Origin of the sequence: Colwellia sp. KU-HH00111, assembly GCF_040362745.1 — a bacterium.
Lineage (GTDB): Bacteria > Pseudomonadota > Gammaproteobacteria > Enterobacterales > Alteromonadaceae > Colwellia.
Map to the genome: position 1 here is coordinate 1 of NZ_BAABWO010000008.1, position 57289 is coordinate 57289.

Annotated in this window: 60 protein-coding genes, 6 tRNA genes and 2 pseudogenes (1 of these 68 cut by a window edge); 36 read left to right on the forward strand and 32 right to left on the reverse strand. The window is 38.0% G+C overall.

The window, feature by feature from the left end:
- The coding region (locus ABXG98_RS14450; RefSeq protein ID WP_353539407.1) for a DUF3192 domain-containing protein at positions 1-242 on the reverse strand (242 nt) is incomplete at its 3' end.
- 202 nt (positions 243-444) lie between these two features.
- Here ABXG98_RS14450 and ABXG98_RS14455 point away from each other — a divergent pair.
- Positions 445-762, forward strand: coding sequence for a hypothetical protein (locus ABXG98_RS14455; protein WP_353539408.1), 318 nt, complete (start codon positions 445-447; stop codon positions 760-762).
- Between the two features lies 1 nt (position 763).
- On the opposite strand, the gene syd is transcribed toward ABXG98_RS14455, so the two are convergent.
- Positions 764-1363, reverse strand: coding sequence for a SecY-interacting protein (gene syd / locus ABXG98_RS14460; RefSeq protein ID WP_353539409.1), 600 nt, complete (start codon positions 1361-1363; stop codon positions 764-766).
- Positions 1364-1427: 64 nt separating this feature from the next.
- Here syd and queF point away from each other — a divergent pair, with 64 nt between their 5' ends.
- Positions 1428-2288, forward strand: a complete 861-nt coding sequence (queF, locus tag ABXG98_RS14465; RefSeq protein ID WP_353539410.1) for an NADPH-dependent 7-cyano-7-deazaguanine reductase QueF — start codon at positions 1428-1430, stop codon at positions 2286-2288.
- 20 nt (positions 2289-2308) lie between these two features.
- On the opposite strand, the gene ABXG98_RS14470 is transcribed toward queF, so the two are convergent.
- Positions 2309-4159 carry a M61 family metallopeptidase gene (locus ABXG98_RS14470; protein ID WP_353539411.1) on the reverse strand — a complete coding sequence of 617 codons (1851 nt, stop codon included), beginning with the start codon at positions 4157-4159 and terminating at the stop codon, positions 2309-2311.
- 216 nt (positions 4160-4375) lie between these two features.
- On the opposite strand from ABXG98_RS14470, the gene ABXG98_RS14475 reads away from it, so the two are divergent.
- The 5 genes from ABXG98_RS14475 to ABXG98_RS14495 all read left to right on the forward strand — a co-directional run bounded on the left by ABXG98_RS14475 (position 4376) and on the right by ABXG98_RS14495 (position 10046).
- Complete coding sequence (locus ABXG98_RS14475; protein WP_353539412.1) at positions 4376-5980, forward strand: GGDEF domain-containing protein; 1605 nt, start codon at positions 4376-4378, stop codon at positions 5978-5980.
- A 69-nt stretch (positions 5981-6049) separates the two neighbouring features.
- Positions 6050-7396 carry a nucleotide 5'-monophosphate nucleosidase PpnN gene (gene ppnN / locus ABXG98_RS14480; RefSeq protein ID WP_353539413.1) on the forward strand — a complete coding sequence of 449 codons (1347 nt, stop codon included), beginning with the start codon at positions 6050-6052 and terminating at the stop codon, positions 7394-7396.
- A 2-nt stretch (positions 7397-7398) separates the two neighbouring features.
- Positions 7399-8226, forward strand: a complete 828-nt coding sequence (gene xni / locus ABXG98_RS14485; protein ID WP_353539414.1) for a flap endonuclease Xni — start codon at positions 7399-7401, stop codon at positions 8224-8226.
- 97 nt (positions 8227-8323) lie between these two features.
- Positions 8324-8719: a DUF3192 domain-containing protein gene (locus ABXG98_RS14490; RefSeq protein ID WP_353539415.1), complete on the forward strand. Its 396-nt coding sequence runs from the start codon at positions 8324-8326 to the stop codon at positions 8717-8719.
- Positions 8720-9038: 319 nt separating this feature from the next.
- Positions 9039-10046 carry an isocitrate dehydrogenase gene (locus ABXG98_RS14495; protein WP_353539416.1) on the forward strand — a complete coding sequence of 336 codons (1008 nt, stop codon included), beginning with the start codon at positions 9039-9041 and terminating at the stop codon, positions 10044-10046.
- Positions 10047-10152: 106 nt separating this feature from the next.
- Here the strand turns inward: ABXG98_RS14495 and rlmM are convergent, their stop codons facing one another.
- From rlmM to ABXG98_RS14515, 4 genes are all read right to left on the reverse strand, one after another.
- Positions 10153-11232 (reverse strand): 23S rRNA (cytidine(2498)-2'-O)-methyltransferase RlmM, encoded by a 1080-nt coding sequence (gene rlmM, locus ABXG98_RS14500; protein WP_353539417.1) that lies wholly within the window; start codon positions 11230-11232, stop codon positions 10153-10155.
- Positions 11229-11642: a DUF423 domain-containing protein gene (locus tag ABXG98_RS14505; RefSeq protein ID WP_353539418.1), complete on the reverse strand. Its 414-nt coding sequence runs from the start codon at positions 11640-11642 to the stop codon at positions 11229-11231. The genes rlmM and ABXG98_RS14505 overlap by 4 nt, the downstream gene beginning before the upstream one ends.
- Complete coding sequence (locus ABXG98_RS14510; RefSeq protein WP_353539419.1) at positions 11620-12294, reverse strand: alpha/beta family hydrolase; 675 nt, start codon at positions 12292-12294, stop codon at positions 11620-11622. Before ABXG98_RS14510 ends, ABXG98_RS14505 begins: the two co-directional genes overlap by 23 nt.
- A 63-nt stretch (positions 12295-12357) precedes the next feature.
- Positions 12358-13290 (reverse strand): transcriptional regulator GcvA, encoded by a 933-nt coding sequence (locus ABXG98_RS14515; RefSeq protein ID WP_353539420.1) that lies wholly within the window; start codon positions 13288-13290, stop codon positions 12358-12360.
- Positions 13291-13605: 315 nt separating this feature from the next.
- Here ABXG98_RS14515 and ABXG98_RS14520 point away from each other — a divergent pair, with 315 nt between their 5' ends.
- Positions 13606-13902: a hypothetical protein gene (locus ABXG98_RS14520; RefSeq protein ID WP_353539421.1), complete on the forward strand. Its 297-nt coding sequence runs from the start codon at positions 13606-13608 to the stop codon at positions 13900-13902.
- A 98-nt stretch (positions 13903-14000) separates the two neighbouring features.
- Here ABXG98_RS14520 and kdsA read toward each other — a convergent pair whose 3' ends face one another.
- From kdsA to hemA, 7 genes are all read right to left on the reverse strand, one after another.
- Positions 14001-14843, reverse strand: a complete 843-nt coding sequence (gene kdsA, locus ABXG98_RS14525; protein WP_353539422.1) for a 3-deoxy-8-phosphooctulonate synthase — start codon at positions 14841-14843, stop codon at positions 14001-14003.
- A gap of 59 nt (positions 14844-14902) precedes the next feature.
- A complete protein-coding gene (locus ABXG98_RS14530) occupies positions 14903-16159 on the reverse strand; it encodes a DUF819 family protein (protein WP_353539423.1) in 1257 nt (418 codons plus the stop codon).
- A gap of 31 nt (positions 16160-16190) precedes the next feature.
- Positions 16191-17018: a SirB1 family protein gene (locus ABXG98_RS14535; protein WP_353539424.1), complete on the reverse strand. Its 828-nt coding sequence runs from the start codon at positions 17016-17018 to the stop codon at positions 16191-16193.
- Positions 17019-17056: 38 nt separating this feature from the next.
- Positions 17057-17425 (reverse strand): SirB2 family protein, encoded by a 369-nt coding sequence (locus tag ABXG98_RS14540; RefSeq protein ID WP_353539425.1) that lies wholly within the window; start codon positions 17423-17425, stop codon positions 17057-17059.
- Positions 17426-17451: 26 nt separating this feature from the next.
- On the reverse strand, positions 17452-18321 hold the full coding sequence (gene prmC / locus ABXG98_RS14545; RefSeq protein WP_353539557.1) for a peptide chain release factor N(5)-glutamine methyltransferase: 870 nt from the start codon (positions 18319-18321) through the stop codon (positions 17452-17454).
- Positions 18322-18378: 57 nt separating this feature from the next.
- Positions 18379-19467: a peptide chain release factor 1 gene (gene prfA / locus ABXG98_RS14550; protein ID WP_353539426.1), complete on the reverse strand. Its 1089-nt coding sequence runs from the start codon at positions 19465-19467 to the stop codon at positions 18379-18381.
- Between the two features lie 130 nt (positions 19468-19597).
- Positions 19598-20872, reverse strand: coding sequence for a glutamyl-tRNA reductase (gene hemA, locus ABXG98_RS14555; RefSeq protein WP_353539427.1), 1275 nt, complete (start codon positions 20870-20872; stop codon positions 19598-19600).
- 466 nt (positions 20873-21338) lie between these two features.
- On the opposite strand from hemA, the gene ABXG98_RS14560 reads away from it, so the two are divergent.
- Both ABXG98_RS14560 and ABXG98_RS14565 read left to right on the forward strand, forming a co-directional pair.
- Positions 21339-21548: a hypothetical protein gene (locus tag ABXG98_RS14560; RefSeq protein ID WP_353539428.1), complete on the forward strand. Its 210-nt coding sequence runs from the start codon at positions 21339-21341 to the stop codon at positions 21546-21548.
- A gap of 393 nt (positions 21549-21941) precedes the next feature.
- Entirely contained in the window at positions 21942-22484 is a 543-nt protein-coding gene (locus tag ABXG98_RS14565) for a hypothetical protein (protein WP_353539429.1), read from the forward strand.
- Between the two features lie 485 nt (positions 22485-22969).
- Here the strand turns inward: ABXG98_RS14565 and ABXG98_RS14570 are convergent, their stop codons facing one another.
- Together ABXG98_RS14570 and ABXG98_RS14575 are read right to left on the reverse strand one after the other, a co-directional pair.
- Positions 22970-23950 carry a transposase gene (locus ABXG98_RS14570; protein ID WP_353539558.1) on the reverse strand — a complete coding sequence of 327 codons (981 nt, stop codon included), beginning with the start codon at positions 23948-23950 and terminating at the stop codon, positions 22970-22972.
- A gap of 133 nt (positions 23951-24083) precedes the next feature.
- Positions 24084-25022 carry a transposase gene (locus ABXG98_RS14575; RefSeq protein ID WP_353539430.1) on the reverse strand — a complete coding sequence of 313 codons (939 nt, stop codon included), beginning with the start codon at positions 25020-25022 and terminating at the stop codon, positions 24084-24086.
- 486 nt (positions 25023-25508) lie between these two features.
- Here ABXG98_RS14575 and ABXG98_RS14580 point away from each other — a divergent pair, with 486 nt between their 5' ends.
- The 14 genes from ABXG98_RS14580 (at position 25509) to ABXG98_RS14645 (ending at position 34902) form a co-directional block, all read left to right on the forward strand.
- A complete protein-coding gene (locus tag ABXG98_RS14580) occupies positions 25509-26090 on the forward strand; it encodes a hypothetical protein (RefSeq protein WP_353539431.1) in 582 nt (193 codons plus the stop codon).
- Between the two features lie 454 nt (positions 26091-26544).
- Positions 26545-27210, forward strand: a complete 666-nt coding sequence (lolB, locus tag ABXG98_RS14585; RefSeq protein WP_353539432.1) for a lipoprotein insertase outer membrane protein LolB — start codon at positions 26545-26547, stop codon at positions 27208-27210.
- Between the two features lie 45 nt (positions 27211-27255).
- The gene (gene ispE / locus ABXG98_RS14590; protein ID WP_353539433.1) at positions 27256-28167 is read left to right on the forward strand and encodes a 4-(cytidine 5'-diphospho)-2-C-methyl-D-erythritol kinase; all 912 of its coding nucleotides are present in this window, start codon (positions 27256-27258) and stop codon (positions 28165-28167) included.
- A gap of 133 nt (positions 28168-28300) precedes the next feature.
- On the forward strand, positions 28301-29248 hold the full coding sequence (locus tag ABXG98_RS14595) for a ribose-phosphate pyrophosphokinase (protein ID WP_353539559.1): 948 nt from the start codon (positions 28301-28303) through the stop codon (positions 29246-29248).
- A 272-nt stretch (positions 29249-29520) separates the two neighbouring features.
- Positions 29521-30147: a 50S ribosomal protein L25/general stress protein Ctc gene (locus ABXG98_RS14600; protein ID WP_353539434.1), complete on the forward strand. Its 627-nt coding sequence runs from the start codon at positions 29521-29523 to the stop codon at positions 30145-30147.
- A gap of 16 nt (positions 30148-30163) precedes the next feature.
- Positions 30164-30742: an aminoacyl-tRNA hydrolase gene (gene pth / locus ABXG98_RS14605; RefSeq protein ID WP_353539435.1), complete on the forward strand. Its 579-nt coding sequence runs from the start codon at positions 30164-30166 to the stop codon at positions 30740-30742.
- A 74-nt stretch (positions 30743-30816) separates the two neighbouring features.
- Positions 30817-31908: a redox-regulated ATPase YchF gene (ychF, locus tag ABXG98_RS14610; protein ID WP_353539436.1), complete on the forward strand. Its 1092-nt coding sequence runs from the start codon at positions 30817-30819 to the stop codon at positions 31906-31908.
- A gap of 77 nt (positions 31909-31985) precedes the next feature.
- Positions 31986-32327, forward strand: coding sequence for a DUF3718 domain-containing protein (locus ABXG98_RS14615; protein ID WP_353539437.1), 342 nt, complete (start codon positions 31986-31988; stop codon positions 32325-32327).
- Positions 32328-32532: 205 nt separating this feature from the next.
- Positions 32533-32609, forward strand: a tRNA-Met gene (locus tag ABXG98_RS14620).
- A gap of 33 nt (positions 32610-32642) precedes the next feature.
- Positions 32643-32726 (forward strand) — tRNA-Leu (locus tag ABXG98_RS14625).
- 45 nt (positions 32727-32771) lie between these two features.
- Positions 32772-32846 (forward strand) — tRNA-Gln (locus ABXG98_RS14630).
- A 76-nt stretch (positions 32847-32922) separates the two neighbouring features.
- Positions 32923-32997: transfer RNA gene (locus ABXG98_RS14635), tRNA-Gln, on the forward strand.
- Between the two features lie 109 nt (positions 32998-33106).
- Positions 33107-33191, forward strand: a tRNA-Leu gene (locus ABXG98_RS14640).
- A 676-nt stretch (positions 33192-33867) separates the two neighbouring features.
- Positions 33868-34902 carry a Leu/Phe/Val dehydrogenase gene (locus ABXG98_RS14645; RefSeq protein ID WP_353539438.1) on the forward strand — a complete coding sequence of 345 codons (1035 nt, stop codon included), beginning with the start codon at positions 33868-33870 and terminating at the stop codon, positions 34900-34902.
- A gap of 100 nt (positions 34903-35002) precedes the next feature.
- Here the strand turns inward: ABXG98_RS14645 and ABXG98_RS14650 are convergent, their stop codons facing one another.
- The 6 genes from ABXG98_RS14650 to thrS all read right to left on the reverse strand — a co-directional run bounded on the left by ABXG98_RS14650 (position 35003) and on the right by thrS (position 40235).
- Positions 35003-35443 (reverse strand): DUF4826 family protein, encoded by a 441-nt coding sequence (locus tag ABXG98_RS14650; protein ID WP_353539439.1) that lies wholly within the window; start codon positions 35441-35443, stop codon positions 35003-35005.
- Positions 35444-35451: 8 nt separating this feature from the next.
- Complete coding sequence (locus ABXG98_RS14655; protein ID WP_353539440.1) at positions 35452-36555, reverse strand: phosphoribosylaminoimidazolesuccinocarboxamide synthase; 1104 nt, start codon at positions 36553-36555, stop codon at positions 35452-35454.
- A 277-nt stretch (positions 36556-36832) separates the two neighbouring features.
- Positions 36833-37192: a 50S ribosomal protein L20 gene (gene rplT, locus ABXG98_RS14660; RefSeq protein ID WP_118959002.1), complete on the reverse strand. Its 360-nt coding sequence runs from the start codon at positions 37190-37192 to the stop codon at positions 36833-36835.
- A gap of 15 nt (positions 37193-37207) precedes the next feature.
- Positions 37208-37402, reverse strand: coding sequence for a 50S ribosomal protein L35 (rpmI, locus tag ABXG98_RS14665; RefSeq protein WP_304369418.1), 195 nt, complete (start codon positions 37400-37402; stop codon positions 37208-37210).
- Positions 37403-37650: 248 nt separating this feature from the next.
- Positions 37651-38208 carry a translation initiation factor IF-3 gene (infC, locus tag ABXG98_RS14670; RefSeq protein WP_353539441.1) on the reverse strand — a complete coding sequence of 186 codons (558 nt, stop codon included), beginning with the start codon at positions 38206-38208 and terminating at the stop codon, positions 37651-37653.
- A gap of 116 nt (positions 38209-38324) precedes the next feature.
- Positions 38325-40235, reverse strand: coding sequence for a threonine--tRNA ligase (gene thrS, locus ABXG98_RS14675; RefSeq protein WP_353539442.1), 1911 nt, complete (start codon positions 40233-40235; stop codon positions 38325-38327).
- Between the two features lie 350 nt (positions 40236-40585).
- On the opposite strand from thrS, the gene ABXG98_RS14680 reads away from it, so the two are divergent.
- Positions 40586-41542, forward strand: coding sequence for a GGDEF domain-containing protein (locus tag ABXG98_RS14680; protein ID WP_353539443.1), 957 nt, complete (start codon positions 40586-40588; stop codon positions 41540-41542).
- Positions 41543-41846: 304 nt separating this feature from the next.
- Here the strand turns inward: ABXG98_RS14680 and ABXG98_RS14685 are convergent, their stop codons facing one another.
- Entirely contained in the window at positions 41847-43526 is a 1680-nt protein-coding gene (locus ABXG98_RS14685) for an NAD(P)/FAD-dependent oxidoreductase (RefSeq protein ID WP_353539444.1), read from the reverse strand.
- Between the two features lie 139 nt (positions 43527-43665).
- Here ABXG98_RS14685 and fdxA point away from each other — a divergent pair, with 139 nt between their 5' ends.
- The 5 genes from fdxA (at position 43666) to ABXG98_RS14710 (ending at position 46919) form a co-directional block, all read left to right on the forward strand.
- Complete coding sequence (fdxA, locus tag ABXG98_RS14690; RefSeq protein ID WP_353539445.1) at positions 43666-43995, forward strand: ferredoxin FdxA; 330 nt, start codon at positions 43666-43668, stop codon at positions 43993-43995.
- 80 nt (positions 43996-44075) lie between these two features.
- Complete coding sequence (locus ABXG98_RS14695; RefSeq protein ID WP_353539446.1) at positions 44076-44984, forward strand: fructosamine kinase family protein; 909 nt, start codon at positions 44076-44078, stop codon at positions 44982-44984.
- A gap of 71 nt (positions 44985-45055) precedes the next feature.
- Positions 45056-45262, forward strand: coding sequence for a CPXCG motif-containing cysteine-rich protein (locus ABXG98_RS14700; RefSeq protein WP_353539447.1), 207 nt, complete (start codon positions 45056-45058; stop codon positions 45260-45262).
- Between the two features lie 82 nt (positions 45263-45344).
- The gene (locus ABXG98_RS14705; RefSeq protein WP_353539448.1) at positions 45345-46712 is read left to right on the forward strand and encodes an MATE family efflux transporter; all 1368 of its coding nucleotides are present in this window, start codon (positions 45345-45347) and stop codon (positions 46710-46712) included.
- Between the two features lie 130 nt (positions 46713-46842).
- Positions 46843-46919: transfer RNA gene (locus ABXG98_RS14710), tRNA-Val, on the forward strand.
- A gap of 125 nt (positions 46920-47044) precedes the next feature.
- Here ABXG98_RS14710 and ABXG98_RS14715 read toward each other — a convergent pair.
- Entirely contained in the window at positions 47045-47632 is a 588-nt protein-coding gene (locus tag ABXG98_RS14715) for a TetR/AcrR family transcriptional regulator (protein ID WP_353539449.1), read from the reverse strand.
- Positions 47633-47749: 117 nt separating this feature from the next.
- Here ABXG98_RS14715 and ABXG98_RS14720 point away from each other — a divergent pair, with 117 nt between their 5' ends.
- The 4 genes from ABXG98_RS14720 to ABXG98_RS14735 all read left to right on the forward strand — a co-directional run bounded on the left by ABXG98_RS14720 (position 47750) and on the right by ABXG98_RS14735 (position 50201).
- Positions 47750-48457, forward strand: a complete 708-nt coding sequence (locus ABXG98_RS14720; protein WP_353539450.1) for a glutathione S-transferase N-terminal domain-containing protein — start codon at positions 47750-47752, stop codon at positions 48455-48457.
- 30 nt (positions 48458-48487) lie between these two features.
- Positions 48488-49177, forward strand: a complete 690-nt coding sequence (locus ABXG98_RS14725; RefSeq protein ID WP_353539451.1) for a glutathione S-transferase N-terminal domain-containing protein — start codon at positions 48488-48490, stop codon at positions 49175-49177.
- A gap of 93 nt (positions 49178-49270) precedes the next feature.
- Positions 49271-49783 carry an RNA polymerase sigma factor gene (locus tag ABXG98_RS14730; RefSeq protein WP_353539452.1) on the forward strand — a complete coding sequence of 171 codons (513 nt, stop codon included), beginning with the start codon at positions 49271-49273 and terminating at the stop codon, positions 49781-49783.
- 40 nt (positions 49784-49823) lie between these two features.
- Complete coding sequence (locus ABXG98_RS14735) at positions 49824-50201, forward strand: DUF6768 family protein (RefSeq protein ID WP_353539453.1); 378 nt, start codon at positions 49824-49826, stop codon at positions 50199-50201.
- Positions 50202-50337: 136 nt separating this feature from the next.
- Here ABXG98_RS14735 and ABXG98_RS14740 read toward each other — a convergent pair whose 3' ends face one another.
- The 4 genes from ABXG98_RS14740 to ABXG98_RS14755 form a co-directional block, all read right to left on the reverse strand.
- The gene (locus tag ABXG98_RS14740) at positions 50338-51933 is read right to left on the reverse strand and encodes an AbgT family transporter (protein ID WP_353539454.1); all 1596 of its coding nucleotides are present in this window, start codon (positions 51931-51933) and stop codon (positions 50338-50340) included.
- A gap of 509 nt (positions 51934-52442) precedes the next feature.
- The gene (locus ABXG98_RS14745; protein ID WP_353539455.1) at positions 52443-52964 is read right to left on the reverse strand and encodes a hypothetical protein; all 522 of its coding nucleotides are present in this window, start codon (positions 52962-52964) and stop codon (positions 52443-52445) included.
- Positions 52965-53299: 335 nt separating this feature from the next.
- Entirely contained in the window at positions 53300-53473 is a 174-nt protein-coding gene (locus tag ABXG98_RS14750) for a hypothetical protein (protein ID WP_353539456.1), read from the reverse strand.
- A 2-nt stretch (positions 53474-53475) separates the two neighbouring features.
- Positions 53476-53898 (reverse strand): Tse2 family ADP-ribosyltransferase toxin, encoded by a 423-nt coding sequence (locus tag ABXG98_RS14755; protein ID WP_353539457.1) that lies wholly within the window; start codon positions 53896-53898, stop codon positions 53476-53478.
- Between the two features lie 184 nt (positions 53899-54082).
- On the opposite strand from ABXG98_RS14755, the pseudogene ABXG98_RS14760 reads away from it, so the two are divergent.
- A pseudogene (locus tag ABXG98_RS14760) lies at positions 54083-54613 on the forward strand (transposase); the annotation flags it as partial.
- Between the two features lie 365 nt (positions 54614-54978).
- Here ABXG98_RS14760 and ABXG98_RS14765 read toward each other — a convergent pair.
- The 4 genes and pseudogenes from ABXG98_RS14765 to ABXG98_RS14780 form a co-directional block, all read right to left on the reverse strand.
- Positions 54979-55188, reverse strand: coding sequence for a BrnA antitoxin family protein (locus ABXG98_RS14765; protein ID WP_353539458.1), 210 nt, complete (start codon positions 55186-55188; stop codon positions 54979-54981).
- Between the two features lie 65 nt (positions 55189-55253).
- Complete coding sequence (locus tag ABXG98_RS14770) at positions 55254-55430, reverse strand: BrnT family toxin (protein WP_353539560.1); 177 nt, start codon at positions 55428-55430, stop codon at positions 55254-55256.
- A gap of 310 nt (positions 55431-55740) precedes the next feature.
- Positions 55741-56076 (reverse strand): annotated as a pseudogene (locus ABXG98_RS14775) (transposase); the annotation flags it as partial.
- 50 nt (positions 56077-56126) lie between these two features.
- On the reverse strand, positions 56127-56321 hold the full coding sequence (locus ABXG98_RS14780) for an antitermination protein NusB (RefSeq protein ID WP_353539460.1): 195 nt from the start codon (positions 56319-56321) through the stop codon (positions 56127-56129).
- Between the two features lie 404 nt (positions 56322-56725).
- Between ABXG98_RS14780 and ABXG98_RS14785 the strand changes: the two genes are divergently transcribed.
- Positions 56726-57289, forward strand: partial view of a competence protein CoiA family protein gene (locus ABXG98_RS14785; protein ID WP_353539461.1) — the 5' portion only. It continues 261 nt past the right edge of the window; 564 of the gene's 825 nt are visible here — the first part of the coding sequence; it begins with the start codon at positions 56726-56728; its stop codon lies beyond the right edge, outside the window.

The window sequence follows — 57289 nt, forward strand, 5'->3', positions numbered from 1 at the left end:
ATAGTGGCTTCATTATGTTTATAGGTTTCTGAAAAATCGGCCACACCTAATTTGTCCTGTATATCAACAAAGCTTGAACCTAGTTGAATGCCTGCTATTTTTTTACGGTTTTCATAGCTTCTATCACCACTATCTCCCATCAGTGAATGATCAACGTCACCATCATTCACTGCGATAACACACCCAGATAACGTCGATATTAAAGGTAATGCAACAACGAGTGCCAATAATGTTTTTTTCATCTTTTACTCCAAATATATAATGATTAATAATTCATTTCATTGTGGTTTCTTTTCATTGTAATAAAAGCAAAAAACAAACCAAGATTAAAAGTTTTGTAACACATTGATTTATTTGCTTAATTTATATCTTCCTAATATACCAGCTGACAGAGTTAGTTACATTAGCTAAAATGTAGTTAATATTACAAAACAAGTAACCAAAATGACAATAACTGACGAAATATTAATCATAGCCAATAAAATCGCCAATAATGGCAATAAACCCACGGTCGCTTTAATCAAAACCAAATTGAAGAGTAAGGTAGCATTACCTGTACTTATATCGACATTAAAAACCTGGCAGCATGAGCCAGATTTTGTTTCTTTACCTGAAGAGCACCAACAAACAACCCCAGAATATCAAGCCAATACAACAACAGAGACCAGTAGTAATGTTATACATGAAGAATTGGCAGATCTAAAAAAAGAAGTAATAGCATTAAAAAAATTGATAGCTCAGCTTATTAGTCAGCAAAGCTAATTTAGGCTGAATGAACGCTTGGGGAAAGTTCACTTAAAAAGTCAGTTAACGAATCAGCTAATTTTTTATGTGGCTCGCAGCCAACACGCTCAACCCAAACTGAGCCATAATCGTTATCAATTGAAATAATCATATCTTCTTCATCAGTTACCGCAAAAAATACCGTTATCTTTTGCTTAAGTCGCTGTTTCATCAAAATATGACCGATGACGTTCTCTTGTAAGCGATCAAAATCATCTTTATTCCAAGCAAATAATAACGACAATGCGCCTTCTTCGCAGCTCATATCTAAGCTTTCACTGTATAGGCTAGTAAAATAACTTTTGATATCTAAGTGCAAAGTTATCCCCAATGCAGATTCGACATTATTGAAAGTTAACTGATCTGTATCGGTAATATCAACCGGCCGCCAAAACACCTGCCCGTTGGCTAGTACATTATCGCCTTCTTCATTATCAACCTCACATGGCGATGGCCATTCATCATCATGATCAATTATTGGCAAATGCGCATGAACTTGTTGATATTGACTCAGGTATTGCTGAGATAATTGCTGCAAAATTTGCGCTAAAGTTGTTTTAGTTTCATTTGATGATGTCATCTAATTCAGAGATCCTTTAAAATACAAATATAATGATTAGCACGGTAAACAATAGAAATAATTTATGGAAACTTATCAAAATGCAAAGTCGCTAAGCAATTTAACGCTTGGCAAAACTACCGAATATTGCAGTGAATATAACCCAAAATTGCTACAAGCGGTACCAAGAAGCTTAAATAGGGATGATTTATCGTTAACCAACAATAAATTACCTTTTGTTGGTGAAGATGTTTGGTATGGATATGAGTTGTCTTGGTTAAATAATCAAGGTAAGCCTGTGGTCGCTGTGGCCGAATTTAGGTTTGCCTGTACTAGCCCTAACTTGGTTGAATCAAAATCATTCAAACTTTATTTAAATAGCTTTAATCAAAGTAAATTTGCTAGTTTTGATGAGGTGCAACAGCGTCTTAGTCATGATTTGTCGGCAACTGCAGGTGCTCAAGCGCAAGTAAGTCTCTACCCTGTTGACCACTGCCCTGCTCTAGCCATAAATAGCATGGCACCTGACACTCAGTGTATTGATCATGAAGATATCCGCGTTGACAACTACCAATATCAAGCACAAATACTAGGCAATGCCCAAAAAACCGGGACGGATAAAGTAGTCGAACAAAAACTAGTGAGTCATTTGTTGAAGTCCAACTGCTTAATCACCAATCAACCTGACTGGGCAAGTGTTTATATCAGCTATAAAGGCGTAGCGATAAATCACAAGGTCTTATTACAGTATTTAATTTCATTTCGTCAACACAATGAATTTCACGAACAATGCGTTGAGCGAATATTTTGTGATCTACAAAAATATTGCCAGCTAGACGAGTTAACAGTGTTTGCTCGTTATACTCGTCGTGGCGGTTTAGATATTAATCCTTTTAGAAGCACACATCTCGACACTGCTCCACAAGCAAGAACTCTAAGGCAATAACTTATAAACAGCGATGACTTTTAGTTATCGCTGGTTGGAAACTCAATACCTGTCCAATAGTTAAAAAACGCTTTTTGTTCATCACTCGCGTGTTTAACCGTCACAACTTTCAGCTTATTGCTAGGTATTTCACCTAAAATAACCTTGCGTGTGATTAGCTCATCGCGACGGAAAAAGGTCACACTAACGCTATCAGTTGGGTTAAAGTTTTTTAATCTAGTAGTCATATCTTTATCAGAGATACGTAAACCATCAACAGCCACAATAATATCATCAAGGGTTAAACCTGCTTTCCATGCTGGACTGTTTTTTTCAACTCGGGTTACTTGTAAGCCATGCGTGACTTTTTTGGTGGTAATGCCAGTCCACGCTTTCACTTTCTGTTGTTCTTTTTCGTCCTTTTCACCATAAGACATAGTTAATCCGGCTTTTGCTAACAACTCATTAAAGTCTACTGAGGCATAACCATGCACATTTTGTTGCCACCATTGCTGATAATCTTCATTGGTTATATCACTTAAAATTGATAATAGATCACGTTCATCAAAGCTGTTAGGTATTTTATAATCCTGATAAAGGGTATTATGAACATCGCGATAACTTTTCTTTAATGCGGTTTTTTCCATAAGAGAAAAATCTAACAACCAAGAGATCAAAAACCCTTCAGAATAAATATTAACACTATGATTTTTATCATAGTCTCCACCTTCTTCTAACCATTTATCAAAGCTTGCTTGCGCAACAGTTTGGCTCGCCCGTCCTGGTTTATGAAGATAGCCTGTGATGCGTTTTGCTAAGTTTTCTAAAAACTCTTTACTTGACATTAAACCGCCGCGTAACAGCAACTGATTTTGTAAGTAACTAGTGGAGCCTTCACTTAACCATAGCAAGGTGGAATAGTTTTCCTTTTGATAGTCATAAGGTACTAAACCACTAGGGCGATATTGCTTAACATTCCAAGTATGAACGAACTCGTGAGCTGCCGTTGAAATAAAACCTAGGTAATCTTTTCTATCTGAAAACTTGAACCGTGACCGTTGAATAATGGTTGAGTTTAAATGTTCTGTCGCACCTCGCGCGCCACTGGTGGCGTGCACCATAAATACATAACGCTCAAAAGGATACCCTTGCCAAACATGCTTACTTTGCTGAACTAAAACGTTTAAATCTGCCACCATTTTATCGCTATCATAATTACCCTTTCCCCAGATAACTAGCTCGTAATCACGACCATCAACCTTAAACTTATGATGTTCATTGAGACCCGTTTCAATGGGAGAATCAACTAATACATCATAGTTTTTCGCAATAAATTGATGCGTTGCATCTGTGTTTTTGTACTTAGAAACTGCAACACTATCAAGACCTGAAACACTGTTCCAAGTCGCTGGTACATGCAAATTAATAAGGTGCCGCTCAGCTCTTGCAGCCTCGCTGTACATTACCACGGTTGAAGCATCAATAAACGCATGACTATCATCAATATGCCGAGTTCTTTGCCCTAACTGGTTTGCATAAACCTGATAGCTTATGGTGATTTTTTTATTTAAGGTTTGTTGTACTTGCCATGTATCTTTATCTAGCTTGCGCCATGGTAACTGATTACCTTGACTGTCTGCTGCAGTAAAGTTGCGAATTCCATTAGCCAAATTTAGTATTTCATATCGCCCAGTACGCCATACAGGTAGATGATAATCAACTTCTGAGCTGGTAGATGTATCAAACTCAATCGCGACTTGAGCATAATGATGTTGTGGTTGATCAATCGCAATATCAACAACCACTGTAGCATGAGCGCTAATAGCAGAAAAAGTTAAACAATAAATGACTACACTAACCCAGGATCGAAATAACAAAAATATTTTGCTCATAGTTAACTAAGTTTCCATAAAAAATAAAGAATATTGCTATAGTTTATCGAGTTCTCTTCTTTTAAGTAATCAAAAAAACAGCAGCGAAGAGAATTAATTTAGTTTTTTGAGCGCTGTGACTAACATTTAGAGTGATAATGGTGTAAATTATGGGGTGAGAAATCAAGGAATACATTATTTTTTTTAAAAGCTATTTATTAAGGATTACATGGACATATGAGTACTAAAACTGTTGCTGATAAACAGTCTCAAGCATTACAGCAGAAACTAAAAACAGCAATAGCCTCTCGCTCTGCTCTTGAAGAAGACTTTAAAGCCCAATCCAGCTTGCTAATTGAGTTTATCAATAAACTTTCTCAAGTATCAAAAGGGATAAACTTAAAGTTAGATAATCGTTTAGCCCAGTTACGCACACTTTTTAAAAAATCAGCACCAATCACCGACATTGAATTGAAAATTGCTGACATATCAAAATTATTGCAAACACACTCTGTGACTAATGAACAAAATATTGCCCAGCTTCATCAGCAGTTTAATCAATCAGGTAAAAATTTACAAAAAATTAATGGCTTACCCGATGACCTTAGGAGAAAACTCCGAGCTTTATTAGCTGACACCAAGTCATCAAAAGAGAGTTTATCTCAATATGCACCGCTATTAAGTCAATTATTGTCCTTGTATGATATCGCCTTAAAGGCCAAGGCACAAAGCACAGAGCAAGCTCCTCTGTTATCGATGACCCAGTCAAAGCAAAGCCTCGGAGCAAGTAACTCCACCAACGACAAAGTCAACAGTGAACTTATCAAGCAAGTATCAAAACGCTTAAGTAAAATACATTTATCTCCTCAGCATACCCAAGCTATCCTTGCAATCAATAAAAAGCTATTGAAAGACGTATCTAATGATGATGTGTTGCTACATCTAATCGAAGTGTTTGATGTCATTGTTGATGATTTAAAAACGGAAAGAGACAGCGCTAAAATCTTTTTAACTAAGTTAAGCGAGACGTTAAGCACCGTTCAAATTGCAGTAAAAAAAACCATTTCAACGTGTGAAAAAAACCAAGAAACTAACGCTAAAATAAATATAAAACTGCAAACCCAGATGTCTGATATGACAGATACGGTAAAAAAAGCAATGTCGTTAGATATGGTCAAAATTGATATCAACAGCAAATTATCAAGTATTGCCCAAACACTTGAAGAAAAAACAAACTTTGAACAACAACAACAGCAACTTTTAGCAAGTCAGCTAAACGAAATGGCGAGCAAAGTAGCCAAACTTGAAAAACAAAGCCAACAGTTTGCCAAAGAGCTAGCTGAGCAGCACCGTAAAAATAGATTTGATGCTCTCACTAAATTACACAACCGCGCAGCCTTTGATGAATATTTCACCTTATCAATGGTGCATTTTCAAAATGAACCATTTGATTTAGCGATAGTGGTTATGGACATTGATAATTTTAAAAATATCAATGATACTTATGGTCATACTGCTGGTGATAAAACCTTACAAGTCATTGCAAAAACAATCCAAAAGAAGGTCAGTAAAAATGGATTTGTGGCACGTTATGGCGGTGAAGAATTTGTAATTATCTACAAGCACACAAAAAAAGCGGCGTTAGTGAACGAGCTGAACTTACTCAATAAACATATTGCTCAATTGCCCTTTAAGTTTAAAAATACCAAGGTGAGTATCACATTATCTATGGGGGTAACTCATATTACCCAAGAGGATAATATACATACAGCTTTTGAGCGTGCCGATGAAGCTATGTATAAAGCCAAATCTCAGGGAAAGAACCAAGTCATTTATTCTTAATTATTTGCCCATATACTGCATTGTTTTGAACACATTCAAGGGTGTCAAAGCAGCAAAAAGGAGTCCACAATGGATACTCAGCTTAACCCTGTCGGCAATATGAATATTTTGTCGCAGGCTGAAATAGATCAACTACAAAGATCATCTACTTGCGAGTTATATAATCTTTATCGTAACTGTTCTCTTGCGGTGCTTAACGCCGGCAGCCATACCGATGACGCTGAAGTTATCTATCAACAATATAAAGAATTTACTATTGAGGTACAAAGTAATGAGCGCGGCGTTAAAATCGTACTCAACAATGCACCTGAACATGCCTTTGTCGATGGAAAAATCATTCGAGGTATTCGTGAACATTTATCTGCAGTTCTACGTGATATTTTGTTTATTAATAGTCGCAATTTTAACCTGTTATCTAGTGCTCAGTCTTTAACAGATGCTACCTTTGGCATCTTGCGCAATGCCAATGCAATTTTACCTGAAACCGAGCCGCGTTTAATCACCTGTTGGGGTGGCCACTCCATTAAGCAAAATGAATATAAGTACACTAAAGATGTTGGCTATCAATTAGGTTTACGTGCCTTCAACATTTGCACTGGTTGTGGTCCTGGCGCAATGAAAGGGCCAATGAAAGGGGCAACTATCGGTCATGCTAAGCAGCGCAATAAAGAAGGAAGGTACCTTGGATTAACTGAGCCAAGTATAATTGCCGCTGAGCCACCTAACGCTATTGTTAATGAGCTCATTATCATGCCTGACATAGAAAAACGTTTAGAAGCCTTTGTTCGCGTTTCTCATGGCATTATCATTTTTCCTGGGGGTGCAGGTACCGCAGAAGAATTACTTTATATTTTAGGTATTTTACTAAACGAAAAAAATAGCGACCAAGTTTTACCTATTATTTTAACTGGGCCGAGTACTGCCTGTGATTATTTTAAAGAAATTGATGCATTTATTGGCGCAACCCTCGGTGCTAAAGCACAACGTTTGTATAAAATTATTATTGATGATGCAGAGCAAGTAGCACAAGAGATGTCAAAATCGTTAGTAGAGGTGCTTGACCACCGTAAAGCAACCGGCGATGCTTTTCACTTTAACTGGTCTTTAGTTATCGAGCATGACTTTCAGCAACCCTTTGAGCCTAGTCATGAAAACATGTCGGCACTCAAGATCAGTCATGCGTTATCTACAGCTGAGCTTGCCGCAAACCTGCGAAGAGTTTTCTCAGGAATAGTAGCAGGTAATGTCAAATCTGGCGGTATTAAAGCCATTAGAAACTTAGGCCCGTTTCAGATTTCAGGTGACAAAAAAATAATGGCTTTAATGGACAAATTACTGGCTTCATTCGTTAGTCAACAACGGATGAAATTACCTGGCAGTGAGTACGTTCCTTGTTATCAGGTCATAGAGGAATAAATGTGTCCGCTCATTTAGTATTAATTGACGCTTTAAATTTGATTCGACGTATTTATGCAGTACAAGAACGCCCTTTTGTTCACAGCAAACATCAACTAGAAGGTGAACTTGCCGATAAAACACAGCAACAGGTGCTATTTAATACTAAAAAAGCGTGCACTAAAGCACTGGATAATATTTTACAGCATCAACAAGCCACCCATGCCCTTGTAGTATTTGATAGCGAACAACCTTGTTGGCGCTATCAACTATATGCCGACTATAAAAAAGGTCGTAAGAAAATGCCCGCACATTTGGCTGATGAGCTCCCCCCTATTCAAGACGCTTTTTTACACCTTGGCGTTGATTCGTTGATTCCTGCAGAAGACGAGGCTGACGATCTTATTGCAACACTCGCTACAAAAATGGCTCTTCGAGGGCAGGACGTGACTATTGTATCAACTGATAAAGGCTTCTTATCTTTATTAGGCCCTCATATTCAAGTCTATGACTACTTTAATCGCCGATATCTTGATGATAAATACGTTAAAGACAAATTTGATGTTAGGCCTGCTCAACTTATTGATCTTTGGACGCTAACAGGTGACAACACCAATAAAATACCCGGTGTTGAAGGAATTGGTCAAATCACTGCTGCAAACTTACTGAATGAATATGGCTCACTGAGTGCTATATTAAAAAGTGATAGCATAAAACCTACGATTAAAGATAAATTGAATAACAGTGAAGCGCAATTAACCTTAACTAGAAAGTTGCTGACCTTAAAACAAGATATTCCGCTTGGCTTTAACTTAAAAGATATTCGCGTTAAGCAAACTAATGTGTACTAAAGCAAGTAGTTAACACTTTAAAATACATGCATAACTGGTTATCATTCTATTAACAACTTGCCTCCCCATAACTATTTTAATAAAACTCGGAATAACAATGAATAAAAAAGTAATCACGCACATTCTACTCGCATTAGCCGCCTACGGTATTTTTGTACTCTTAGTGATTTCATTTTACGATGATAGCCCAGAAAAAATGCAATGGGAAGACAGAGAAGCTTATAATCGACAGTTTATCGCCAAGTTACAACTTGAGCAATTTACCTTTGAACAAGCCATTGAAGCGCTAGGCAGCCCCGACATAACCGAAGCAAGAAAATTCAGCGAAAATAATTTTCAGGTAATGTTTTATCGCACTCAACACGTTAAGTCAGACGGTATCACTACACAAGATGAATGTACCTTTTTGTTATTTGTTAATGGGGTATTAAAAGAGATAGGCCTAGGTGATAACTACCCTGCAAACTGGGGCATAGTTCAACATCACCAATAAGCAACAACAGCATACAGAGCACATGGGTTATTATTTTACTATAGACTAAAGTAACCTTGATGCAAACCAAGTAAACATCTACCATTGTTTGCTAAGCTACGCCTTTAAGCGTTCGAGAATAAAGTCCACAAAGAAAACTTACAAGCTCGCTTACCAAATATTTACATGGTATAAAGCGCACCTTTATATTATGAAACGTATGATGAAACAAAAAAATATTAAACCAAAAGGCTATTAAACGAAAAATAGCATAAATAATATTTTTGAGTTATTTATATATTTTTAGTTAATTATTATCTTCTATCACAAGGCAAAGAATATGACCAAGCAAACTATCACAGTAATTCCAGGCGACGGAATAGGCCCGAGTATTATTGAAGCAACCATCAAAGTTTTAGATAAAGCCGGTTGTAATTTTAATTATGAATTTGCTGATGCCGGTTTAACCGCGTTAGAAAATCATGGTGAATTGGTACCACAAGAAACGTTAAACCTTATTGAAAAAAATAAAATCACCTTAAAAGGTCCTTTAACAACGCCAGTAGGTGAAGGTTTCACCTCTATTAATGTTACATTACGTAAGCAATTTAAGTTATACGCTAACTTACGCCCAGTATTATCTTTTAAAGGGACAAAAGCGCGTTATGAAAACATTGATATCTTAACCGTTCGTGAAAATACTCAAGGTATGTACTCTGGTGCGGGGCAAACCGTTTCTGAAGATGGTTTACATGCTGAAGCGACAAGTATTATTACCCGTGAAGGTGCTGAAAAAATCTTAGTTTTTGCCTATGAAACAGCGCGTAAAGAAGGTCGTAAAAAAGTAACAGCTGTTCACAAAGCTAATATTTTGAAATCAACCTCTGGTTTATTCTTAAAAGTAGCCCGTGAAGTCGCGGCTCGTTACCCTGAAATTGAATCAACTGAGATGATTGTTGATAACTGCTGTATGCAGTTAGTGATGAACCCTGAGCAATTTGATGTCATAGTTACCACAAACCTGTTCGGCGATATCTTATCTGATCTTTGTGCCGGTTTAGTTGGTGGTTTAGGCATGGCACCAGGTGCCAATATTGGTGAAGACTGCGCTATTTTTGAAGCGGTTCATGGCAGTGCACCTGATATTGCAGGCAAAAACTTAGCTAATCCAACATCGGTAATTTTAGCCGCGTTACAAATGCTTGAATATTTAGAAATGAGTGATAAAGCAGAAAAAATTAGAAATGCATTAATTGATGTTATTGCCACAGGCGATCGTACTACGCGTGATCTAGGTGGTAGCCATGGTACAACTGACTTCACTGACGCTTTGTTAGATAGACTGTAAAAAACAAAACAAAACAGAACAGAACAAAAAGGCGATAAGGTTTCAACACCATATCGCCTTTTTTTAACTCAATAATCTGCGCAAAAAATTCATACCATATATGGTATTAGATTAATCTTGCGTGAACCGTGACTTCTTCACGATCATAATACAAGTGTTTCGCATACAGCTCATATTTTACATTATGCTCGCTAAAGGCATCTTTAATACTTTGTAAATCCTCTGTCACTTGCTGATATCGCCCTTTCATCGGCAATTTCAAGTTGAACATCGCTTCTTTACAGTACCCATTTAACAGCCATTCACTCATAAGTTTAGCTACTCGCTGGGGTTTTTCGATCATATCACAAACAAGCCAATAGACATTTTGCTTCATCGGCAAGTATTTAAAACCATCCATCATTTTATGCTTCACTTGACCTGTTTCCATTAAAGATTCAGCCATTGGACCATTATCTATCGCCGTCACCATCATACCGCGACGCACTAATTGATAAGTCCAACCGCCAGGAGCAGAGCCTAAATCAACGGCATTCATTCCCGAGGTTAAACGAGTATCCCATTGATCACGTGGTATAAAATATAAAAATGCTTCATCTAGCTTTAACGTTGACCGACTCGGCGCTTGACTAGGAAATTTAAGACGAGGTATGCCCATAACATGAGGCGAGCTGTTGTGGGCAAAAGAAAAACCTAACACAACCTCTTGTCCTGATAAGAAAAGCGCATGCAGAACCGCACTACCTTCTTCGGCCGTAAAGTTGACATTTTTTCCGGTCAATACTTTTGCTTTTCGTAAGCCCTGACGCAATGGTACAGCCAGTTTTCGGCAGAACTTACTTAATGCTTTACCATCGTTGGTATCTGCGGTTTCCATGCGTAAATCATCATACTGCCAATCTTCTCCCAACGCCTCAACAATCGCTTCAACACGGTTATAGTCTGGCAGCGCTATTATTTCAGTCAAAGTAACAAACCATTGACGAGTAAATATTAGACGTTTCAGTGGTAACTTTTTAATTAATGCCTCACCATGGGCAGGATCGTGTAAATGAAAAAAAACCAACCCTTGGTTTTTTTTCAGCTCTAAATAGCCATACATTTCATTCCATGCTGCTTTTTCTTGAATTTCAGCGCCGCATTCTTTTTCGAAGCCCGGTCGACAATATAATACGATAGATGTCATAAGTTGTTTTTACCTTCAATCGACAGTAATAACCAAGCTACTGCCAACGATATTCCGCCAAATGGTGTAAGTTTACCAATCAAGGCAACACCATAAAAAATTTTAATATAAATACTACCGCTAAAACACACAATACCCACCATAAAGGCAATACCAGCTGCTAATAATATTCTAGAGGGTGAACCAGTTGCAAAACTAGCAATAGCCCAAACCAGGGTAGCCATTAAAGCCAGTGTGTGAAATAACTGGTATTGTAAGGCCGTTTCTAATGTTGCCAACACTTCGGTAGCCAATGTTTGCCCAGCATGGGCAAGCCAAGCGCCGAATAGTACAGAAAAGCAACCACTAACGCCAACAAAAATCATTAAAGATTTCACTAACGGATGTTTAACTGGCGCTATCGGTGTCATTGTTACTCGTCTCCTGAATGAAGTTAACAACAGCCTGCACAGCACTTTCTCTGTGTTGTTGATAAGTGTAGCCTGATTTAACACGGGGCTTTAAACTGTGATCACCATCAGCTAAAAACACAGTATGGCACAAGTGAGAAATATCATACTCAGTAATTTCTTGTTGTGATCCTAAGGCATCACGTTCGCCCTGTACAATAATCAAGGGGGCCTGTGTTGTTTGCAAAGGCAATAAACGAAGGTTTTCAGGCTTTTTCGCAGGATGAAAAGGATAGCCTAGACAAAAAACGCCCTGAATACTCTTTACTATTTCATCATCACCCGCAAGGGTTGCTGCAACCCGAGAGCCCATAGATTTTCCACCAATAAATAGTGGGATGTTACTGTGATACTTATCTGACAATAAAAAATCATGGATGATTTGAGTATAACACTCAAGCAATTTAGGCATTCTATCCGGTGGATAACGCTTGCCTAATGCAATACGTTTGTCCATATAAGGAAAATTAAACCTTAGCACATTAATATTAGCTTGATTAAACAGCAGCGTTATTTGCTCCATAAACTCATGTGCTTTATCAGCACCTGCGCCATGAGCAAAAATAACCTGTGCGATAGGGTTTTCTATAGTATTTTCAATGGTCGATATCATAAATAATATTATTCAATACTGTTGTTATTTTTGGATTTAATTAGCACAAAATGTAAAAGGCAATTAAGTAATTTGACCATCTTCGACATGTTCTTGCTCTGCGGCAACCATATCAAGTAACCAAGCTCTAAACGCTTCAATTTTACCAATATCTTTTTGACTCTCTCTGCACACTACAAAATATGAGTTTTTACTGACTAATACATCATTAAACGGGCAAACTAAGCGACCAGAATCTATATCAGGTTTAGCCAACACGCTATAAGCTAACGCGACCCCTTGCCCGTATAATGCCGCCTGAACAACCATAGCTGAGTGACTAAAAATTGGACCATGATTAACATTAGCCCCTTTAACCCCTACTTGGTTAAACCAACGTTTCCAGTCTTTACGAGACGTGTCATGTAATAGTGTATGATGTTGTAAGTCATCATAACTAAGCAGTGGTGGTTTACCGCTGGCCGCATTCTCTTGCATTAGTAAGGGAGAACACACTGGAATTAAATACTCGGTATGTAACTTATCTGCATGAACGTTAGCCCAACGCCCTCTGCCATAATAAATAGCAACATCAACATCTTCTGTTAATGAGTTTTCGGCTTGATCCACCGCTTTAATCCTGACATCAATATCAGGATGTAATGCATTAAACGCACTTAATCTGGGTACAAGCCATTGAATAGCAAAGCTGGCTTGTGAGCTAACAGTAATCGCCCCTTTTGCACCACGGGCTAATAGCTTTTCGGTAGCATCTTGAATCGAATTAAAAATTTCTTTGATATCGAGATAATACGACTGCCCTTCTTCTGTTAAAAGTAGTGAGCGATTCTTTCGCATAAACAATTTTATGCCTAAATACTCTTCCAAAGCTTTTATTTGATGACTTACCGCCGCCTGAGTGACAAATAATTCATCAGCAGCACGGGTAAAGCTAAGTTGTCTTGCTGAAGCATCAAATGCTCGCAACGCGTTTAATGGCGGTAGTCTGCTAGCCAAAGTACACCTAATCCTTTTTCACATTACAGTAAATATAATGCATAAACAGTTAAAAACATAGCATAACAATTTTTCATTAGTTTTTCTAATGAATAAGATTACTATTTATCATTTTTATTTTTCAAGGCTCTTAAGTATTATAGCCACCGTAGATGAAGGACATCATCTCAACGTTCTAGAAACAATAGATAAAAGCTGTGTTCTCCCAACCCACAGCTTATATCTTCCTAAAAAGAACAAGTGCGAGATAAAGTCCTAATAAATCTATCGAACAACGCAGTATTTATTATTAGGTCTAATTTAGGAATAACCATTATGAAAAACACTTATGCTTACAAACTCGCCATTGTTGCAACCTCTTTAGTTATGGCATATTTTGCCTCGGGCCTTGCATCAATTGCGCAAGCAAATGAATTATTAAAAGCAGAGCCAATCGAGCAAGCTAGTTTAATCAATCAAGCACAAGCAGATTTAATGTCATCATTTGCCTCTATCAACTTAAGCGCTAACTCTGTACAACAAAGTGCGAAAGAATTGATTGCAATGACAAAAATATCTAGCGATAAAAAAAGCATCACTATCAATAATAAAGCTTCGCTCATAAGTGACTAAAGCTTACAAGTTTATAAAAACAAGGGGCGCAATACCATCAGTATTGCGCCCCTTGTTGCTATCTGTAGCTAAGTAAAACCTTAGCTACTCCTTGCTGACTAGTCAGTGATCAACGGCTTGAACCCTTTAACTAAATCATCAATAGCTTTCATTTGCGCTAAGTAAGGCTCAAGTTTATCTAGTGGTAAAGCACATGGGCCATCACACATCGCTTTAGCTGGCTCAGGGTGCGCCTCAATAAACAAGCCAGCAATACCTATAGCCATACCACTACGCGTTAACTGAGCTGCTTGAGCACGTCTGCCATCGGCACTATCACTGCGACCACCGGGTTTTTGTAATGCATGGGTTGCATCAAACATAACCGGTGCATAATGACGCATTTCATCAATTGCTAACATATCAACCACAAGGTTGTTGTAACCATAGCAACTGCCGCGCTCACAAAGGATAATATTCTCATTACCTGCCTCAGCAAACTTATTGATTATATGTTTCATTTCATGAGCCGCTAAAAACTGTGGTTTTTTAACATTGATCACTGCTCCTGTTTTTGCCATGGCAACCACCAAATCTGTTTGTCGGGCGAGAAAGGCCGGTAACTGAATAACATCAACCACTTCGCTAACCGGCTGCGCTTGGTACGGCTCATGAACATCAGTAATGATTGGCACATTAAACGTAGATTTAATTTCTTCAAAGATCTTTAAACCTTCATCTAAACCTGGTCCTCGGTATGAATGAACAGAGGAGCGGTTAGCCTTATCAAATGACGCTTTAAACACATAAGGTATGTTCAATTTTTGTGTTACTTGAACGTAATGCTCTGCGATTTTCATCGCTAAGTCACGTGATTCAAGCACATTCATGCCGCCGAATAAGACAAATGGCTGATCATTGGCCACATTAATATCATTTACACTAACTGACTTTATTGTCATAACCTTTCCTATTATTCTTTAAAAAAAACCACAATAACAAGCATATTGCCTTTTATAAACTAACTGCCAATAATTCTAAGCAACTGGCCGCAAATCCAAGCCATATAAGTACCAAGCGCATAGCCTAAAACTGCTAACAACACGCCAACAGGCGCCAACGACGGGTGAAACGCTGATGCTATCACTGGTGCAGACGCAGCTCCACCAATATTGGCTTTACTACCAACGGCTAAATAAAAAATTGGCGCTTTAATCATTTTGCCCACAATGAACAGTAAGATCACATGTACTGCCATCCATATCAGGCCAATTACCACATATTTAGGTGCTTCTACTATTTGGGTTATGTCCATATGCAAGCCGATAGTTGCTACTAACACATACAAAAAGCTGCTACCTACTTTTGAAGCACCAACTGCTTCTAACTGCCTCACTTTAGTAAAAGAAAGTATCAAGCCAATAGTGGTAACTAAAACAATTATCCAGAATAGTTTACTGTGCAGGCTAAACTTTTCTAAATTAGGATAATTTTCTTTAAAAAATGGCACTAAAAAGTCGGCTGCTAAATGTGCAAATCCTGCGGCACCAAAACCAATAGCAAGAATAAACATAAAGTCTTTTAATTCTGGGCGTCTAGCATGCTCTCGTTCAAACGCTTCAACCTTATTAATCAACCTATCAATACCCGAAGTATCAGCCCCACTTTTAGCATCAATTCGCTTATGATTCGCAGCAAAATAAAGCAAAAATGCCATCCATAAGTTAGCGACAACAATATCGACCGTCACCATAATGGTAAATATTTTACCATCAGCGCCATAAATCTCTTTCATTGCCAGCATATTAGCGCCACCGCCAATCCAGCTTCCTGCTAAAGCTGCCATACCACGCCATACAGCGTCAGGGCCGCTAACACCAATAAGCTCAGGCCACATGGCAGAAATAACTAGCAACGCAATAGGGCCACCAATAACCACACCTACTGTGCCGGTAAGAAACATAATAATAGCTTTATTGCCTAAGGCACCAATGGCTTTCAAGTCAATACTCAGTGTCAGCAAAACCAAGCACGCAGGTAATAAAAAGTATTTGGCAACTTCATCCACCTGGCTCACTTTCGCACTGACAATACCGAAGGTATTTAACAATGATGGTAATAGGTAACATATTAATAATGCAGGCACATATTGATAGAACTTTTTCCACACAGGGTGTTGGCTATTAGAGCTATAAAATACGAAACCTAAAATAAGTGACAACAAACCTAAAACGGTCGCATCATTTGTAATTAAGGGGGTAGCTAATGGATCAGACATCTATTTTCCTAGTTATCGCTTAGTAAAGAAATTAATGAAAGGTAGGCTCACTAAGCGTGATATTATCAAGTTGAATTTTCAATAATTGTGCGGCAGGATCTTTAGGACATTGCTCAACAAAGTATCGGTAATCATCAACCGCCACTTTAAAGCAATCTAACTGGTGAAGCAAAAATCCTCGGTCTCTTCTTTGTAATGGATCGTCAGGATTTAATGACAATAAAATGTCAACACACACTAACGCTTGGTCAAATGCTTGTTCTCGAATTAATACCTGCTTCAATCCACTTAAATACTCAACTAAAATGGCTTGACGGTTCATGCTGATGAGTTGCTGTTGGCTAGGATCACCATCAAGTTCATCAAAGCGAAGATCCAGTTCATGCCAATCAAGCGACTCACCGGTGATCGCGTCAAATACTATCGCATAATGTTCATCGCAACATAGTCGTACCATCACTTTATTAGGCACAAAAACTAAATCGGTGTTAAAACCACAGGCGTTAACAATTTCACACACCATCGCCGCTTTTACTATTGGTGACATTAAACGCAAATTTAAGCTCATCGCAACTTTAAACGCGTTAATCGGCCAGTGAGCTTTATGCTGGTCAATAAACAGATGTTGATAAAACAATTCATTCAACAATATTTCTGCCTGCTCTAACGGTGATTCAATTTCAGCGATAACAGCTTGGCATTGTTCAATAATGATTTCTAAACTTGCCAAGGACGGCTCAATATCAGTTGACTGACCATCAGCCTTATAAGCATGAAAAATATGCTCCTCAAGCAATATTAATGCCTGTAGTAAGTCTTTTTCCTCAGATTGAAGTTCAGATATTAACAAGGTATTCATAAGGGTTTTATTGTCTTCTAATCGTTAAATAGTGATCGTTATAAGAAAAACATCGGTTCACGCGTCATCGCCAAGCGCACAATTAACATCACCCAACCAATGGCCCCCAAATAGCCAAATATTTGCATAGCCTTAGTTCTGGCAAGCTTAAGGGTGTAATAACCAGTAAAAATATAAGCAATTATTGCGAGTAATTTCTCTCCTAACCATAACTGTTCGAAAGGGTTCATTGAATACTGTACTGCCATCATTACACCGATACCAAGTAATAAAGTGTCAATAATATGCGGTGTTATCTTGACCCATTTAGCGTTCAATTTAGCAGAATGAGATAACAACCAGATAAAGCGTAAAGTAAATAAGGCAACACTGAGTGCCGCAAGTGTCATATGTAAGTGTTTAAACATGGTAAATTCCTATGGTTAGTATTGGTTTACTTATTGTTATTGTTACTTTTAGCAAAAATAGCCCAGGTAACACGATCATGGCCATTTAAGTCTTGCGCTGTTTGTGCTTGTTTATAGTCTAAATCCTGTAATATTTGGCGAACCTGCGCACCTTGATCAAAGCCATGCTCAAAACATAACATACCTTGATGGTGTAAAAAATGTTGCGCCCTGGCAGCAATATGTTTGATGTCAGCTAAGCCATTATCTTTAGCAATGAGGGCAGAGTCAGGTTCAAAACGAACATCGCCATGACTTAAATTGTCATCTTTTTCATCAATATAAGGCGGATTTGACACAATAACATGGTACGGTTTATTGGCCTCTAATTGAGAGAACCAATCACTTTGAAAAATATTAACTTGGTTTAACCGCAGTGTATGTGCATTCGCTTGCGCAAGCTTTACCGCATCGGCATTAAAGTCTACCGCATCAATGTCCCAATTAGGCTTTTCACTGGCTAACGCTAAGGCAATTGCACCGGTTCCTGTGCCTAAATCAAGACAACGAATGTTTTCACATTGTTGGTAATGATCAAGTACTAGCTCAACAAGGGTTTCTGTGTCTGGTCGAGGAATTAATGTGGCTTTTGATACTGCCAGTGGTAAAGACCAGAATTCCTTTATTCCGGTAATATAAGCAATTGGCTCACCTTGACTACGGCGAGCCAATAACACTAGAAAGTCATTTAATTCTTGGTCACTGAGTATTTTTTCAGGCCAAGTAAGCAGATAGCTAGGCGTTTTATCTAGCACAAAACACAATAAAATTTCAGTATCGAGTTTTGCGCTATCTGAAACACTTTGCAGCAATAACTGGCCCTGACTAATCAAATTAGCAACAGAGTTATCACCCAACAATCGCAACTTAACCTTTGGTGAATGCAACACCTTTTCTATTTGACCACCCACTAATTAATGTTGCTCTGCAAGCTCAGCTAATAAATCGGCTTGGTTTTCTTGCATGATAGGCTCCATCACCAATTGCAAGTTACCTTCCATGATTTCATTTAGGCGGTATAAGGTTAAATTAATACGATGATCACTCATACGCCCTTGAGGAAAGTTGTACGTGCGGATACGTTCTGAGCGATCACCACTGGCAACCAAGTTTCGGCGTGAAGATTCTTCTTCACTTCGACGTTTTTCATCTTCAGCTTGCTGTAAACGAGCCTGCAATACAGACATCGCTTGCGCACGGTTTTTATGTTGTGAACGTTGATCTTGACACTCAACCACTACACCCGTTGGAATATGGGTAATCCGGATAGCCGAGTCTGTTTTGTTAACATGCTGTCCACCAGCCCCTGAAGCACGGAAGGTATCCACTTTTAAGTCAGCTTTATTAATTTCGATAGCTTGAGATTCTGGGATTTCAGGCATAACGACCACAGTGCAAGCAGAAGTATGCACTCGACCTTGAGATTCAGTTTCAGGAACACGTTGCACGCGATGCCCACCTGACTCAAACTTCATTTGGCCATATACACCTTCACCATTAACTTTCATTATCAATTCTTTATAGCCGCCCTGCTCACTCTCATTGGTGTTCATCACTTCAATTTTCCAGCCTTGCTTTTCGGCATAGCGACTGTACATTCTAAAGAGATCACCAGCAAAAATGGCCGCTTCATCACCACCAGCACCAGCACGAATTTCAACGAAACAGTTGTTATCATCATTAGGATCACGTGGCAGTAATAGAATTTGTAATTCGTCAGATAAATCAGCAACCGCTTTTTTAGCGTCTTTAAATTCTTCCTGTGCCATTTCTCGCATATCAGGATCGTCATCTTTTAGCATTAACTCTGCCGTAGCAAAGTCATCTTCTGCACTTTGGTAATGTTGAAATACTGACGTAACTTCTTCTAGGCGTTTAAACTCTTGAGAAAGGGTTCTAAACTTTTCTTGATCGCTAATAGTTTCAGGGTCTGACAATAAGGCTTGAACTTCTTCAAAGCGCTCAACTAAAGCTTCAAGTTTTTGATAAACGGACGATTTCATTAAAATAATCTTTTTTTGTATAGGAGTAATTAAACTAGGAAAAACTAAACTGGCGCTATTCTAGCACAGTCATTATTTTTACACAGCAGCTAGTTTATCGTTGGCAAAGATTGATGTTGGTTGCTAGCGTCTAACACTTGTCTTCATTATCAATATTGAAAATATCACGAAGGTAAATAAGCTTATCAAGCTCGCCTCCTTGTGCAGCAGACTGCAAAGCACTGGTGGGCGCATGCATAAATTTGTTGGTGAGTTTGGTAGCAAGTTCGCCAATAACGGCTTCAGAGTTTTTACCACTTTTTAATTGTAACAAGGCTTTTTCAAGCAATTGATCACGTTCGGCTAAACACTGCTTACGAAAGTTAACCACAGTGTCTTGGGTGTTTAAACCTCTAAGCCAAGACATAAAGCTATCAGATTGACTATTAACAATACTTTCGGCAGCAACAGCGGCTTTACGGCGGTTTTCTAGGTTTTGTGCAATAATACTTTGCAAATCATCTACCGTATATAAGAACACATCATCTAGCTCACCTACTTGCTCCTCAATATCACGAGGCACGGCTAAATCAACCATAAAAATAGGTTGATGGCGACGCTTAGACAAAGCTTGTTCTACCATACCCTTACCAATAATGGGTAAAGTTGAACCAGTAGAGCTAATAACAATATCAGCTTTACTCATATGCTCAGGAATTTGCGCTAAAGTGATTACTTCTGCGCCGATTTGTTTAGCCATAACTTCAGCACGAGCAACCGTTCGGTTGGCGACCGTAATTTTGCCAACATTATTTTCGTATAAATGTTTTGCCACTAATTCAATAGTTTCACCCGCACCAACGAGTAAAACACGGGTTTTTTCTAAACTGGCAAAAATATGCTTAGCTAAGTTCACACTGGCAAAGGCAACCGACACTGCATTTGCGCCAATTTCGGTATCTGTGCGCACTTGTTTCGCTACGCCAAAAGTACGCTGAAACAATCTATCCATGATTAACGCCATAGAGCCAGCAGCCTTTGCTTGGCTATAAGCTTGTTTCATTTGTCCTAATATTTGTGGCTCACCTAATACTAATGAATCAAGTCCACAAGCAACACGCATCATATGGTTAACCGCTTGCTGGTCTTGGTGCCAATAAAGGCTAGGCATGATTGTTGATGCTGGAACATTGTGATAACTCTCTAGCCACTGTACTAAGCGTTGTTGAGTTAATTCAATATCGCCATCTTGAACAATGTAGAGTTCGGTTCTATTACAGGTAGACAATATTGCGACTTCTCGACACTCTACCGCCGATAACATTTCTTGTAACGCAACAGAGAGCTTGTCGGGGTTAAAAGAGATTTTTTCTCTAACCGCGACAGGAGCAGTTTTATGATTAATTCCAACAGCGACAATGGACAATGTAATAAACCTATATGATATTTTACCAATTAACAGGGCAAGTATAACGCAAGCTAACGCATTAGAATATGATCTGTGATAAAAATCACTAACAATATTCTTCATTATGTGTGAACAAAATATCATTCAACCCGTAATTATCTACTTTTTGCTCTATCGATAATCAATATATATCGAATGATGCATAGGTTAGTTACCCAATACCTACAACATCAGGCATTGGTTTTGGTTGAACGAGTAAACTTTTGGACCAACAATAACAGCATTTGCAAAGCAAACGAATTTCATCAGTTTCACTCACCAATCAGTTGGTTTTTAGCATTAAACTATTGATGTTATGAGGTAAGTTACGTATTGTAGATTGTTATTTATTTGTTTATGAAAGAAAGATTAACTTAGTGTTTAAACGAGGAGTTTATTTTTCTAATGAGTTATTTTATTTATCAATAATGGTGGTTAATTATCAATGGAAGTGAAAATATTTACAAAAACCCTAAAGCCTAAGCTAGGGTTCTGGCCTAGTACAGGGTCATTGACCGATTGTGGCTTAGAGGCTGAAATTAATCTTTGGCTAGCCGCTCAACCTGAAATCGAAATTAAAAACATGACTCAATCACAAAGTGGTGGTTCTTGGATGCCTGCAAAAATCGTTGTCACTGTTTGGTATCAAAAGTAATTATTTAAATTCAGCCCTCTCCCCAAAAAAATCAAATGAAATTAAATGAGGGCTATAGTGATAATTATATTTATTTCTTTAACTGTGTAAAAACAACTTAAAGCAGAATTTGACCATTGACTCGAAAGGTGGATTTAACCAAACCTTCATTCATCAACTGGATCAAGAAATTAAAAACGTGTCTTTGATAGACGTAATAATTCCAAAATGCACGCTAAGCATAAATAGTTGATATATTGTAAAAGTTTTTGATATTTAATACGAAACAGAGTATTTTAATAAAAATCATGATAGACGGAAAATATCCGTGTTTAAACACGGAATTATCCATACAAGCTGTTATATTGCCATTCAGCATTGGTTTGGCTAAAAATTATAAGGAACATAGAGACTATGGCGGCGAAAGAAGAGCATTCAGAAGAGTTTTTGATTCTCCTATCTGCTGAGAGGTTTTGGCAGTCTGGTATTATTGTTAATATGGAGTTTAATAAAACCATGAATGGGCAGTTATTCCCAGCCCAAGCGATGTTAGGGATATTAGCAATAGAATTATATTTAAAAGTTATCTCACAAATTGAAAGCGGTAACTTTAAACGAACACATGATTTAAAGCCTCTTTTTAAAAATCTAACTGAAGAAAGCCAAAAGTCAATTAAAAGCAATTATGAGCTAAAGGTCAGAGAAGATGTCGGTCTAAAGCAAACAGCTAAAGCTATTGAAAAGGCTTCTGGAGCAAAGGTCAAATTAGATTTTTTCACTCAATTAAATGAAATGCGTCACGGCTTCGTCGAATTTCGATATCAATTTGAAGGAAATGCTAAAGGAATTATGGCTATTAACCACCTAAGAAATGCATTAAAAAATAGGATTGATGAATTGGGTAATCTTAATCAAAAATTAGTACGTCATTGGGCTAACTCAGCACCTCCAAGATAGAGATACTTATACTATTAACTGGTGATTTAAGCCAAAAAGTTATCAGGCGAAGTTATCAGAAGTTATCAGGCCACCCATGATAATTTTATTTATTTTATGCACAAAATTAAATAAGCCACCCATAATTACTTTCAGCAAAAACTAACCGTTAACCGGCAATTCTTTTATTAAAAATATTGACGCAATGATGAGGTAAATGGCTTAGTGAGCTGCTTTATTCCCCTTAACAAATTAAATAAAATGAAATTAAATAAGCCACCCATAATTACTCTCAGCAAAAACTAACCGTTAACCGGCAATTCTTTTATTAAAAATATTGACGCAATGATGAGGTAAATGGCTTAGTGAGCTGCTTTATTCCCCTTAACCACGCTTTTTCTGACGTGTAGGTGAATTCTTGATGAGAGTCATCCGTCACGTCAGGGAAACGTTATCTTTTTGGTGCATTGTCTTTATTGTTGTTTGTTTTTTATCGCTAACTAGAATTAGGCACTGTTCAAACAGGCTTGAGCGTTTGCTATGCCATGGGTGCGCTTTAAACCAACATGTTCGCTAAATTCACTTAAGTGCGCTGCGGTTCCTACTGCGCCAGTGAAAATACATTCAAATTGAGTAGTGAGTTTTAACCAACTGTCATCACTAATATGTAGCCTTGTGAGTATATTGCCTGCATTAGGGTTAATAGCACCACGTTTATCACTGCGTATTACTTTTCCTGTTTCATCTACTAGGGTTAAATAGTCTTTTAAACTAAATGTAATACCCTGAGTTTTGTCTTGGTGTTCGTTACCGATAAAAGGGCGTAATTGTTTAGGTTGTTTACCGTTAATGGCAGCTTTTATACGTAATTGAATACTGGTGAAACTTGATTGCTCGGGTGTAGGTGCAATAGCTGCTCGTACAGGGTTTAAATCAACATAAGCCATACAAGATAATAAGGCGCCTTCATCAAGCAGGGCTTGAGATTTAAAACGGCCTTCCCAAAAATGCCCTGTACATTTATCTTCTTTATTGGCTTGTCTGGCAATAGGCTCATTTAAGCTACGCATAAACCAGCTGATATCAATTAATCGTTGTTTGTATATTTGGGCGGTTGCTTCAACCGTCGCTAGCTGATATTTATCAAGGGGTTGGTTGTTTTGGTATTGCCGTGTGAGGTGAGTGCCTTTAAATAAGCGATGCCAGCGCTCTAGCACATCCATGACTGACCAACGTTTTATTTGTTCACAATCCACATGCAGTACCAAATGCAGATGATTATGCATAATAGCATGGGCACAAATATTAATAGCAAAGACTTGTGAGAGTTGAAACAGGCGTTTTTCAATCCAACTACGTCGATGTTCAAAGCTGGTGCCAGTTGTGTTATCTACACCGCATAAGAAGGCTTTGCGCACGGTGCGGCTGCAAATATGATAATACGGGGTATTGAATAAACTAATTTGTTGTGAGCGGGGTTTAGGCATCATAGCGTCCATACTTGATTGAGGTAGGTTAAGTGTAGTTTATGTCGGGGAAGTTGCAAAAATTATTATGGGTGGCCTGATAAGCTTGAAAATTATTATGGGTGGCCTGATAAGCTTGCCTGATAAGCTTAAGTTATAAATTATTATGGGTGGCCTGATAAGCTCTTAAATGCGCTGCGGTTCCTACTGCGCCAGTGAAAATAGATTCAAATTGTGTGGTGAGTTTTAACCAGCTGTCATCACTAATATGTAGCCTTGTGAGTATATTGCCTGCTTTAGGATTAATAACACCACGTTTATCACTGCGTATCACTTTTCCTGTTTCATCTACTAGGGTTAAATAGTCTTTTAAACTAAAGGTAATACCCTGAGTTTTGTCTTGGTGTTCGTTACCAGTAAAAGGGTGTAATTGTTTAGGTTGTTTACCGTTAATGGCCGCTTTGATACGTAATTGAATACTGGTGAAACTTGATTGCTCGGGTGTAGACGCAATTGCAGCTCGTACAGGGTTTAAATCAACATAAGCCATACAAGATAATAAGGCGCCTTCATCAAGCAGGGCTTGAGATTTAAAACGGCCTTCCCAAAAGTGCCCTGTACATTTATCTTCTTTATTGGCTTGTCTGGCAATAGGCTCATTTAAACTACGCATAAACCAGCTGATATCAATTAATCGTTGCTTGTATATTTGGGCGGTTGCTTCAACCATCGCTAGCTGATATTTATCAAGGGATTGGTTATTCTGGTATTGCCGTGTGAGGTGAGTGCCTTTAAATAAGCGATGCCAGCGCTGTAGCACATCCATGACTGACCAATGTTTTACTTGCTCACTATCCACATGTAGCACCAAATGCAGATGATTATGCATAATAGCATGGGCACAAATATCAATAGCAAAGACTTGGGTGAGTTGAAATAGGCGTTTTTCAATCCAACTACGTCGATGTTCAAAACTGGTGCCGGTTGTTGTATCTACACCGCATAAGAAGGCTTTGCGAACGGTGCGGCTGCAAATATGGTAATACTGGGTATCGAGTAAACTAATTTGTTGTGAGCGGGGTTTAGGCATCATAGTGTCCATACTTGATTAAAGTACATAAAGTGTAGTTTATGTTGGGGAAGTTGCAAAAGTTATTATGGGTGGCCTGATAAACTGATAAAATTATGGGTGGCCTGATAAACTCCCACACCACCCTGAAATTAATTATTAAAGTTATAAATTATTATGGGTGGCCTGATAAAAATTAGCAAAAGTTATTATGGATGGCCTGATAAACTGATAAAATTATGGGTGGCCTGATAAACTCCCACACCACCCTGAAATTAATTATTAAAGTTATAAATTATTATGGGTGGCCTGATAAAAATTAGCCTGATAAAAATTAATTCCGTAATGCACGCAAAGCTTAAACATTTGATATATTGTAAAAGCTTTTGATATTTAATACGAAACAGAGTATTTTAATAAAAATTGAAAATCATGGTAGATAGAAAATATCCGTGTTTAAACACGGAATTATTCTTTCTATTAAGTTGTTAGCAATACAAGGAAAGTTTGGTGCATAAAATATTTTTGTTATTTTTATTCTTTATAGGCAATTCAGTTGCCGATAGTAATATGAGCTCTAAAATTTGTAATGCATATCAAGATGGTTCAGCTAAAGATAAGTGCTTTAAAGAATTAGAAAACTTCTCTTACCAAAAAGAAAAAAGTAAAAGTAAAAAATACACTAAAGCTGAATACATTAAGATGTTAATTACTAAGCCATATAGATATATTGGAATGCAAAATAAAAGGGCTGCTTCTATTTTTAATATTCAACCTAATCAAGCTGGAAATGTGATTTTTGATAGTGATAATTATCATATTTTACTGGAATCATCTAATGAGAATAAGATTTCATATGTGGCAGTCGATTTTAAAGAAAAATCCCCTTGCTCGAGGAGTAAACCTTTCAATACAAATATGTTGTACAGAGAACTTGATATAGACACTAAAGAAATGAATTTAATTAAAACAAGAGCACCGACGTATTATTTTTATGCGTATATAGATCCTCTAAATAAATTTAAAACAACCGCTACTTGTATTTATGACGGTGGACCTATTAGCGTATCTTTTAGTAAAAACTATCCCTGACTGGGCGTTTGTTTAACCAAATGAGTGGCGCTATTTTTCTACGAATAATTGAGTTAGCTGTTTTATTCCCGTTAACCACGCTTTTTCTGAAGTTTAGGTGAACTCAATGTGAATACCTGCCGTCACGTCAGGGAAACGTTGATCTTTTGTTATTTTGTTGTTTGTTTTTATCACTAACACGAATTAGACACTATTCAAACAGGCTTGAGCATTTGCTATGCCAAGTGGCCGTATTAAGCCAACCTACTCACTGATCTTACTAAACTCACTTAAGTGCCCTGCTATTTCCACCCCATCAATAAAAATTGATCACACTCGGTAATGAGTTAATAATCGAGTTTAGCCTCATTAATCGCCTTACCCACTTTTTATTCTTAACTTAACATTAACTTCGGTTGAATTGACTAATGTGCTGTGTTCAAATACTGACTTCTTTGCCAGTCTGTATACGCTAATGACAAAACCTTACCCTTTATTATTAACCTTATTTTTAATAACCAGTTTGATCATCTCTGGCTGTGCTAGTAAGCCAGACAAGATGATACCATCCAGCGAACTCAGCCAAACGCAAACATATGCGCAAAGAACTAAACAATTGCAACAAAAAAAACAGTGGCAGCTACGTGGAAAAATCGCATTTATACAAAAAGTAAAAGATAAAAAAGACAAACGAGAAAGTGCATCAATCGCTTGGCAAGTAGATGAAGAACAGCACAGTCAAGAGTTAAACCTTACCAGTTATTTAGGTGTTAACGTTTTTCATTTGCAATCAAAAGGCAACCAGCATTTAATTGAGGTGAATGGTGAACAATATCATGGCACAAACTTACCCTTTTTAGTATATGAACTCACAGGTTTTCCCTTACCAACCAAGGCGTTAACTTATTGGCTTAAAGGTCTTCCTTATCAGGAAAATGACCGCATTATCCTTGATGATACAACTCAGTTGCCGTCAAGCCTATTCAGTGACAGTAGTAATGGATTATGGAAAATAAACTATAGTAATTATCACGTTTTTAATGGTATAAAAATGGCGACCAAGTTTTCGATCACTAAAGGAGACTTGTTGATTAAAATTATGGTTAAGCAATGGTCATTAACTGATTTAACCACAGACTAAACGGCCATTACAGCATCAATTTAAGATTAACCTCAACGAGAAATAATGAACAAGCATCTTCATAAAACGTTTAAATTTCCTTCACCGGCAAAGCTTAATTTATTTTTGCATGTGGTTGGACAGCGAAATGATGGTTACCATGAATTAGAAACCTTATTTCAATTTATAGATTATAGCGACAGCCTCGAAATAACGGTTACCAATAACAGCAACATTGAATTAGTTAACCCTATTGATGGTGTGAAAAATGAAGATAACTTAATTTTCAAAGCCGCCAAATTGCTTCAAGAAAAATATCGTACAGATAGTCCCAATGCAGCACTACTTGGCGCAGAAATAACCATTGATAAAATTCTCCCAATGGGCGGTGGCTTAGGGGGAGGCTCATCAAATGCAGCCACAACGTTAGTGGCATTAAATGCACTCTGGGGGTTAAAATACACTAATGAACAACTTGCAGGAATTGGCCTAAGCTTAGGCGCTGATGTGCCTATCTTTATCCATGGTTTTTCTGCCTTTGCTCAAGGTGTAGGTGAGAAATTTACTGAGGTACACCCCGAAGAATGCTGGTATTTAATTACTAAACCTGAAGTGAGTATTTCTACTGCCAGTGTGTTTTCATCCCAAGATTTACCTCGAAACACAACAAAACTAGCCTGCCAAGATTTTGATAAACACTATTGCGATAAAGATTTATTTAATGACGCCTTGTATCATAATGATTGTCAAACAATGGTAATAAAACACTATGATGAGGTTGCCAAGCTACTAGCTTGGTTGGTAGAATACGCGCCGTCTAGAATGACAGGAACAGGTGCGTGCGTTTTCTCGCGTTTTTCCAGTCAACAACAAGCAAGTGAGCTACAGGCTAAACTGCCCAAAGGAATCAACTCTTTTGTAGCAAAAGCGCTGAATAAGTCACCTCTTTTGTTTGCTATAGATGCTCTGAAAAAGTAATAAGTGCAAACTAATTTGCTGAAATTAACGGTAACAACTACAGTTAATTTTAGTTCTATACGGCTCAATGTTTAAATAACTATATTAAACACAGAGTATATTTTTAATGTCAAAAGTTTCTGAGGAACTGACTGTGCCTGACATGAAGATTTTTGCGGGTAATGCCACCCCTGAACTGGCCAAGCAGATTGCAAATCGCTTATATATTACATTAGGCGATGCCAAAATTGGCAGCTTTAGTGATGGTGAAATAAGCTTTGAAATTAATGAAAACGTACGTGGTAGCGATGTTTTTATTATTCAATCAACATGCGCACCTACTAATAACAACTTAATGGAATTAATTGTGATGATCGACGCTTTTCGTCGTGCATCCGCAGGTAGAATTACTGCTGTTATTCCATATTTTGGTTATGCCCGTCAAGATCGACGTGTTCGTAGTGCTCGTGTACCCATTACAGCCAAAGTAGTCGCTGACTTTTTATCTAGTGTTGGGGTTGACCGCGTATTAACGGTTGATTTACACGCAGAACAAATTCAAGGCTTTTTCGACGTTCCTGTTGATAACGCATTTGGTACGCCAATTTTATTAGAAGATATGAAAAACCGTGAGTTAGATAACCCGGTGGTTGTTTCTCCTGATATTGGTGGTGTTGTTCGTGCGCGTGCTGTGGCAAAATTATTAGATGATGCCGATCTAGCAATTATTGATAAACGTCGACCAAAAGCAAATGTTGCCCAAGTAATGCACATTATTGGTGATGTAAAAGGTCGTGACTGTATTATTGTTGATGACATGATCGATACAGGCGGCACGCTAGCCAAAGCAGCTGAAGCATTAAAAGATCATGGTGCAAAACGTGTTATTGCTTATGCTACGCATCCGGTATTATCAGGTAATGCAGCTGAAAACTTGAAAAAATCAGTGATAGATGAAGTGGTAGTAACCGATTCGATTCCTTTATCTGCTGAAATTAAAAAGCTGAAGATGGTGCGCCAATTAACCTTGAGCGGCATGTTAAGCGAAGCAATTCGCCGAGTGTGCAATGAAGAGTCAATTTCAGCAATGTTTGATCACTAATTTTTAGCGAATAAACATCAACAATCTCATGATAAAGCAGGTATTATACGTTGATATTAAACGTTAATATCTGCTTTTTTATTCCTTGTACAAACCATAATAGAAATAATCAATAGCTTTACCTAGTCGCTAGTGTTATCATGCCGCGCCTTTTTTATCTAATGGTTATTGAAATTCAATCACCCCTTATGATTTAACAGTGCAATCCCCCTTGTTTTTGGTCGCAAAAAACAAGATTTTATTTTATTTTATTTTTTATAAGAGTATACATCATGACTGATTTATTTACTTTGGATGCTGAATTACGTACAGATTTAGGGAAAGGTGCGAGCCGCCGCCTACGTCACGCGAATAAAGTTCCAGCTATCCTTTACGGTGAAGGCCAAGAGCCTGTGTCGTTAACGTTAGAGCACAAAAATGTTTTCCGTGCACAACAAGAAGAAGCGTTTTACTCAAGTGTTTTAACCATTAATGTTGATGGTAAGCCGGTAGAATGTTTAATCAAAGACATGCAACGTCACCCGTTCAAAAACCTTGTAATGCATTTAGACTTTATGCGTGTTGATGCTAAACATGCACTACATGCTAACGTACCTGTTCATTTTATCAATGAAGAAAACGTAGTTAAGTTAGGCGCAACTATTGCTCATCACGTAACTGAAATTGCAGTAACTTGTTTACCAAAAGACTTACCTGAGTTTATCGAAGTTGATTTAGCTGATTTAGTAGTTGGCCAAACTCTGCATTTATCAGATGTTACCTTCCCTAAAGGTGTTACTTCTGACGAATTAGCTAAAGGAGAAGCTCATGACCAAGCTGTTGTTAGCGCAAATGCTCCTAAAGGCAGCAGCGACGAAGACGATAGCGAAGATGCTACTGAAGAAGCAGCAGCAGAATAATTAATTAGTTTCATTTATGATTAAGCTAATTGCGGGGCTAGGTAATCCTGGCCCCGAATATACAAAAACCCGTCACAATGCAGGTGTTTGGTTTGTAGAAGAACTAGCACAGCGCAATAACATCACCCTCCGCCCTGAAAAAAAATATTCTGGCCTATATGGCAAAGGACTTATTGGTGGCGAACTTGTTCACTTACTCATTCCAACCACGTTTATGAATAGAAGCGGTCAAGCCGTTGCGTCGTTAGCGAATTTTTTTCGCATACCTGTTGAGAATATGCTAATCGCTCACGATGAATTAGACATGCCTCCGGGCAGTGTTAAAATTAAGCAAGGTGGTGGTCACGGTGGACACAATGGTTTAAAAGATATTATTGCTCGCATGGCAAACAATAAAGAGTTTTATCGTTTGCGCATTGGTATTGGCCACCCTGGTCACAGAGATAGAGTAACTGGCCATGTGTTAGGCAAAGCGCCAAGCAGCGAACAACACCTAATTGAAAATGCTATAGATGAAGCAGCACGATGCTTTGACATTTGGCAAAACGATGGGCTGGTAAAAGCTCAACAACGCTTGCATGCCTTTAAAGGTTAATTAGCAAGCTTATGTGCGGCCACTTATGAGTGTCGCAACAATCAAATTTCACACCAAACATACAGGTAATTATTATGGGATTTAAATGTGGCATCGTTGGTTTACCCAACGTTGGAAAATCGACTCTATTTAATGCACTAACTAAAGCAGGTATTGAAGCTGCTAACTTCCCTTTTTGCACTATTGAGCCCAATACTGGTGTAGTACCTGTGCCTGATCCTCGTCTTGATCAGCTTAGTGCCATTGTTAAACCTGAACGTGTATTAGCAACTACTATGGAATTTGTTGATATTGCAGGTTTAGTTGCAGGGGCATCTAAAGGTGAAGGACTAGGCAATAAATTCCTTGCTAATATCCGTGAAACTGACGCCATTGGCCATGTAGTACGTTGTTTTGATAATGACAACATTATTCACGTTGCTAACAAAATTGACCCTGCAGAAGATATTGATGTGATCAATACCGAATTAGCGCTAGCTGATATGGATACTGCGGAGCGTGCAATACAACGACAAGCAAAACGTGCCAAAGGCGGCGATAAAGACGCAAAATTCGAATTACCTGTTTTAGAAAAAATATTGAAGCATGTGGAAGAAGGCAATATGGTTCGCTCTTTAGTATTAACTAAAGAAGAAAAAGCAGCGGTTGCTTACTTAAACTTTTTAACCATTAAACCCATTATGTATATTGCCAATGTTAATGATGATGGCTTTGAAAACAACCCCTATTTAGATGTAGTTCAGGAAATTGCCGATAAAGAAGGCGCGGTTGTAGTAACCGTTTGTGCTGAAATAGAGGGTGAGTTATCTGAAATGGATGACGAAGACCGAGTTGAGTTTATGGAAGAGATGGGGCTGGAAGAGCCCGGTTTAAATCGTGTGATTAATTCAGGTTATGGGTTATTACATTTACAAACTTATTTTACTGCCGGCGTTAAAGAAGTACGTGCTTGGACAGTAAAACAAAACGCTACCGCCCCACAAGCAGCTGGAGTCATTCATACAGATTTTGAAAAAGGCTTTATCCGTGCTGAGGTTATCTCTTTTGAACACTTTATTGAATTTAATGGTGAATCTGGAGCTAAAGACGCCGGAAAATGGCGCTTAGAAGGCAAAGACTACCGAGTTAAAGATGGTGATGTAGTACATTTCCGCTTTAATGTTTAAAAGATAGCTTAGATTCAACTGAATTTTTGCAAAATTAGACTACTCTTTATTAATAAAATATTTTTTAAGGTTTATCTATGAAAAACACCCTGTTGATTGCTAGCATACTAGCAACTACCCTGATTATTGCCCCTTCAGTTCAAGCTGATAACTTATCATTGCGTATTTGTGAGTATGTTCAGGCAAATGACAAAAATCGTCTTAGAGCATTTTTAAAACAAAACAAGTTAAAAATTCGTAATGTTTATGATGGGCTTGCATGTAACAAAGACAATTTATTAATTTTTGCGGCAAAAGCAAATTCTCTAGAAGTAGGTGAGTTTATTATCAGTAAACTTCCCGCCAAAAAAGTGAAAGTGGAGATAGACAATCTTGCCAAGCATTCTTTGCATTTGTCAGAGAAAGCAAAAGCAAGATAATATATCTTCAAATCTATCACAACTCAAACGCATACTTGTAGCTTTCAAATATACCTCAGTATGCGTTTTTTTGTGTAGATTACGGGCAATTTGCACATGCAATAGCCAAACAGACAAAAAGTCGTGGTTTTTGAAAAAAAACGGTTGACGTAAGCCAACCAGATTTGCATAATACGCGCCACTTGCTACAGAGCAGGTTGGTAAAGGCTACATAGCTCAGTTGGTTAGAGCACATCACTCATAATGATGGGGTCCCAGGTTCGAGTCCCGGTGTAGCCACCATTTACCATACCTATCTAAACAAGTAGAAATATCGCGGGAGTGGCGGAATTGGTAGACGCGCTGGATTTAGGTTCCAGTATCTTTGATGTGAGAGTTCAAGTCTCTCCTCCCGTACCATTTCGATGCAACATAAGTTGTAGAAGTAAAAAGTAAGTACATTGCAGGGATATAGCCAAGCGGTAAGGCAGCGGGTTTTGATCCCGTCATTCAGAGGTTCAAATCCTCTTATCCCTGCCACTTTTTATTAAAACTATATATCTTTAACTAGATAGTGTTTTTATAAAATTGTATGTAATGTAACTTATACCCTAGTAGGGATATAGCCAAGCGGTAAGGCAGCGGGTTTTGATCCCGTCATTCAGAGGTTCAAATCCTCTTATCCCTGCCATCTTTTTGAGATGGAAACAAAACAACGTTTCAAAACGGTTTTGCTCCACAGTGATGTCAGAGATTTAACCTCTCGTATCCTGTAAATATCTTTATAAGAAAATCAAAATGCGGAAGTGGTGGAATTGGTAGACACGCTGGATTTAGGTTCCAGTGCCTCGCGGCGTGAGAGTTCAAGTCTCTCCTTCCGTACCATTTTGATAAACTCGATACTCTCTATTCACGAAATACCTCTAATACACTTACCATAACCTTTTCACGTGGTGGAATTGCTAGACACGCTACTTATGTTGAAAAACTAGGTTCCAGTGCCTCGCGGCGTGAGAGTTCAAGTCTCTCCTTCCGTACCATTTTGATAATCTTTATAATCTCTGTACTCTCTATTCTCCAAACACAAAGCCACCCTACCATATGCAACATAACCTTTTCACGTGGTGGAATTGCTAAACACGCTGATTATGTTGAAAAAAGTAGGCTCCAGTGCCTCGCGGCGTGAGAGTTCAAGTCTCTCCTTGTGTACCATTTTGATAAACTCGATACTCTCTATTCACGAAATACCTCTAATACACTTACCATAACCTTTTCACGTGGTGGAATTGCTAGACACGCTGCTTATGTTGAAAAAAGTAGGCTCTAGTGACTCTCGGCGTGAGAGTTCTTGTTAACTATCACCCGTTATTGTTAATTCTTTGATTTACGAGTGTACCTTTATCTGAACACTTACCACTGTATAACTCACTTAAAACTATACCACCTCGACTAGTTTGCATAAAAGTGAGGTGCTAAAGTGCTCGCATAATTAATACCAAATAGACAACTAAAACCATTTGGTAAAACAATCTTTAATGAATAAAAATGAGGAAGTACAAATATGGCTTTTTTTGATTTGGCTGATTTTGATGATCATGAACAAGTTGTTTTTTGCAGCGATGAAGCATCAGGTCTTAAAGCGATCATTGCAATTCATAACACTAAGCTTGGCCCTGCAATTGGTGGTTGTAGGATGTGGGATTATGCTAATGACGAAGAAGCATTAGTTGATGTATTGCGATTATCAAAAGGCATGACTTACAAAAATGCTATGGCTGGATTAACTATGGGAGGTGGTAAATCAGTGATTATCGGTGATGCAAAATCAATTAAAACTGAAGCACTATTTACCGCTTTTGGCGAAGCACTGAATCGATTAAACGGGCGTTATTTAAGTGCTGAAGACGTCAATATCACAACTGATGATATCGCTATTGCAAACAAAGTTACACCGTTTGTAACAGGTACAGAAGGTAAAAGTGGTAACCCTGGTCCATTCACCGCCTTAGGGACGTTTTTGGGTATTAAAGCTAGCGTAAAGCATAAGCTTAACCGTGATGACTTAACTGGTCTTAAAGTGGCTGTTCAGGGCTTAGGAAGTGTCGGATATGGCTTATGTGAACATTTACACAAGGCGGGTGCAATACTGTTTGTGACCGACATCAACCAAGCCTCCCTTGATAAAGCCGCAACAGAGCTAAATGCTACTGTGGTTGGGTTAGATGAGATTTATGATCAAGATGTTGATGTTTATGCGCCTTGTGCGCTGGGTGCAAGCATCAATGACGATACTATTAGTCGTTTGAAAGCTAAAATAGTGGCCGGTTGTGCCAATAACCAGTTAGCAGAAAAACGCCATGATCAAGCCTTAGTCGATCAAGGTATTTTGTACGCACCAGATTATGTGATAAATGCAGGAGGTATCATCAATGTCTCTTTTGAAGATGATTACTGTGTTGAAAAATCAACAAAAAAAGTAGAAGAGATCTATAACACCCTACTAGATGTGTTTACCAAAGCTGATGCATTGAATAAACCAACAGGTATTATCGCTGATGAAATGGCGCGTGAAATCATTAAAAATGGTGGGAAATAATTATTATAGGTAGTGTTGATTTCAAGCTTGGTGCTTGATTAGAATATAAATTGATAAAAGGCTAGCATCAGTCGCTAGCCTTCAATATTTAAGCAGTGTATTACTGCTTATCCCATAATTGTTCTTGTTCATACATTTGGTATAAACCTTCCGCCCTACCTATCAAGAATTGCGCAAATTCTTGCTGAGTTTTATCTTCAGATTTCAATAAATTTTCAGCTTGCAATTGCCATTTAAAAGAAAAGTGGCGTACCGCTTCGCGGGCACTTGGCGCTACTTCAACGAGGTTATGATCACTAGGTACATCACCACAAACAACCCAAACATAGCTGCCATCAAGTACCTTTAACTTCCATACGGCCATCAAAGGCACTAAATAGCGACTTTCTTCAACAACGACACTTTCAGTAACTAACCCCTTACTAGCAAGGTATTTTGTTGCTACTTGATATTGTTCTCTAACCCATTGCTGCTGCTGTTCAGCTGTCATTTCTTGTGGTGCTGTCATAGTATTCTCACTAGTCTCGTTACTGCTGTTCATAGTTAAACTTAATCAATTAGCTGATATTGTGAACGTAAAATTTCAATAATTTCAGCTTTAGGATTCTCGCTCAATACAATTTTTTCACCGGTAATTTTTTCTGCAATATCTGTATATGTTTTAGAGACATCCATCAATACCGATAAAGGTAACTCATTGTCGCGTGCTAATGCTTCACGCTCTGCCATTCTATCTTTATTCAATAAAATATCGGCATCAGTAAAATGATTAAGCAATAATTGCCTAAAACCTTCTTTCGAGTTTTCTACCACTTTGCCGGCACGGTATTGCTCACCATCCCAAATACGTGATGAATCAGGCGTTCCTACTTCATCCATATATATTAACTTATCGTTTCCTGCTTGATCTTTGACATAACCAAACTCAAACTTAGTATCAACAAAAATCTGATCTAGCTGAGTTAATGCATTAGAAATCACATCAAAACCTTGGGTTAGTAATTTCTCATATAAGGCAATGTCATCTAACGAGGCAAAGTTAAACGCTTCAAAATTATCTTCAATATTTTTTCGGGTAATATTGACGTCATCTACTGCCGGAACGCCAGGAATGCCTTCTAAAATACCTTTAGTCGAAGGCGTTTGAAGTAGCTCAGGTAATTTAGAATCTTTAGTTAAGCCTTCGCTGAGTTCAATACCGCAAAACTCACGTTCGCCTTTAGCGTAGCTGCGCCACATAGAGCCGGTAATATATTGACGACAAATAGCTTCAATCATCACTGGCTTAGCTTTTTGTACTATCCACACAAATGGATGAGGAATATCAAGAATGTGGCTGTCTGCTAGTCCTTGCTCTTTAAATAACTTAAACCAGTGGTTTGAGATAGCATTTAATGCTGCTCCTTTACCGGGCACCCCTTTCATGCCGCCCTCACCTTGCCAAATACAATCAAAAGCAGAAATGCGATCGCTAATCACCATAATGGCTAATGGCGTATCACTAGGGACATCATAGCCTTTTTCTGCAATTAAACGCTTACTATCAGCGGCTGTTAACCAATAAACAGAGCGTACTTTACCGCTATGAACTGGTGCATCAGTGCGAATTGGCAAATCATTATTTACCGCTAAAACTTTATCAGCTAGATTCATGGTATTAGACCTTAATTATCAATAGTTAAATTAATTATATTAAGTATTATTTTTACACTAATAAAATAATAGTTAATATAATAATAAAACAATTTTAATATATTATTACGACGGATTTTAGTTCAATTTCAAGGTTAAAGCACGGAGCTAATGACTATTAGTGAGTACTTTAAAACGTAGAAATTGGGCTAAAAGACAAGTAATAATAATTAAAAAAAGAAAAGGACGCCTAGTGGCGTCCTTTTCATAAAGCTTTTGGTAAAGCTTACATCCGTTCTTATGCTGCTAAAGAAGCTTGCGCTTTTTCAACTAAGAAAGTGAATGCGGCTTTATCGTATACTGCGATGTCAGCTAGGATCTTACGATCGATTTCAATAGAAGCCTTTTTAAGACCATTAATGAAACGGCTGTAAGATAAACCATTTTGACGAGCTGCTGCATTTATACGAGCAATCCAAAGTTGACGGAATTGACGTTTACGTTGACGACGGTCACGGTAAGCGTATTGGCCAGCTTTAGTTACAGCTTGGAAAGCAACGCGATAAACGCGACTACGGGCACCGTAGTAACCTTTAGCTTGCTTTAGAACCTTTTTATGACGTGCACGAGCTTGTACACCACGTTTTACTCTTGCCATTTTCTATCTCTCCTATTAACCGTGACGTAAAAGTTTTTTAACTGACTTAATGTCAGAAGCAGCTATCATGCATTTTGCACGCAAATGACGCTTAACTTTAGTACGACGCTTAGTCAAGATATGACGAAGGCCAGCTTGTTTGAACTTATAACCTGTAGCTGTTTTTTTAAAGCGCTTTGCAGCACCTTTATTGGTTTTCATTTTAGGCATGTTAATAACTCTCAAATTTATACCTTGCCATGTGAACATGGAGGTATATGCCAAATATTAAGTAGCGAGGGCGAAATCAATTATTCTCACAATATTGTGTTAATAATCAATTTACTTGCAAGCCTGTACTACCAGCGTAAAGATAAAATTGGTGAATAAACTTTTTGCTTATCTTAAAAAGAATTTATAAGATAATTGTCGCAATGAATTACGACCTACAATAAGTTAATTACTTGTCAAACCAAAGATTATCTATTTTTAGGGGCTAGAACCATCACCATTTGACGTCCTTCTGCTCTACGCGGAAAGAATTCAACTACGGTAAGCTCTTCTAAATCGTTTTTAACACGAGTTAGCAGGGCTAAACCAAGCTCTTGGTGGGCCATCTCACGGCCACGGAAACGTAATGTTACCTTGACCTTGTCGCCGCCTTCTAAAAAGCGTCTCAGGTTACGTAATTTAACCTGATAATCGCCTTCATCTGTACCAGGACGGAATTTAATTTCCTTAACCTGTATTTGTTTCTGATTTTTACGTTGTTCTTTTTGTTCTTTAGCTTTTTCATAGATAAACTTACCGTAATCCATGACACGACAAACGGGTGGTTTGGCCGTTGGGCTTATTTCAACAAGATCGACACCCGCTTCATCAGCTTGGTCCATAGCTTCATCTAATGTCACTATGCCACCGGGTTCACCGTCAAATTTAATTAAACGAACTTCGTTATTTTCAATACCCGTGATTAATTCATTTAAACGATGTGCTGGCTCTTTCTGCCCGCCTCGTTGTCCACCTTTAATAGCCATGTTCCTCCAAAGAACTTTTTTACTAAACATTACGTTTATTTAGAATGTTTAGATTATAATAAATTTTGTTGGGTAATTTAACTACTTTTACTAATTAAAAGCCATTAAATTACTTTTTAAGACCGTGTGCTTACTTCTTCACTTAATTTAACGATAAAGTCATCTACAGTCATTTTTCCTAAATCTTCACCACTTCGAGTTCGTATCGCAATTTCACCTGCTTCCATTTCTTTGTCACCGACAACTAAAAGGTATGGAACTCTCTTTAAAGTGTGCTCGCGGATTTTAAAGCCTATTTTCTCATTTCTCAAGTCTAGTTTTGCTCTAAAGCCACTTTCTTTGAGTTTTTTTACAACTTTTTCACAATATTCACCTTGTTTATCGGTAATATTCATAATTGTTGCTTGAATTGGCGATAACCACGTAGGGAATTTACCTGTGTATTCTTCTATTAAAATACCAATAAATCGCTCTAATGAACCTAAAATTGCGCGATGGATCATTACCGGTGTGTATCGCTCATTATCTTCACCGACATATGTTGCCCCTAAACGCTCTGGTAAGGCAAAGTCTAATTGCACCGTGCCACATTGCCAATTACGGCCTAAACAGTCTTGTAGGGTAAATTCAATTTTCGGACCGTAGAAAGCCCCTTCACCAGGTAAGTATTCAAATTCGATACCTAACTCTTTCATGGCTTGGGCTAAACCTTCTTCAGCTTTATCCCACATTTCATCGTTACCAATGCGTTTTTCTGGACGAGTTGAAAGTTTAACGATGATATCTTCAAAGCCAAATGTACGATAAACATCATATACCATCTTGATACACTTGCTTACTTCACTTTGTACTTGCTCTTCGGTACAGAAAATATGGGCGTCATCTTGAGTAAAACCACGCACACGCATCAGCCCATGTAATGCGCCTGAAGGTTCATTACGATGACAACAACCAAATTCCGCCATACGTAAAGGTAAGTCACGGTAAGATTTTAAACCTTGATTAAAAATTTGCACATGACCTGGGCAGTTCATCGGTTTAATCGCATACTCTCGCTTTTCAGACTCAGTGGTAAACATAGCATCGCCATATTTATCCCAATGTCCTGATTTTTCCCAAAGCACGCGATCCATCATTAATGGACCTTTTACTTCATCGTAATCATATTCATGTAATTTTTCACGAACAAACTTTTCTAACTCAGTATAAATAGTCCAACCGTCATTGTGCCAAAACACCATGCCCGGCGCTTCTTCTTGCCAATGAAATAAATCTAACGTTTTACCTATTTTACGATGGTCACGTTTTTCAGCTTCTGCCAAACGTTGTATATAAGCTTTAAGTTGCTTTTTATCTGCCCATGCCGTGCCATAAACACGTTGTAGCATTTTATTATCGCTATCACCACGCCAATATGCACCGGCAAGTTTCATTAATTTAAAGTGATGACAATGACGCATGCTTGGCACATGAGGGCCACGACACATATCAATATATTCTTGATGGTGATAAAGCGCTGGCGTATCATCTTGACTGATATTTTCATCTAAAATTTCAATTTTATAGCTTTCGCCACGTTCAGCAAACGTATCGCGAGCTGTCTGCCACGAGCCTACTTTTTTAACAACTTCATAGCCGGTACGTGCTAATTCTGTCATACGCTTTTCAAGCTTTGCCAAATCATCTTCAGTAATTGTATGTTCTAAATCAACATCATAGTAAAAACCATTGTCGATTGTTGGGCCGATAGCCATTTTAGTGTCAGGCCATAATTGCTTAATTGCATGTCCTAATAAATGCGCACATGAGTGACGAATAATTTCTAAGCCTTCGTCATCTTTACTGGTAATTAGCTGCAAGGCCGCATCAGTGTCTATTAATTCACAAGCATCAACTAATTTGCCATTGATACGTCCAGCAATGGTTGCTTTAGCCAGACCGGGACCAATGTCTAACGCAACATCCATTACGGATACCGCAGCATCGAAAGAGCGGGTTGAACCATCAGGGAGAGTTATTACGGGCATTTATTAAAACCTTTATATTTCAATTGTTTATACAAAAAATTAGTGAGAGATTGTGACATGCAAAACTAGATAGGCTAAAAGACTACCCTTATAATCAGAGCACTGTAAAAAATCAAGTACCGGATTATAGCAAATGAATCAAGCATATGCATGCACAATTGACGCTTTAAAAATTGCTGCATAAAATACACTAATCTGGCTTATAATTAAAAGAAAAATATCCTTATCCTCCGGTCTAAACTAGCTTTAAGCTTAAAAATCACAAAGTCAGCCTAAAAAACAAAATCTTGAAATACATTAAAAATATTGGCATATTACCCATGTCATGACACACGGAATTGAGTCTATAAATGGTAAAAAGAACAACCCCTGAAAAAGTTTTATTATCACTTAGCTTTCTAGCTACAGTTACCATCGCCCCTTTTATGCTGCTCAGGTGGTTTAACGGTGATATTACCTTAGCTGTAGTCAATGGGATAATTTCACTTACTGCAATTTCATTTTTTTTATTTATCTACAACACACGAAAAGTCGATGTAGCCCAAAAATTATTTGCCTTATTTTTAGCTTTTGGAGTGATGGTTTCCACCTATCTTAGAGGCGAATCCCAAATTTTATGGGCTTTCCCAGCGATTATCGCCAGCTACTATTTAATGCCCCTCAAGTTAGCACGTAATACTAGTGCTATATTGGTGTGTGCTTTATCTGTTATTATTTATTCTCAAGTAGACTTTGTTACCTTTTTCAGTATTTCTGCAACAACAGCACTTACTGCCGCCTTATCGTTTGTGATTTTTCGCTCGTATCATGAAAAGCAACATGAATTGTCACTATTGGCATCAATTGACGCATTAACCTCTTCGGGTAATCGTCGAGCACTAGATCATAAACTCTGTGAAGTAATAGCAAGCCAGCAAAGAGAGTCTGCAACCCTTTGTTTAATTCTATTAGACCTAGATGAGTTTAAAGAAATCAATGATAATCATGGCCATGCTGTTGGCGATCAGGTACTTATAACAGTCTGCGAATTAATCACTGAGCATACGCGGGTACTCGATACTCTATACCGGTTTGGTGGCGATGAGTTTATTATCATGCCATTAAAAATGAGCCTAGATACCGCCAAAGCCCTCGCTGAAAAAATACGTACTATTATTGAACAACACATCTTTGTTAATGGTATTAAGCTCACCCTTTCTATTGGTGTGGCTGAATATAAAGAAAACGATAGCCTTGATTCTTGGATTGCACGCGCCGATGAAGCCTTATACAAAGCCAAAGAAAACGGTAAAAATAGCGTTTTTTAACTTTTATAGCCACTCATTCGGTGCTTAGCCAAGTATGCAGGTGTTCTGGCTTTAGCTAGTTTGTAGACATAGTGAGGTATTAACTACAATACCTATTACAACGCAAAGCAAGAACTAAAAAGTTATTGTAATTTATCAGCTGTATCTTGTCATAAAGAAACATATACCAAAAGGACAGAAACCTACGTTCATCAATCAGTTTAACAATAAAATCAGAGTCAGTGGTTCTGTATAGTATGTGGTTCAGGATGTAACTTACTTGCGATAGTGGCTTTATCAAAACTGCGTACTTTTGTCGAAATTATTATGCTTGCTTTACTAAAGATAATGCCATGGCTTCAGCAATTTTAATTCCGTCGATGCCAGCTGATAATATACCGCCAGCATAACCAGCGCCCTCTCCAGCTGGGTATAACCCTTTAGCATTTAAGCTTTGTAGGGTTAATTTATCCCGAGTAATTTGAATAGGAGAAGAGGTACGCGTTTCAACTGCGGTTAAGGTTGCCTCATTCATTGAGAAACCTTTTATTTTTTTCTCAAAGGCCGGTAAAGCTTCACGAATGGCAGTTACCGCATAATCAGGCAAAGCTTCACTTAAATCACAATAGGTTACACCGGGTTTATAAGATGGAATAACAGTGCCATGTTCGCCACTTTTCCTACCAGCGAGAAAATCACCCACCAGTTGTACCGGAGCATCATAACTTTCCCCACCCATTTGAAAGGCTTTTTCTTCTAATTTACGCTGAAAATCAATACCTGCAAGTACCGAATCATGCGCTGAGGCAAATTGGCTTTCGGTATAATCTTTAGGTTCAATGCCTACAACAATAGCACTATTAGCATTGCGCTCATGACGAGAATACTGACTCATACCATTGGTCACCAAACGTCCCTCTTCTGACGCAGCAGCAACAACAGTTCCGCCCGGACACATACAAAAACTGTAAACACTGCGACCATTACTCGCGTGATGCACCAGTTTGTAATCAGCAGCACCTAGAATTTCATTGCCCGCATTTTGACCAAAACGTGCCTCGTCAATTACAGATTGCTCATGTTCAATACGAAAACCCACTGAAAAAGGTTTTGCTTTAATATACACACCTTGCTCATAAAGCATTTTAAAGGTGTCACGCGCACTGTGCCCAATAGCCAATGCAATATGCTTAGTTGCTATGTGTTCGCCACTAGCTAGTGTTAAGCCTGTTACTTGCTTAGCAGTATAATCAGCAAGCGCATGTTCACTAAACTGTATTGTGTCATCATTTTCAAAATGTATTTGGTCAACGCGTTGTTCAAAACGTACCTCACCGCCAAGTTCAAAAATCTTTGCGCGCATTTTTTCAACCATGGTCACTAATTTAAAAGTGCCGATATGTGGCTTGCTAACATACAAGATTTCCTCAGGTGCGCCCGCGTCAACAAATTCATGTAATACTTTGCGGCTGTAATGTTTGGGATCTTTCACTTGGCTATAGAGTTTACCATCAGAAAATGTGCCTGCTCCCCCTTCGCCAAATTGAACATTTGATTCGGTGTTTAATATTTTTTTCCGCCAAAAACCAAAAGTGTCTTTGGTACGTTCTCGCACTTCTTTGCCTCGTTCTAAAATAAGCGGTTTAAAACCCATTTGTGCTAACACTAAACCAACAAACAACCCACAAGGGCCCATGCCAATAACTACCGGTCGTTGGTGTATATTTTCAGGGGCTTGAGCAACAAATTTATATGCCATGTCTGGTGTTGGTTTTACATGAGGATCTTTGTTAAAACGCGCTAATAACTCATCGTCATTATGCGTGGTAACATCAAGCGTATAAATCAGTAAGATTTTATTTTTTTTGCGCGCATCATAACCGCGTTTAAACAGGGTAAAATCGACTAATTGATCCTTAGTTATCGCCAACTTTGTTAATATTGCTTGTTCAATAGCTTCAGTTGGGTGATCTAAAGGTAATTTAATATCGGTTAAACGCAGCATGCTTTGAATTTCCAAAATAGGGAGTACGAAATATACCGCTATTTTACCTGATAGAACGGCTCAGTTGAAACAAGAGATTGAATTAAACCCCAAGAAAGGTATGATCAGCAACATAAATTGTTAGCGTAAAAGTGATAAAATGGCGTTTGTTGTTACCGATAACTGTATTCGATGTAAATACACAGACTGCGTTGCAGTGTGTCCCGCGGAAGCGTTTTATGAGGGGCCAAATTTTTTGGTCATCAGCCCTGATGATTGCATTGATTGTGATTTATGCCCAGTAGAATGCCCTGCTGGCGCTATTTATCAAGAAGAAGCGGTGCCTGAAGATCAAAAAGAATTCATTCAACTTAATGCTGAACTCGCCAAAGTATGGCCCCGCATTACTGATATGAAAGCACCGCCTGATGATGCACAAACCTGGGATGGTGTTGAAAATAAATTAAAATACTTAAAGCTTGAAGAGTAATTAAGGCGTTCATGCACATTCAATAAAACCCGCTATACTTCACTTATGTTTAACATTTGTCTCAAACATTGGTGATAACTATGTGGCATCAAATTGAACAAGCGATAACAACAGAAACTGGCATACCCTTTGTAATTAAAGAAAAGCAACCATTGTCCGCTGGTTTATCTAGCGGTAATCCCGTTGATGCTAACGATCAACCGCTTAATTTATCATTTAAAGTGTCAGACGGCACGCGCCGCTTTTTTGTAAAACTCAACAGCAAAGAAAACCTGATCAACTTTCAGGCTGAAGCCTACTCGTTAGAGCAATTAAAACAATTGACACACATCGCTTGTCCTGACGTTACTGCCATTGGTATTAGTTTAGACAAAAGTTTTTTAGTGCTCGATTATATTTCTTTTAGCAAAGCTAAGCCTGTGCTCTGGTACCAATTTGGTCAGCAATTAGCACGTATGCACCGAGAAACCTCCCATGGTCAATTTGGTTGGCAGCATGATAATTTTATTGGTAACACCATACAACCCAATCATTGGAGCAGCAATTGGACCACTTTTTTTTCAGAGCAACGTATCGCATGGCAACTGCAACTTCTTAGTGAAAAATCAATATTATTAGGTAGCATTGATCACATTGCAAAGATTTGCCACGACGCATTATTGCATCATTATGTAACCCCTTGCTTAGTTCATGGAGATTTATGGCAAGGTAATACGGGGTTCACCTTTGAACACGGCATGATGTTTGACCCCGCTTGTTACTATGGGGACCGAGAAGTCGATATTGCCATGACTGAGCTGTTTGGCCAGTTTCCAACAGATTTTTACCATGGCTATCAAGCAGAATATCCGCTTGATGATGGCTATGAACAACGAAAATTAGTCTATAATTTTTATCATATTCTCAATCATGCCAATATCTTTGGTGGCATCTATATTGAGCAAGCCAAAGCGACATTATCGAGAATTATCTCTATCACATCGCACTGACTAACTCGCTATTGGTTAAGATAATATCAGCAACAAATTCAAACTTAACAACGAAAATGCGGATAGGGCACATGAAAAAAGATATCAGTGAACAGCGAATACAATGCCCACATTGTGGGCACCATATTAGAATCACTATTGATGCCTCTAATGGCGATCAAGATTTTTATGACGAATGCCAAGCATGCTGTCGAGAGATCCACTATAAAATGCATATTGATGAATATCACCAAAGCATGCAGCTTGATATTGACAGCGACGACGAACAAATATTTTAACGGTTGCTTAGCACTGCCTTCTTGCCTATGATAGCTTCACTTTATGATGCATTTCATCGCTTAATCACTTTCCGAATTTTTAATGAATCTACCGTCTTTTTTTACACATACTAAAAGTTTACTTAAACTGGCCTACCCTATTTTGATTGCACAGCTGATCCAAAATTTAATGGGCTTTGTTGATATTGTTATGGCTGGTCGTATTAGCGCGGTTGATATGGCTGCGGTTGCTGTTGCAAACAGTATTTGGTTACCACTAATATTAACAGTTTACGGTTTGATCATGGCGTTAGCCGCAATTATTTCACAACTTGATGGCGCAAAAAACTACCTTGAGATCAGCAAGCAAACCTATCAAACCGCATGGATTGCCTTAACATTAGGCATAGCGCTTATTGCCCTCTATTATCTCATTGCACCGGCACTTTTTCCGCTTATAACACTAGAAGGCAACCTCAAGCCGTTATTATTTGATTATTTAAAATATATTGTTTGGGGGGCGCCGGGTTACTGTCTTTACTTAGTCTTAAGAAACTATTCAGAAGGCCTTTCTTATACCAAACCCACTATGATTATTAGCATTATTGGTTTGCTAGTTAATATACCGGCTAATTACATTTTTATTTACGGTGAGTTTGGTGCTCCTGCATTAGGTGGTGCTGGCTGTGGTGTTGCCACCGCGTTAGTGTATTGGGCGATGTTTTTCAGTATGCTCGTTTATACTTTTAGCTCTAATATATTAAAACAAGCTTCACTTTTTGAGCATTTTTATTGGCCTGATTTTCAAGCCATTAAAAATATACTCACCCTAGGTGTGCCGATTGCTTTATCGCTATTATTTGAAGTGAGCTTATTCGCTATTGTTGCCATTATATTAGTGCCCTTTGGCGCAGAAGTTGTTGCAAGCCACCAAATCGCATTAAACTTTAGCGGATTAATTTTTATGGTACCTTTAAGCTTAGCAATGGCAACCACAATAAAAGTTGGCTATGCGATTGGCCATAACAACCACCAACAAGCAAAAGATTACACTACATATGCCATAACGTTAGGGTTACTGCTTGCGGTTGTTACCGCGCTTATTACCGTGCTTTTTAGAGTCCCTATTGTTAGCATTTACACTGCTGAGCTTCCTGTTATAGAGCTTGCAGCCAATATTATGTTACTGGCAACGCTTTATCAGTTTTCAGACACAGTGCAAGTGGTTTCAGCTGGCGCGCTTAGAGGCTACAAAGATACCAAGTCTATTTTATACATTACCTTTGTTTCTTATTGGTTAGTTGGTCTTACTGTTGGTTTAATTTTAGGTATCACTGATTGGGTAGTACCTAAAATGGGTCCGTATGGATTTTGGATCGGTTTTATCACCGGATTAACCACTGCCGCAATATTACTGGCTTGGCGATTAAAGGTCGTGCAACATCGTCTTGCTGTAAAAACAAGCAATTAAACGAATTTTACGTAATTTTACACAAAAGCGCTTGCAAGCAGCATTATTGGCGGCTAACATAGCGCCTCGTTGAACACTTCAACGCAGTTTTAAGCGCTTATGTTAAAACTGGTTTCAATAAAGTGTATTTGCTCGCTTAGCTCAGTTGGTTAGAGTACTTGCATGACATGCAAGGTGTCGCTGGTTCGAGTCCAGCAGCGAGCACCATATTTGAGAAAAGGCTACCTTTGGGTAGCCTTTTTTTGTTTATAGTACTTATTTTGTTATATCAAACGGTTAACAGCTATAAACTACTAAGCAATTATATACTAGCAAGAAACTATTTAGGTGTATTATACCGCCGTCTTAAAAGGCATATAATCTAAGGCCGTTTGGTAAATGTCTGTCATTCGTGCTTTGTCGTTATATGCCCGCTCAATTACCGCAATACCTCTGGTTAACGAAACTAAATAGCGTGCGGTTGATTGTGCATTGCCGATAAATTGCTGATCCGTTATTGCTTGATCTAAACGATTTTTCATAATGACTTCTAAACTATCAAGAAAGCCTGTCAAACAAAGCTGTATGTTGGGACATTTTTGTGCTGCCTCCATGATGGCACGTGTACTGAAACATCCCTTCGCTTCTTTATCATTGCATAAGCGTTCAACTATAGCTTTAAATAGTTGGGTAAACGCTTTTTTAGCATCTGAATGTTGTAATTCACCTTCAATAAAGGTTAAAAAATTGTCAGTGAAATGGCTAAAAGCTTTAAAAAATAGTACATCCTTATTTTGATAAGCATTGTACAAACTACCTCGCTGAACTCCCGTTTCCTTTGCTAGGTCGAGCATGGTTGTTGCGTTAAAACCTTTGCTAGAAAATACCTCGACGGCGATATCCAAAACATCTTCTTCGTTAAATTTACGTGTACCTACCATTGTTTTCCTACTTACTTACGCCAGTGAATAACCCCATTTTCTCCATCTTAACTTATTCTTGACATCACTGTCATTGTTGACATACTTGTCAAAATTGATTTTTTAGAGGAATGCTTCATGTTGCCACTCGATTTATATTATTGGACTACGCCAAATGGGCATAAAATCACTATATTCTTAGAAGAGGTTGGCTTACCTTATAATCTGTATCCTATTGATATTAACAAAGGGGAGCAATATACCCCTGAATTTCTTGCAATAAGTCCCAACAATCGTATCCCTGCGCTGGTTGACCCGAGCCCAACTGAGGGTGATAAATCTTTATCGATCTTTGAATCTGGTGCTATTTTGGAGTACTTAGCAGATAAGACTGGCGCATTTTTACCTCAATCAAGTGCTGCGCGTTACAATGTATTACAATGGTTGTATTGGCAGATGGGTGGACTTGGGCCGATGGCCGGACAAAATCATCATTTTTCACAATATGCCCCCGAAAAAATTCCATATGCCATAACTCGTTATGTCAATGAAACAACCCGACTATATAGTGTATTAAACAAGCAGTTAGCTGGGAAAAAATTCATTTGCGGCGAGTACTCAATTGCGGATATGGCAAGTTATCCTTGGATACGTTCCTATGAAAAACAAAGCCAAAATTTAAATGACTTTCCTCATATTAAACTATGGTTTGAGCATATGTCAGCGCGGCCAGCAGTGATAAGAGCCTATGAAAAAGCAGAAAATATTAATAGCAGCTCGGCTGTTACTGAGGCGGGTAAATCAATTTTATTCGGCTCACCATCTAACATTAGCAAGCCGCTATAAACACACTTATACCCATTGAGAGGAAACACCATGTCTATTACGTTATACGAATTATCAGGCGCAGACCGTAGCCTTCGCTTTGCCCCACATTGTTGGAAGTCTAAGTTAGCTCTAGTTCACAAGCAGCTTAGCTTCCAAACAGAGCCCGTTTGGTTTACTGAAAAAGAAAAATTTGCCTTTGCTGAACAACCCTTGTTACCCGTTATCACTGATGGCGATAAAGTGGTATGTGACTCTTGGTCTATCGCTGAACATTTAGAAGAAAAATATCCTCAAGCACCTAGCTTATTTGCCAATAATGAAGCGAAAGAAAAAGCTAAAGCATTGCACCTGTGGGCTTCTACGGTGTTATCAAAACATATTCCCGGTATTCTAATCTTAGATCTATACAATGTAATTGCGGAGCAAGATAAAGAATATTTTCGACGCTCTAGAGAAGAGCGTATAGGCACCAGCCTAGAAGCCTTTGCGGCAACCCCTGAAAAACATATTAAAGGACTACAAAAAGAATTGACCTATATAAGAGAGTTATTAGCAACAAAAAACTATTTAGGTGGCGACAAGCCAGACTACAGCGACATTTGTTTGTTGGCTACTTTCTTGTGGATTGCTACATCAGGGACAACAGAGTTCTTAGAAAAAGACGATCTGATTTATGCTTGGTATCAGCGTGTGTTAACTAATTACAGCGAAGTGATACCAAAGTCGCTATTAGTGTAAGCTCTTTTATAGATATAAATATCTTAACTTTATATGAACCTCCAGTAGACTTCAGTCGTCTTTAATATAACAACAAATAAAAACGGTGAATAAATGCATCAAGCACAACAAGATCTACTGGTTCTTGAGGCACAAAGCGGAAATAAAAAAGCCTTTGAATGCTTGGTCATCTTCTTCCATCCGCAGTTAATTAATTTTGCTTGTAATTTATCAGGCAATGATGCGTTGGCTAAAGATGCCGTGCAAGACGTATGGATCAGTATTAGTAAAAAGTTAAGTAAGCTTGAAGATCCTCGGGCATTTAAAAGTTGGATTTTTCGTGCCTTACGCTGGCGAGTTTTAGACTTAATAAAAGCGAAGGCTTATCAGTTTCAACCGATTGAAAATGCAAACCTCAGTATTGAACTTGACGAATCAGCAATTGCACGAAAACAGCTTCGAAAAATGATAGAGAAACTGCCAGATCGCGATCGTTCTGTAATTTATCTATTTTATCTGGTAGAGCTGTCTTTGGCTGAAATTGCACAGGTAATGGAAATTCCGCTTGGTACGGTAAAATCTCGATTAAATCGGTCTAGGGCTAGTTTACAACAACAATTGCAATAACATTTCACCATTAAAAACAAATAACCTTCAGGAGATTAATATGAACTTAGATGACAAAATCAAACAAGCATTGCAAATGGATGCCAAAGAAGTAGAAATGGTGTTAAGTAAAGAGGATGGGCTCTTTAGTCAACTATTTGGGCTATTCCGTGGCAATATGATGTTATGGAATATATTTGGCTTGGTTTTAGCTGTGCTAACAGCAGTATTAATGTTCTTGAGTGGCTATCAGTTTTTCATTAGTGAAAGTATAGATGACCGTATATTTTGGGGGGTGTTATTATTAGCGTTTTGGACTGGAACCATAGGAATTAAAATTTGGTTCTGGTTGGAAATGAATCGTAACTCTACCCTTCGTGAGATAAAACGACTAGAGCTTGCTGTGGCGCAACTCACGGTCAAATTAAATCAAGACTAAACGGCTTTCTTGGTGATTTAGCATACCACCACAACAAGCTTGCTGTGGTGGTATAAGGAGAGGCTAATGACTAAATCTAGCCTAGCACAATAGCTAGCATGGCTTCGCCGCATCCCCTGACCTTTTAAATGAGTATTTAAGGCTTATAAAAAATAGGCGACGCAGGGCCTACAGGTAAGCCAAAACCAAATACCCAAACATAGAAAAGTACCACCCAGCCTATCAAGAATACTATACTGTATGGCAACATAGTCGCAACAAGAGTACCAATACCCATATCTTTTTTGTATTTTGCAGCAACTGCTAAAATCAACCCGAAATAACTCATCATTGGAGTAATTAAGTTAGTTACTGAATCGCCAATTCTGTAAGCCGCCTGAATGGTTTCAGGAGCATAACCAATTAACATAAGCATTGGCACGAAAATAGGTGCCGTAGCAGCCCATTGTGCTGAAGATGAGCCTAAGCTTAAATTAATCAAAGCACAAAGTAAGATAAAGCCAATAAATACTTCAGGCCCAGTAAGGCTTAACGCTTGTAATAAGGCAGCTCCTTTAATGGCAATAATGGTACCAAAATTTGTCCATTTAAAAAAAGCGACAAATTGAGCGGCAAAAAATACTAACACAATATAAAGCCCCATTGCGCTAATGCTTTTTGACATGGCATCGATAACATCACGGTCGGTTTTCATGGTACCAACCACTTTTCCGTAGACAAAACCTGGGATAGCAAAGGTAATAAAAATAAATGCAACAATGCCTTTAAGAAATGGCGAGCCTGAAACTAAGCCGGTTTCAGGGTGTCGTAAAATACCACTTTCTGGCACTATGCTAAGCGCGAGCAAAATACACATCAGTAAAAAAGTAATACCTGCCCAGCGTAATCCTTTTTTTTCTAACGGTGTGATGTTATCTACCGTACTTTCGGATAGGTCGACACTGGCTTCGCTAGGGTCATATTTTCCAAGGCGAGGCTCAACAATTTTTTCTGTGATGAGTGTACCTAAAATAGCAATAAGAAAGGTAGAAACCATCATAAAATACCAATTAGCTTCGGCCCCAACCACATAATCTGGATCGATCATTTGCGCTGCAGGCGTAGTTATACCGGCAAGTAGCGGATCAATTGTACCAAGCAATAAATTCGCGCTATAGCCACCCGATACTCCAGCAAAAGCAGCAGCTAAGCCGGCAAGAGGGTGACGACCAAGGCTATGAAATATCATCGCAGCCAATGGAATAAGTACTACATATCCTAACTCTGAAGCCGTGTTAGATAAAATAGCTGCCAGCACGATCATAAAGGTTACTAAGCGTTTAGATGCTCCCATGACCATATTGCGCATTGTGGCTGACAACAGCCCTGAATGCTCGGCAACACTAACCCCTAATATAGCGACTAACACGGTACCCAGTGGAGCAAAACCAGTGAAGTTTGTGACTAAATTAGTCACTATTCGATGCAAGCCGTCAATTGACAGAAGACTGACTACTTCAATTACCCCATCAGGTGCACGGCCTTTTGCTCCAATTGGTCTAGGGTCAACTACACTTAAGCCAAACCAATCTGCGATACCACTGCCAACGATAATAGCAATACAAAAAATTGCAAACAGAGTTATTGGGTGCGGTAGTAAGTTTCCTAAAAATTCCACTGTAGCCAAAAAGCGATTGAACAAACCCGTATTTTTCTCATTGCTAGGCTTATTATCAGTACCAGCATCTACCATAAATTAACATTCCCATCATTTTATTAACAAATTACATGAAACATATCATGGATTGATTTTTTGCTCCAGTTAGGGACGTTCAAGAGCATGGTTAAGGGCCATAAAAGCAGCTCACTAAGCCATTTATCTCATCATTGCGTCAATACTTTTAATAAAACAATTACCGATTAACGGTTAGTTTTTGCGTGGAGTAATTATGGGTGGATTATTTAGTTTTTGTGGGCTAAAATCGAGCGAAACGATGAGCCCACTGTTTTTTAGTCCTTATTCAATTGCTTAACACTACTATCCTCTTGAGTTTCAAGTTGTGATATTTTAGCTTTCAGACTATCTAGCTTCTTTGATAAAATATAAAAACCTACCTGCGAGCAAATAACTGCCAAATAAAATAAATTATCTTTATGCTGTTCAGAGGCGTCATTCCAAAGATAAATCGCAAAGATAGAAACGCCTACATAATATAGAATGTTAATCATTATTTATATAACTCTGATGTTAATACTACACTTCTATTTTTTTAGCTCTTTATTAACTTTATTAAGCTCCGATTTATTAAAAGCTACAGCGCCAAATATTACAAGTAAAATTAAGCCAGCACGCCCCATCTTCTTGTTTTTTCTAAATGCTTCATATAGATCCTTAACTCCCATAAAAGAAGCACTTATTCCTATATAACTTGCTAAGTTATCTAAAAGCTGATGGAATTCTTGATCTGATTCGAGCTCTTTGTTTGATAGGGACCAAATTCCCCACTGTGGATTTACAAATGTTGTTAATAATACATTTTCTATTAATTTTCCCTGTAACGGCCTGTTATTCACTGAACGAATAAGTTGCATTGCATAGTTTCTTTGGGCTTGCGGAAGGTGCCTGTATAGAATAGTAGCGCATATAGCATCTATTTCTCTTTGCCCCGCGTTAATAAGTAATTCTTTTCGAATTCCAATGATATTTGCTAAAAATGCTAACTGAGCAATTTTACTGCTTTGAATATTATATGGTAATTTTTCAATAGATATATTTGATGACATAACGTTCCTTATTATTTATGTAGAGGTTGATTTTACAAACTATGCAGCCTGAGGTAGCCCTGCTTTCATGAATTTGTAAAAAACTACAATACGCTAATTACCTCAGCTCATCAATCACTTAATGCTAAAGCCTTTAACTGGTTGATGAGTTAAAGATTGGTTAAACCCTTTTTTCATGCAGTTGGGATAATTCTTAACAAAACTGATTTTTTATACAGTTAACACTAAATAAAATTATCATGAGTGGTTTCTTTATTTTTAAAGAATATGCATCAACAACGGGCTTGTTCAACAACAGGATTAAGTTGCGGCAAGCGCAACCTATCCTTTATTTATTAAGGCAACGATTGCTCCACCTTAGATATAAGCGCATCTATGACCATTAAATCATTCGCCTTTTCCATATAATCATCACTATCTTCATCTAGCTTTTTAAGATCCAATGTCTCTTTATCTAGCTTATCCTTAAGTGATTTTTTAATTACTCGTAATTCTAATTGCGAAAACATAATTATCCTACTCTTTGGTTTGGCACACCAATGAAACATGGGATAGCCATTGAGTCTAATTGGTTTAATTTTTCCAAATACATGGTCAAAGGCATGTCGTATAAAGGACGTATGGTAAAGTGATGTTTACCTTTGACTCCTCCCTGATCTAGTGAAACATGTAAGCCATTAGGCATTTTTGATTTTGCTGGCAACTTCCACCAAAGGGTACCAAACTTTGGGTTTCGATAGTTAAATAACGAAAGCCCTCCTGATTTAGAGTCAACAAAGTCAACGCCATTTTTTTCATAAACCTTTACATCCCAAGTTTCTTCATCTGCTCTTGGGGGATTAGCTCTAATATAATCAAATTTTGCTTTTGACTTACGACCAAGCCGAAAAAGATCAAATGGCAAAGTAACATAGAATTGAATTGGAGTGTGCATAATCATCTTCCTTATGATTTATTTTAACGCCTCGTAAAGCGATAGAGTTATTGAGTTGTGCTAACGAACTTTATTAGCAGGCTACACTGCATGTTTAAACACGATGGTTATCCTGCTTTCATGAATTTATAAAAATCTACAATACGCTAATTACCTCATTGCATCAATCACCTAATGCTAAACAGCCAATAAAGAAGATAAATGTACAGGGCACTTTTGGGAAGGTCGTTTTAAATCTCAAGCCCTACTTGATGAAGGCGCCTTATTATCTTGTATGGCTTATGTTGATTTAAACCCCGTACGGGCTGCTATTGCGCCTACACCCGAGCAATCAAGTTTCACCAGTATTCAATTACGCATCAAAGCGGCCATTAACGGTAAAAAACCTAAACAATTACACCCTTTTACTGGTAACGAACACCAAGACAAAACTCAGGGTATTACCTTTAGTTTAAAAGACTATTTAACCCTAGTAGATGAAACAGGAAAAGTGATACGCAGTGATAAACGTGGCGCTATTAGCCCTAAAGCAGGCAATATACTCACAAGGCTACATATTAGTGATGACAGCTGGTTAAAACTCACCACACAATTTGAATGTATTTTCACTGGCGCTGTAGGAACCGCAGCGCACTTAAGTGAATTTAGCGAACATGTTGGTTTAAAACGCAGCCATGGCATTGCAAACGCTCAAGCCTGTTTGAATAGTGCCTAATTCTAGTTAGCGATAAAAACAAACAAAAAACAAAAAGACAATACATCAAAAAACAACGCTTCCCAAGCGTGACGGCAGACACTCATCTAGAGTTCACCTACACGTCAGAAAAAGTGTAGTTAAGGGGAATAAAGCAGCTCACTAAGCCATTTACCTCATCATCGCGTCAATACTTTTAATAAAACAATTGCTGATTAACGTTTAGTTTTTGCTGAGAGTAATTATGGGTGGCTTATTTAATTTCTCACTTAGGGGTATCTGGATTAAAATCCATCATGGTTAATGAACCGCCCTGTGCGGAGTCGCATGCAGGGTGGTGTGGGGGCTGGAGGGTAGAAACCTCCGGCTACCCAATTTAGTTTTACTTATTGCCAATTAAGTTTTAACTCTTTGTGACTACTTGCACAATCTTTAAGATAAAGATTGATAAGATTTTGATAAGGTACGCCATTTTGCTCTGAAAGTTGTTTAAAATACTCAATAACATCTTGATCTAAACGGATAGTTATTTGTTTTTTTAGTTTTTTCACGTAGGGATTAGGTACGGAATTAGAAAAATCATATTGATCACGCATATCTATACTTCTCATATTGTTTGCGTTCGTATTTATCAGCTTTTCTAGCTGAAATAATACGAATATTATCTTCGTGATCTCGATAACAATAGACACACTACAAGAGTTTTGAAATTATCACTTTGACCGAGAATTAAATAACGCTCTTCACCGAAAGAGCTATCAGGATCTGGAATTAAGCGAGCATATCCATCAAAGAATACAGATTGAGCTTCATCGAAACTTACTCCATGCTTTTTGATCTTGGAAGACGGGAAGACGCTTTATTTGGATCCCATTCAAATTTGATATCATTCATATATTACAGTGTAGTTATATTGTAATGCGAATGCAATATGTGAGGTAAAACTAACGAGCCTGTAGAACTACTCGTTTTTTATATTATTTTTTAATAAAATCACTTTAATTGGATTACTTTCTTTTAACAATCAAAAACGTTTACGCTTTTGGTGATTTTATTTTTTGCCTTGAAGGGATATGAATTATTGCTTATTTAGGGCGATAATTTAATATTAATATTGTTTATTGGGTAGATGCTGGGTTGTTTTAGCGCTAATACAGGCTATTTCTTAACTTTTCTATATTATGAACAAGGCAATACAGTTGCCATTGAGCATTCACTTTTTCTTGTCCTCGCAAGGTGAATTTATTTATGCCTTTATTCACCGTGATATTGCCAAATACTGGCTCAATTGCCCCTAATCGTTTGCTGTATTGCCATCGACCTGCGGGGCTGTCTATTTTTACTTTCATTCGGTCACTGTGGCTGATGTTTTGCGATTGGTTTATTAAAAATTGTACTTGCCTACCTGTGGCTTTGGGCGGTTTTCGCATGCATTGCCTTTGCAGTGGACATACGCGGCAATCTTTTAAATACCCTGTGAAACGAACTAAGTTGCGGCAAACGCAACCTATCCTTTATTTATTAGCAGTTTTTGCTACAACTTTATTTCTGGCTGCTTTTCCATTGCAACAAGCAGTAGTGTTGCTAGTGGCCCTAAAGGTAAGGAAATAAAAAACCAAAGTAAACCACTTCGATTTTTACTTTGAGCTAAGCCTGCATTCAATAATGCTAGAGTACCCAACCCAACTGCATATTGACCACCTTGTGCTACGATTTCGCTTCCATTCATTTTGTTCTCCTTAATTAAATTAAATACACCATAAATCTCGAAACAGCTAACTGCTTTCATAAATTTATAAAAATCTACAATACGCTAATTACCTTATTGCATCAATCACTTAATGCTAAACATATCAACTGATTGATGAGTGGAAGATTGGTTAAATCCTTTTTCAGCATTTGGGATAATTCATAACCAAAGAAGATTTTTTATACCGTTAAAAATAAATAAATAAAGTTATCAGGATGACTTATTTAGCTTATGTATTTTCTATACGGAATTTTAAGCCCTATAGATCGATTTTTATAACCGCCCCCTATAAATAGCTGCGAGCTTGCTTTGCAATTAATTAAATACGCTATAATCATCATTAGCTGAAACTTTTACTCGATTTTTCTACGCTGGATGCTTTGATGAATTTAATACCGTTTGCTTTATCGTTAGATACAAAGTTATTAGTTGATGTTGCTGATGTTCAATCAGGAAAAAAGTGTGGGTGTATTTGCCCTAGTTGCAATATCCCTCTTGTTGCAAGGAAAGGTAAAATCAATGAGTGGCATTTTGCTCACGACAGCCAATGTATAGAAAAGGATCAAGAGCTAAGTTGTGATTTTTCTTGGGCTGTTGCCGTAAAAATGATGATTAAGCAACTACTACTCGAAGGCTCTACCCTTGCATTACCTGAGTACTATATTGATTTTAAAGGAATGGATTATCATAAAATCAAAGTAACGGAACCCTCAATTATTCACTATACCAACCCAGAATTAAAGTCTCTTGCGTGTGATGTTACCGTTGAAGTAAAAGGTAAAAAATTAGGCATTATATTCTTAACCAGACAGTCTCAATCCTTGGTTGAAGCTTCATTTGACCAAGCCTTGTTCGGCGTCATAGCTATTAGCATTGAGCATGTTGGTTATGATGATAAAGGTAAGGTGATTAATCATTTAAGAAATCATTTACAGCATTTACTTGAA

Excerpts from the sequence above, each read along its gene's own strand:
- ABXG98_RS14455 (WP_353539408.1), top strand. The coding sequence starts at position 445 with ATGACAATAACTGACGAAATATTAATCATAGCCAATAAAATCGCCAAT.
- syd (WP_353539409.1), bottom strand. The coding sequence starts at position 1,363 with ATGACATCATCAAATGAAACTAAAACAACTTTAGCGCAAATTTTGCAG.
- queF (WP_353539410.1), top strand. The coding sequence starts at position 1,428 with ATGGAAACTTATCAAAATGCAAAGTCGCTAAGCAATTTAACGCTTGGC.
- ABXG98_RS14470 (WP_353539411.1), bottom strand. The coding sequence starts at position 4,159 with ATGAGCAAAATATTTTTGTTATTTCGATCCTGGGTTAGTGTAGTCATT.
- ABXG98_RS14475 (WP_353539412.1), top strand. The coding sequence starts at position 4,376 with ATGAGTACTAAAACTGTTGCTGATAAACAGTCTCAAGCATTACAGCAG.
- ppnN (WP_353539413.1), top strand. The coding sequence starts at position 6,050 with ATGGATACTCAGCTTAACCCTGTCGGCAATATGAATATTTTGTCGCAG.
- ABXG98_RS14490 (WP_353539415.1), top strand. The coding sequence starts at position 8,324 with ATGAATAAAAAAGTAATCACGCACATTCTACTCGCATTAGCCGCCTAC.
- ABXG98_RS14495 (WP_353539416.1), top strand. The coding sequence starts at position 9,039 with ATGACCAAGCAAACTATCACAGTAATTCCAGGCGACGGAATAGGCCCG.
- rlmM (WP_353539417.1), bottom strand. The coding sequence starts at position 11,232 with ATGACATCTATCGTATTATATTGTCGACCGGGCTTCGAAAAAGAATGC.
- ABXG98_RS14505 (WP_353539418.1), bottom strand. The coding sequence starts at position 11,642 with ATGACACCGATAGCGCCAGTTAAACATCCGTTAGTGAAATCTTTAATG.
- ABXG98_RS14510 (WP_353539419.1), bottom strand. The coding sequence starts at position 12,294 with ATGATATCGACCATTGAAAATACTATAGAAAACCCTATCGCACAGGTT.
- ABXG98_RS14520 (WP_353539421.1), top strand. The coding sequence starts at position 13,606 with ATGAAAAACACTTATGCTTACAAACTCGCCATTGTTGCAACCTCTTTA.
- kdsA (WP_353539422.1), bottom strand. The coding sequence starts at position 14,843 with ATGACAATAAAGTCAGTTAGTGTAAATGATATTAATGTGGCCAATGAT.
- ABXG98_RS14530 (WP_353539423.1), bottom strand. The coding sequence starts at position 16,159 with ATGTCTGATCCATTAGCTACCCCCTTAATTACAAATGATGCGACCGTT.
- ABXG98_RS14535 (WP_353539424.1), bottom strand. The coding sequence starts at position 17,018 with ATGAATACCTTGTTAATATCTGAACTTCAATCTGAGGAAAAAGACTTA.
- ABXG98_RS14540 (WP_353539425.1), bottom strand. The coding sequence starts at position 17,425 with ATGTTTAAACACTTACATATGACACTTGCGGCACTCAGTGTTGCCTTA.
- prfA (WP_353539426.1), bottom strand. The coding sequence starts at position 19,467 with ATGAAATCGTCCGTTTATCAAAAACTTGAAGCTTTAGTTGAGCGCTTT.
- ABXG98_RS14560 (WP_353539428.1), top strand. The coding sequence starts at position 21,339 with ATGGAAGTGAAAATATTTACAAAAACCCTAAAGCCTAAGCTAGGGTTC.
- ABXG98_RS14565 (WP_353539429.1), top strand. The coding sequence starts at position 21,942 with ATGGCGGCGAAAGAAGAGCATTCAGAAGAGTTTTTGATTCTCCTATCT.
- ABXG98_RS14570 (WP_353539558.1), bottom strand. The coding sequence starts at position 23,950 with ATGCCTAAACCCCGCTCACAACAAATTAGTTTATTCAATACCCCGTAT.
- ABXG98_RS14575 (WP_353539430.1), bottom strand. The coding sequence starts at position 25,022 with ATGATGCCTAAACCCCGCTCACAACAAATTAGTTTACTCGATACCCAG.
- lolB (WP_353539432.1), top strand. The coding sequence starts at position 26,545 with ATGACAAAACCTTACCCTTTATTATTAACCTTATTTTTAATAACCAGT.
- ispE (WP_353539433.1), top strand. The coding sequence starts at position 27,256 with ATGAACAAGCATCTTCATAAAACGTTTAAATTTCCTTCACCGGCAAAG.
- ABXG98_RS14600 (WP_353539434.1), top strand. The coding sequence starts at position 29,521 with ATGACTGATTTATTTACTTTGGATGCTGAATTACGTACAGATTTAGGG.
- pth (WP_353539435.1), top strand. The coding sequence starts at position 30,164 with ATGATTAAGCTAATTGCGGGGCTAGGTAATCCTGGCCCCGAATATACA.
- ychF (WP_353539436.1), top strand. The coding sequence starts at position 30,817 with ATGGGATTTAAATGTGGCATCGTTGGTTTACCCAACGTTGGAAAATCG.
- ABXG98_RS14615 (WP_353539437.1), top strand. The coding sequence starts at position 31,986 with ATGAAAAACACCCTGTTGATTGCTAGCATACTAGCAACTACCCTGATT.
- ABXG98_RS14645 (WP_353539438.1), top strand. The coding sequence starts at position 33,868 with ATGGCTTTTTTTGATTTGGCTGATTTTGATGATCATGAACAAGTTGTT.
- ABXG98_RS14650 (WP_353539439.1), bottom strand. The coding sequence starts at position 35,443 with ATGAACAGCAGTAACGAGACTAGTGAGAATACTATGACAGCACCACAA.
- ABXG98_RS14655 (WP_353539440.1), bottom strand. The coding sequence starts at position 36,555 with ATGAATCTAGCTGATAAAGTTTTAGCGGTAAATAATGATTTGCCAATT.
- rplT (WP_118959002.1), bottom strand. The coding sequence starts at position 37,192 with ATGGCAAGAGTAAAACGTGGTGTACAAGCTCGTGCACGTCATAAAAAG.
- rpmI (WP_304369418.1), bottom strand. The coding sequence starts at position 37,402 with ATGCCTAAAATGAAAACCAATAAAGGTGCTGCAAAGCGCTTTAAAAAA.
- infC (WP_353539441.1), bottom strand. The coding sequence starts at position 38,208 with ATGGCTATTAAAGGTGGACAACGAGGCGGGCAGAAAGAGCCAGCACAT.
- thrS (WP_353539442.1), bottom strand. The coding sequence starts at position 40,235 with ATGCCCGTAATAACTCTCCCTGATGGTTCAACCCGCTCTTTCGATGCT.
- ABXG98_RS14680 (WP_353539443.1), top strand. The coding sequence starts at position 40,586 with ATGGTAAAAAGAACAACCCCTGAAAAAGTTTTATTATCACTTAGCTTT.
- ABXG98_RS14685 (WP_353539444.1), bottom strand. The coding sequence starts at position 43,526 with ATGCTGCGTTTAACCGATATTAAATTACCTTTAGATCACCCAACTGAA.
- fdxA (WP_353539445.1), top strand. The coding sequence starts at position 43,666 with ATGGCGTTTGTTGTTACCGATAACTGTATTCGATGTAAATACACAGAC.
- ABXG98_RS14695 (WP_353539446.1), top strand. The coding sequence starts at position 44,076 with ATGTGGCATCAAATTGAACAAGCGATAACAACAGAAACTGGCATACCC.
- ABXG98_RS14700 (WP_353539447.1), top strand. The coding sequence starts at position 45,056 with ATGAAAAAAGATATCAGTGAACAGCGAATACAATGCCCACATTGTGGG.
- ABXG98_RS14705 (WP_353539448.1), top strand. The coding sequence starts at position 45,345 with ATGAATCTACCGTCTTTTTTTACACATACTAAAAGTTTACTTAAACTG.
- ABXG98_RS14715 (WP_353539449.1), bottom strand. The coding sequence starts at position 47,632 with ATGGTAGGTACACGTAAATTTAACGAAGAAGATGTTTTGGATATCGCC.
- ABXG98_RS14720 (WP_353539450.1), top strand. The coding sequence starts at position 47,750 with ATGTTGCCACTCGATTTATATTATTGGACTACGCCAAATGGGCATAAA.
- ABXG98_RS14725 (WP_353539451.1), top strand. The coding sequence starts at position 48,488 with ATGTCTATTACGTTATACGAATTATCAGGCGCAGACCGTAGCCTTCGC.
- ABXG98_RS14730 (WP_353539452.1), top strand. The coding sequence starts at position 49,271 with ATGCATCAAGCACAACAAGATCTACTGGTTCTTGAGGCACAAAGCGGA.
- ABXG98_RS14735 (WP_353539453.1), top strand. The coding sequence starts at position 49,824 with ATGAACTTAGATGACAAAATCAAACAAGCATTGCAAATGGATGCCAAA.
- ABXG98_RS14740 (WP_353539454.1), bottom strand. The coding sequence starts at position 51,933 with ATGGTAGATGCTGGTACTGATAATAAGCCTAGCAATGAGAAAAATACG.
- ABXG98_RS14745 (WP_353539455.1), bottom strand. The coding sequence starts at position 52,964 with ATGTCATCAAATATATCTATTGAAAAATTACCATATAATATTCAAAGC.
- ABXG98_RS14750 (WP_353539456.1), bottom strand. The coding sequence starts at position 53,473 with ATGTTTTCGCAATTAGAATTACGAGTAATTAAAAAATCACTTAAGGAT.
- ABXG98_RS14755 (WP_353539457.1), bottom strand. The coding sequence starts at position 53,898 with ATGCACACTCCAATTCAATTCTATGTTACTTTGCCATTTGATCTTTTT.
- ABXG98_RS14765 (WP_353539458.1), bottom strand. The coding sequence starts at position 55,188 with ATGCGTGATCAATATGATTTTTCTAATTCCGTACCTAATCCCTACGTG.
- ABXG98_RS14780 (WP_353539460.1), bottom strand. The coding sequence starts at position 56,321 with ATGAATGGAAGCGAAATCGTAGCACAAGGTGGTCAATATGCAGTTGGG.